This window comes from Salinibacterium sp. SWN167, from assembly GCF_015864665.1.
Lineage (GTDB): Bacteria > Actinomycetota > Actinomycetes > Actinomycetales > Microbacteriaceae > Rhodoglobus.
Window position 1 is genome coordinate 686,159 of the sequence record NZ_JADYWU010000001.1, and the last position, 56,167, is coordinate 742,325.

Consider the following 56,167-nt stretch of genomic DNA (forward strand, 5'->3'; position numbering starts at 1 on the left):
TGGAAGTCGGGCGACGTCGGCGCGAGCGGAATCGTGGATGAAGGTCTGATTGCCGAAGTTCTGGCAGCAGCAACCGGCATCCCCGTCTTCAAGCTCACCGAAGAAGAGTCCAGCCGCCTTATCTTCATGGAGAAGGCACTCCACATGCGCGTTATCGGTCAAGAGGAAGCCGTCTCGGTTCTCTCCAAGACCATCCGTCGCACCCGTGCTGGCCTCAAGGACCCCAACCGCCCCAGTGGTTCGTTCATCTTCGCCGGCCCGACCGGTGTAGGAAAGACCGAGCTTGCCAAGGCGCTCGCAGAGTTCCTCTTTGATGACGAGAACGCCCTCATTTCGCTCGACATGAGTGAATACGGCGAAAAGCACACCGTGTCACGTCTGTTCGGTGCCCCTCCCGGATTCGTAGGATTCGAAGAGGGCGGCCAGCTCACCGAGAAGGTGCGCCGCAAGCCGTTCAGCGTTGTGCTCTTCGACGAAATCGAGAAGGCTCACCCCGACATCTTCAACTCGCTCCTGCAGATCCTCGAAGAGGGTCGCTTGACCGACGGCCAGGGTCGCGTGGTGGACTTCAAGAACACCGTCATCATCATGACCACCAACTTGGGTACCAAGGACATCACCGCTGGTCCCATGGGCTTCCAGGTGGAAGGTGACTCGGCAACGAGCTACGACCGCATGCGCGGCAAGGTTGTTGAAGAACTCAAGAAGCACTTCAAGCCTGAGTTCCTCAACCGTGTTGACGAGACCATCGTCTTCCCGCAGCTCAACAAGCCTGAATTGCTGCAGATCGTTGACCTCTTCATCAAGCGTCTCTCTGAGCGCATGATGGATCGCGACCTCACCGTCGAGATCACTGCCCCCGCCAAGGAGCGCCTCATCGAAGTCGGGTTCGACCCCGCCCTCGGTGCCCGACCGCTTCGCCGCGCAGTGCAGCACGAAGTGGAAGACGCGCTCAGCGAGAAGATCCTCCACGGCGAGCTCAACGCCGGCGACCACGTGCACGTTGACTTCGTTGACAACAAGTTCGTGTTCGTCACGAGCCGCCAGCCCGGTCTCCCCGAAAAGGAGCCGGCTGAGGTCGAGGCCTAAACCTCACCGCAGACGACAAGTGGCTGGGCTGCACCTCACGGTGTCGGCTCAGCTACTTCGTCGTTAACGCGCAGGCATGACGTGGCAGACAGCCTCCAGCAGACGGCCAGCGGATGTTCGGCGAAACCCGCACGCGAGTGCGGGGTGTGCGCGGCCCTGAGCGGTAGCGTTAGCGCGTGACCACATTCACCATCCGCCCGGCTACGACATCCGACGTACGGGTCATCCAGAGGCTCGTGGAGCCGCTCGTTAACCAGCGCATCCTGCTCGGCAAGGATCTCGTGGTGTTCTACGAAGCGGTGCAAGAGTTTCGCGTTGCGGTGTCGCCGCAGGGCGAGGTCATCGGATGCGGTGCTCTGCACGTGATGTGGCACGACTTGGCCGAGGTGCGAACGCTTGCTGTCGCCTCCGAATGGTTGGGCGCCGGTGTCGGTCATGCGTTGCTCGACCAGATCGAGCACGACGCCAAGATGCTCGGCCTTGAACGCCTGTTTTGTCTCACGTTTGAGACCGCGTTCTTTGCCCGGCACGGCTTCGAGCCCGTCGAGGAAGATCTCGTCGATCCCACGGTGTTTGCGCAGTTGGCGCTCTCGCCCGACGAAGGTATTGCCGAATTCCTTGATCTTTCCCGTGTAAAACCCAATACCCTCGGCAACACGCGCATGCTGAAGCGTCTTTAGCGGCCCCAGACGTTTAGCCTTGCGGTATGTCGACGTTCAAGAATCCTGTCGGCCCGCAGTCAAGCAGCGTCTACTGGCGCCGGCGCTTGATCGTCGGGCTAGGGCTCCTTGCCGTGATCGCCATCATCTTGCTGATCATCTTCGGCCCTAAGGCGTCGTCGGATACCGCAACCACCTCGCCGTCGGCATCGGAAACGGATCCCTCGGCCGCGGAATCCAGCACGCCCGCGGCCACTGATGCCTCTGGTTCGGTCATCTGCGATCCGGCCAAGCTCACGCTCGAAGCAATCACTGATGATTCGAGTTACAGCGAGGACCAGAACCCGCAGCTGTCATTCTCAATCAAGAGCACCATGACAGAACCGTGCGTTATTGAAGCCGGGAGTGACATTCAAGAGTTCGTCATAACGAGCGGTAGCGACGAAATTTGGAACTCGCAGCACTGTCAGACCGAAGGGGAGCCGGCCACCATTACGTTGCAGCCTGGCGTCTCCGTGCAATCGAGCTCGATTGAGTGGGACCGCACCCGATCGGCCACAGACACTTGTGAGTCCGACCGCCCCGTTGTCACTGCGGACGGTGCCAGCTATCACCTCGAGGTCTCTGTTGGCGACATCACGTCAGAGAGCACCAAACAGTTCATTTTGAACTAACCCGGATTGGTCATGGATTCTTCATCCTCCTCGGCACAGAGTGCCGAATTCAGTTCCCCTTTGCTCGCTCAAGCTCTTGAGGCTGGCGACCCCGTAGCGGTGGCTCTGGCGCTGCGCAATGACCGAGTCATGGTGCCTTTGCTGACGGATACCGACGGCGACGACGCCGCCCCGAACGAGAACGAAGCGCAAGTGCGCGTCTTCCGCCGCGGCGAAGCAGATAAGTACATGCTCTTGCTGTTCTCGTCGGTTGACGCCTACGTTGCCATGCTGCCCGAGGAGACTGACCATCAGGTTGTCGCGTATCGCGCGGAGGACTTGCGTGCGTTCCTCGAGACCAATCGTGGCGTTCTGGAGTCGGTCTGGTTCGACGTTGCAGGCCCCCACACGATGCAAGCATCGCCCGATGACATCCTGGATGCCCTCACTCTTTCCTAACTGAGCCGCTCGCCGAGGTGTTTTCCACAGATATTTGCGGTTCTGGAGGAATCACGCTTCTGACCCAGTTCAGGGGACAAAAGGTCGAAAATAGACCATTTAAGGCCAATTTCGGCACTCTTTAGGGTTACATCCAGACTCGCACCAGCATCAATGTTATAAACAGGCCTTTCTATCCCCTCTCTGTGACGGTTACTCTGTTCAACGTGGAAGACAACAGTTTCGGTGTGCCAGCGGGATGGTACCCAGACCCTCTGGGGTTGCCCCAGTTGCGCTGGTGGGATGCCCAAGCCTGGACTGAGCACACCTCAGATGCACGTGCCCCTATCGTTGTGCAGCCGGCTACCAAGCTGGCGTTCGCCGACGATGACTATGACGACGATGTAGATGAGCTTCCGTCGCGACGCGAACAGCGCGATCGCGAACGCTACGACTCGAGTGACTACCTCACGACCGAGACTCGTAGCGAGCCGGAGCCGGAGACAGCACCCGTTCACGATGAGCTGAGTGCTCAGCCGCTTCTCGCGATGACGTTGCGTGAACTCGAAGCGCCCGTAGACGACGCGCAGCAGGCCGATGAGCCGATGCTGCTGCCGAAGTCGGCTAATGCCCACGCGAACACGATGCCTGGTGCATCCACCCTCAGCGCTTTTGCCGAAGAAGAAGCAGCGCCTGAGCGCGAGATTCGTCAACACCGCACGTACAACGCGGCTGTCTGGCTCATCGCGATCCTTCCGCTTATTCAACTTCTGACCAGCATGTTCCTGATTGCGGGCGCGGGCCTCGGCGCCAACTTGCCGCTGCTGCTCGTCGTCTGGATCGCTCCTTACTTGGTCGTTTTGGGCCTCGCCGCTTACGACAACCTGCTTCTGCAGGTGTGGGGCCACGAGGAGCCAGCAAACGCTGCATGGGCATTCTTGACCGCACCGGTTTACTTGGTGGTTCGCGGTCTGCGCACCATGAAGGAGACAGGCAAGGGCATCGCGCCGATCGCCACGTGGGCCGGCTCGATCGTGTCTCTGGTTATCGGAATGTTGATCCTTCCTGGTCTCCTAATCTCCTTGATTCCGCAGACGTTCAGCAACCAGATCGAAAATTCGATTCAGGCTCAAGCTGCGACTCTCGGCGCAAACATCGAACTTTCGTGCCCCGCAACGCCGCCGGTTCTCATGGGGGACACCTTCACGTGTCGCGCAGTGAAGCCCGCGACCGGCGAGAGCGACTCGATTCTGGTCAGCTTGCAGCGTGAGAACGGCTGGATCAGCTGGCGCGTAGAGGACTGGGGTCTCTGGACCCTGTTCGGCTAGCCAACAGTTCAGCACCTAGCGTCGCAACGGCGGCTCATCCTCGGATGAGCCGCCGTTGCTGCGTGCTGGGGGAGTGGCGTGAATGGTCTTCTTAGAACTCGGGGATCTGCACGCGCTCGTCGGTCGCGCCGGCAAAGGCCAGACGGAGCGCTTCGCGAACATGGGCTGCGTCGGCATCGATCACGGTGTCGAAACCGAGCCGGGAAGCTTCGGCCAGACGCTGCTTCGCCGATGATGCCGGCCGAATCTCGCCTGCCAGGCTGATCTCGCCGACGACGGCCATCGTGGCGGAGAACGCTTTGTCTTTGTAAGCACTGGCGATAGCAAGGGCAATCGCGAGGTCGGCCCCGGGTTCGGTGACGCGGATGCCGCCCACCGTCGACACATAGACATCGAATGTCGACAGCGGAATCCCCGCTCGCCGCTCAAGCACCGCGAGCAGCATCGCGACACGGGAGGCATCGACACCGTTGACGACGCGGCGCGGTTGCGGGGCCTGGGACTTGACGATGAGGGCCTGCACCTCCACGGGGAGAGCACGTCTGCCCTCGAGAGCGATGGTGACGCACGTGCCGCTGACGGGTTGGCGGGCGTGGGAGAGAAAGAGGCCGCTGGGGTCGGTGACTTCGGCGATGCCTTCACCGGTCATCTCGAAGCAGCCGACTTCTTCGGTGGAGCCAAAACGGTTCTTGTGGGCGCGGACAAAGCGCAGCGCCGTCTGGCGGTCGCCTTCGAACTGGAGCACGACATCCACGAGGTGTTCGAGCAGGCGTGGACCCGCAATGGTGCCGTCTTTAGTGACGTGACCCACAAGGAGGATGGGCAGGTTCTGGTCTTTGCTTACCCTGATGAGCGTGGACGCGACTTCGCGCACTTGCGATGGCCCGCCCGCGATGCCCTCGGTCGCGGCAGAGGCAACAGTTTGCACGGAGTCGACGATCACGAGTTGGGGCTTGACGTGATCGATCTGACCGAGGATCGTGCCGAGATCGGTTTCGGCGGCCAAGAATAGCGATGGGTGCAGGGCGTTGGTGCGTTCGGCGCGCAAGCGGACTTGGCTTACCGACTCTTCGGCCGTGACATACAGAACACGCTGACCGGATGCCGCGGCCCGCGATGCCACTTCAAGTAGCAGCGTTGACTTGCCGACGCCGGGTTCGCCGCTCAACAGAATGGCAGCGCCCGGCACGACGCCGCCGCCGAGCACGCGGTCGAACTCGGCGATGCCGCTCGGCCAGTGTGCAACGGACTCGGCACCGATCTCGGTGATCGAGCGCGCGCCGCGAGTCTCGGAGACAGCGACGGTCGTGACGCGCTTGGTGATGCCGGTAGCTGCGCCAGCATCGGTCACGGTGCCCCACTGCTGGCATTCGCCGCAGCGGCCCACCCATTTGATGCTCGTCCAGCCGCACTCAGTGCAGCGAAAATTACTTACAGCTCGGGCCATGTTTCAACCCTAGGCGGCACGACCGACACTGCTAGGCGAGAGTGAGGAACAGCTTCTCGATGTCAGCGTGGGACATTCCGTCGTGGCTGCCTTCGCCATCCGCATCGTCCGTTGAGCATGATTGCAACGCATTGGCGATGATCATGAATCCGGCGCGATCGAGTGCCTTGCTCACGGCGGCGAGTTGAGTGACAACGTCTTTGCAGTTCGACTCGGCTCCCATCGACTGGATGAGGGCGTGCAGCTGACCTTCGGCGCGCTTGAGGCGGTTCATGACCTTGCGCATCGCTTCGGGGTCGTGCCCGGCATCCGCTACGGCGGCGACTTCAGTGGCAGCCATCGTTAGTTGTCTTTCGAGACGGGCAGGCCAGCGTTGCGCCACACGGAGGTGCCGCCCTCGACGTTGACGGCGTCGAAGCCTTGAGTGTTGAGCCATTCGACAGCCTGCGCGCTGCGTCCACCGCTTTCGCAGATGACATAGACGGTCTCATCACGGTCGAGTTCTTCGACGCGAGCAACGAGTTCTCCGAGCGGAATACTCGCGGCTGCCGGCGCATGCCCCGAAACGTATTCAAAGGGTTCACGTACGTCAATGACGACGGGGTTGGCAAGTTCGGACAGGGCCTGGGTGGTAATGGTGTTCATTGTTGGTTCCTTTGTGAGTGGGAGATGAGTTGATCAGGAATCCGCGACCTAGGCGGTCGCGGCGAGCCACGTGCGGTAGCCGCCATCGAGGTTGACGGCGTCGATTCCGTGCTGGGTGAGGATGCGCACGGCGGTGTGGCCGCGCTGTCCGACCTGGCAGTGCACGATCACGCGGCGGTCATCGAGTTCACCGAAGCGACTGCGCAAATCGTCGAGCGGGATGTTGACGGCGTGCGGGATGGCACCGAGCGCGAACTCGGCGGGGGTGCGAACATCCACTAGCAGGGTGCCAGCCTCAAGTTCGGCGTCAATCTCGTGCCACTGAATGGAGGCGCTCAGGTCGTCCCGCAGGTTTTTGGCGACGTAACCGAGGTGGTTGATCGGGTCTTTGGCTGAGCCATACTGCGGCGCATAGGCGAGTTCGAGGTCGGCGAGAGCACTCGCAGTGAGGCCGACGCTCGTGGCGGTGGCGAGCACATCCATCCGCTTATCGACACCCTCGCGTCCGACAGCTTGGGCGCCGAGGATGAGATCGGTGGCGGCGTCGACGATGAGCTTGAGCGACAGCGACTGGGCGCCGGGGTAGTAGCCCGCGTGAGAAACCGGGTGGGTGTGAATCACGCGAATGTCGCGACCGGCAGCACGCAGCGCGCGCTCGGTCGAACCGAGGCTGGCGGCAGTGATATCAAAAACGCCGACGATGGCGGTGCCGAGTGCGGGCTTCGAGTGCACCTCATCCCCGGCGAGCGTGTCGGCAAGGTAGCGGCCGTCACGGTTGGCTGGCCCGGCGAGCGAAACGAGTTCGTGCTCGCCTGTGATGGCCCCGACCTTCTCGGCGACATCGCCGATCGCATAGATGTGGGGTGCGCTGGTCTGATACCCAGCGCTGACTCGGATGCCGCCGGTTGGCCCCGTAGCGAGGCCAGCGTGCACGGCGAGCCCGTTGTCGGGTCGCACCCCAACAGCCGCGACGACGAGGTCTGCGGCGACGCTGGAGCCATCACTGAGCTGGACGGAGGTGTCATCCATCGCGATCGCTTCCGTGCCGAGATGGAGGGCGACACCGTTCTCGCGAAGGTGGGCTTCGATCGGGGTAACCATTTCGGAATCAAAGGTGCCGAGCACATGGGCGGGACGCTGCACAAGCGTGACGCTGAGGCCACGCTTGGCGAGGTTCTCCGCCATTTCAATGCCGATGTAGCCGGCACCCAAAACGACGACGTTCGCGGTCGCCGGGTCGAGGGCGTCGAGGGAGGACTGGAGCAGGTCGACATCTTCGATGTTGCGCAGCACGAGCATCCGCTCGCTGCCGGCGATAGCAGGGATGACTGCGCTCGCGCCCGTGGCAATGACGAGCTCGTCGAAGCTTTCGGTGCTGATGGTGTCGTCGACGTGGTTGTGCACGGTGATGCTGCGTTGGGTCGGGTCGATCGCGGTGACGTTGTGGTTGACGCGAACGTCGAGACCGAAACGGCTGCCGAGGCCTGCGGGGGTCTGCAGCAGCAGCTCGTCGCGGTCGGTGATGACACCGCCCAGATAGTAGGCAAGGCCACAGTTGGCGAACGACACGTGACCGCTGCGTTCGAAGATGATGATCTCGGCGTGTTCATCGCGACGGCGCATGCGGGTGGCGAAGGACATTCCGGCGGCGACTCCGCCGATAACGAGGATGCGGCGTGTGCGGTGCGTGGGGGAAGTGCTCATCAACCAAGCATACCTAGGGGGGTATGCAGCCCCCAATCTATCGGCGTAACTAGAGATCCGCTGAGCGCGAAACGGGTGTCGGGCGAGTGCGCGTTGCACCCCTCGATCGTTTTTGAGGAATGCGCGACTTATGGATGCTTCCCGCCTACGATGAGGAACGAACAAGGGAGCACCGTGGCGACAGACAAAAACATTGACCCTCGATTTGACCCCGTTTTTCAACGAGGTTATGCAGCAGGGGAGGGCGGCGAGCGCGAAGAAAACACCCGTGCCGCCCGCAACGTCGACAGCTACCGCCAACCGGTAACTAACCGTGTGGCGCCGTCGGCGACACGCGCTTTCGCTGAAGAGACCGCCCCGCTAGCGGGATTCGCCGCGACCGGTTCCCCGTCAGCGCCCAGAACCTCACCGCTGAGCGACAACGAACAGCCGTCCATGGGGCCGCAGTCACAGTATCTGGATGACGCAGCCGCATCCGTTGACCCCGTCGCGACCCGCACGCCAACAAGTCTCGCCCGCAACCCCTGGATCTACGTTCTCTGGGCGGTGGGCGGTGGTCTCATGGCAAGCGGCGTCGGAGGGCTGTGGTGGGCGTTCAAGGGGCTCTATGGTCGCGGCACCATCAACGAAAGCAGCTGGGAGCTGTTCAACCTCGCTCAGGTCGCATCACCGATCTGCATCACCGCTGGCGCGTTCTGCGTAGCAAGCGCCCTACTCGTGCACTGCCTCGACTGGATGCGCCGAAACCCGTGAACGCACGTCACCAATATCTGTACTAAACTCTCTCCCGGTACCGTGTCCGAGCGGCCGAAGGTGCAACTCTCGAAAAGTTGTGTGCGTGAAAGCGCACCGTGGGTTCAAATCCCACCGGTACCGCCAAAGAAAAGCCCCCTACTTCCCAGTAAATCCGGGAAGTCAGGGGGTTTTCTTGTTTCCGGAATCGTTGTTTGCCCACGCTTTGCCCACACTTGAAAGCGTGCGTGCAGTGTTCAAAGCCTCACCAACCGCGTCTAGGTCATCGTCGAACAGGTCAGCGTAGGTATCAAGGGTCATTGCTGCGGAGGCGTGACCCAGCATCTTCTGTACAGCTTTCACGTTCGCGCCGGCACTGACTGCCAGCGACGCTGCTGTGTGCCTGAGGTCGTGGCGGGTTAGCTGGGGGAAGGTGTGGTCAAGCTCACGACACTTCGCCAGCGCTGTGATCCACCAACCGCGCCTGCTGTCCGGTGGCCGCACATGATCTAGCCCATTGCCGAACACGAGGACATCCCGTGATTTGCCCGCACAGGCGACATCGAGGGCGGGGGAGAGGAAATCTGGGTAGGGCACACTCCGCGCCTCATGACTCTTAGGGGTTCCAACAACGATCGCCCCCACTACACCGAGAATCAAGCCTTCCATCTAGAACTTCCCAACTCGCACGACCGCGAAAAGGCCGCCAACGACTGTTCGAAAGGTGTAGACCGGCGGAGGGGCTGCGTTGCCGAAAGAAGCTTAGTTCTAGCCCTTAGGCCTCGGTGCAGGTTTGGGGCGCTCATTAACAATTGAGGTGTCCGCATGCTCGATGACGTTGTAGTAAGCATCGTCCTCCTCCGTTGGAGGCGGTGGCCAAGCGTTAGAGTCTTTGTCGCCTCTTGCCATTTTTCTTCCTCACCTATGCCATAGCCCGTGTGACTATGAGACCGACTATAGCGAGGAATAGCCAAAATATGCCCCACTTCACCAGGCCGAAACGGCTCTCTAAGAGATATTCTCTCTTCTCTACCAGTTCAATCAACCGATCGCTCAGCCACAGTTGGGCTTGCACTTCATCGGAGCTCAATAGCTTGTTGCGGTACACAGCGGGATCGAGTTCGGAAACCACCTTGGGGAAGAGCGCAGCGATGCCGTAGCCGACCGCGGCGAGAGCGGGGACTGCCGCGGCAAGCGACAACAAAGTCCAACTCTCGCTTTCAAGGGAGAATCCAACCAGTATTGCGCCCGTAGCAATCAGAATGCTAGCGATGGTGCCAGCTATCCCCAAGCGACGAGTTTGAGAATCGCGGCGTTGCGCGAGCTCCGCAAACAGCAATTCAAACTGCTTGGCTATCTTTTTAGGTTTTGGCTCTCGCATATGTTCCTGTGTCTCAACTCGTCCTGCTTCAACACTTGCTGCGCAATTGCATCGCGTCTCCGATACACCAGCACGATAGCTGACACTAACCCAAACCCCGCAGTCGGTGGGTGCCTCATACAATCATTGATGCGTGGCCGGACGCTTTCTTCTATGGGCGGTGCGTGTGGGTACGAGTAAGCGTTATGCGGAGCAGGTCAATCGGCGTATGAGTGAGCAGGTCGTGGAAACGATCATGCAAGGGGAACCGTTCACGCTGACCGATGACGAACTCGAGCTAGACAAGTTGCCCCTAACCCGCACCCCTGTAGCGGTGCAGGCTGTTGCGTGGGTGCGTTACGGCGGGGTTCCTCTGCGCCTTCCTGTGGAGGTTGTGGCGTGGACTGAACGTGCAGTCGCTATCCGCTGGAAAACAGCTACAGGGAGCGTACACAAGGCGTGGGTGTGGGCTTCAGCAGTGAGCACGGATCGAGCGCAAACCACCTAGCGTTTACGAGATGGGCGCACTAACCACTCATCGGGCACCTCTACGAATGCCCTACGATCGCGCAGAGATAGTGTCACCTCGTGCTCACCGCCGACGGTCTCGAGATGTGGCGCGATAAGTTCAGCTCTCGCAGATGAGACGTATCCGGCTTTGACGAGCTGCGAGCGACCAAAGCTTTTCTTCGATTCGACATATACAGCGACAGCGTTTTTATCGTGCTTGTTGCCTCGCTCGCGCACCAGGCGTGCACGTGATGACTTGAGCGGCCGCATTGCCGGATCACCTGAGTGCTCCCCACCTACGATGATTACTTCAGCCATGCGACGCAGACTACCGGAGCGGAGTGCCTGCCAACAGGGAAAGGCCTACAACTTCACCAGTCCGCATGAGCTGCATTCCCGCGCTGTCGCGACGCCTTGCCCGCTGGGCTTCATGGGCATCAGGCAACGCGGACAGTTGGGGGTGTCTAGGTCGCTCACGTCCGGTGCATCCGGTGTTAAGCAGTAAACAGGACGATCAGAGAGGGAAGAAGCGTCAGCGCCCCCAGCACCATTCCGAACACTGACATTGAGTGCCCTCTGCGATAGTCCAGGGTCTCTGCGCGTGTTCGCCCCGTTAAGCCCAGCACAACCGCTACAGCCCCTACGATCGCGGTAAGTGCTCCTGCTGCGAAAGCGGATAACGCTAGGCCAACAATCCCAAGTGCAAGGGATCCGACTGCCAGCGGGTTGTTCGACTTCGTGGGGTCTGTCGTCATGGCTGAACATTACTCCGCATCCGACCAGCAACACCTTGATTAGGTCACAGCTTGCCCACATTTTGCCCACACTCTCGCAAAATCCAGCGAAACCCATGTGAACCAACAGCAACCAAAAGCCTCATGTTTCCGGGGTATCTAGGCTCTGCCCGCGCATTCATTGGGAGTGAATTAGAGTTCAAATCCCACCGGTACCGCCAGCAAAAAGCCCCGCATTCCTTGTGAATGCGGGGCTTTTTCGTGCGTGCGTGCTGGTTCTGTGGCGCAGCTCTAGAACTGAGGCTTGTTGCTCGGACGGTTGGGGTCGTCGTCGCGGAAGGGCAGTGCGGCAACCACCAACGCCGGAAGAAGGAACCCCATGGCGAACGATAGCCAGAAAAACGATCCGAAGCTGCGATCTTTGCGCTTAGCTGAGCCGGCGACCAAGAACGAGATGAAGAGGTTCAGCAGAAAAAGGCCGCCAAGAATTAGGGAGTAAACGAGGTCATAAGTTGCCGGAAGTAATGGGTTCACGTGGCCACACTATCGACCTCCGCGAGTTCGTCGTCGGTCGCCATCCGGAATCCGCCGCCCGCGGGGGACTCGATCGCGTGGCGGGGCTGGCCGCGCGTGGCCCACAGGCTCGTACCGATCGACGTGGCCAGGATGACGAAGATCACGCCGAGCGACAGAGTCGTCGAGATGTAGTAAACGTCGAGCAGGAGAGCAAGACCGATCTTCAGATAGTTGAAGCGGTGCATGAGGTCAGCGAGCAGAAAGTGCATTGCCCGCAGACCTAGGATCGCGAAGGCGTTAGCGGTGAACACGAGGAACGCTTCGTCGGTGACGGCGAAGATGGCCGGGATCGAGTCAACGGCAAACACGATGTCAGTGATCTCGACAAGAACCAGCACGGCCAGCAGCGGGGTAGCAAGCACCACGCCCGCCTTGCGCACGACGAACTTCTGACCGTAGAAAACATCCGTCATGGGGACGCGGCGACGGAAGATCTTGAGCACGACCGACTTCTCGGGGTCGTAGAGCTCGTTTCGTTTGCGAAGGTTTCGATGAGCGCCCGAAGCTATAACGGCCCCCTTTAGTCCCCGCAAGTGGGGACTATACGTGCGCTGGGGGCTCGCGTAGCGTTCCTGACGTGGGGAAAACCGGGGGGTTTCGAGCGCGGCGCACAGTCGTCCGCGCGTTTGGCATGCTTGCGATCATTGGGGTGTTGGCTTCTGGCCTAGCGCTTTCGACGCCATCGCCAGCCGAGGCAGCAGGGGAGAGCACGATTCTCAGCCTCGTGAATGAGGCGAGAGCGGCTGAGGGGCTTGGGCCTCTGAAACTCAATTCTTCGCTCAGCTCGGTGTCGTCGAAGTGGGCGTACCAAATGGCTGCCAACGGCGCGATGACTCACAACCCTTCGTACTCAAGCCAAATCCCTAGTGGATGGACTCGAGCGGGCGAGAATGTTGCCCGCGGCTGGCCGTCGGCGACGGCCGTGCACGATGCGTGGATGGACTCTGCGGGACATCGAGCCAACATCATGGGTGACTACACCGACATTGGAATCGCTTTTGTGACCTCCGGCGGAACCACGTGGGCGGTCCAAAACTTCGCCAAGTACGGGGCAAGCGTTCCAGACATCACGCTGCCGAGCGGGGTTGAACGCCTTTCGGGCTCTGACCGCTATTCGACGGCGGTCGCGATCTCACAGGAGTTCGACCCGGGAGTCAGCGTTGTGTACGTTGCAACCGGTGCGGACTATCCTGACGCTCTCAGCGCGGCGCCTGCCGCAGCTAAGCAGGGCGGTCCGCTCCTGCTGACACCTCCCACGGGGTTGCCGACGGTGGTGAAGAATGAGATCAAACGGCTAGATCCGGATCTCATTGTCGTCGTGGGCGGAACCGGCGTGCTGTCGAGTTCCATCTACAAGCAGCTCGCAGCGCTGGCACCCGAAATTCGACGCGATGGTGGCTCAAACCGTTACCAGACGTCGCGCATCGTGATCCAACGAGCGTTTCCTGATGGCGCAGACACGGCGTTCTTCGCCACGGGTGCCAACTACCCAGACGCGCTCAGCGCCAGTGCTGCAGCGGGAAATTCCGGTAGCCCGGTCATCCTGATCAACGGCACGGGTAGTGGTGTCGACTCGGCAACGGCCAAACTCATCGATCGACTTGATGTTTCGAAAATTGTGATTGCGGGAGGCACCGGTGTGATCTCCAGCAAAGTGTTCAGGGCTTTGGATGCGCAGCCTGGCGTCACGAAGGTCACTCGCTACTCCGGCTCCGACCGGTATGGAACTTCGGAGGCAATAAACGACGCAAGCTTCGACACCGCACCACGCGCCTTCTTCGCCGTTGGCACCGGGTTCGCGGATGCACTCGCTGGCGCCGCGCTCGCGGGCGGCACATCGGCTCCCTTGTATGTGGTGCCGGGGAACTGTGTTCCGAAGGGCGTTGTGAGCAATTTGAATGACTTTGACACCTCCAGTCGAGTTCTGCTTGGAGGAACGGCAGCTCTCGGCAGTGGAGTCGCGAAGCTGACGGTCTGCAAGTAGTGAGGACCAACATAAGCCCCGTATTCTCAACGAATGCGGGGCTTTGTTGTGCGTGCGGAGTGTGACGCGCGGAATACTAAACGGTCGGTTTGTTGCTGGGGTTTCGAGCGTCTTCGTTGATCCTTAGCGACACGTCGAGCATGTCTTCGAGGGTTTCCCGCACGAGAGCGTCGCGGGTTTCGCGGCTGCGGAAGTTGACGAGCTGGTAGGAGGCCGTGGCATCCACGAGGGCGAAGAGAACCAGGGCTGCACGCTCGGGCGCGATCGCGGCAAATCGTCCGCCATTCTGACCAGTGCGGATGATCCCGATGGCGAGCGCGTGCCAGGAATCCATTGAGTGGCGGGCTGCTTCGGCGAGAGGCTCGTTTTTGCGGCCGAGGCTCCACGCGTCACACCACACTTCGCCGACGTTGTCGCGGGCGGGGTCGGCGAGAGCGCTGATGAGGGCTCGAAGCTGGTCGAGGGTGTCGTCGGGTGCCAGGGCGTGAAGGCTGACTTCAGCGATTTCTTGCTCCGCGATGGCTGCGAAGGTGGAGGCGACGAGGGCATCCATGTTCGGCTCATAGTGGGCGATGAGCGGGGCGGTAACTCCGCAGTGGGTGGCAAGGTTGCGGAGCGAGATGGCGGCAAGCCCGCGAGTCAGCGCGAGCGTCTTCGCCGCTTCGCGCACTTCGAGGGCGCGCTCGGCGGGGTTCCGCCGTCGAGTAGTGCCTGCTGCCATGGCAAAAGTGTAGCCGCTATTGACTCTTATTGAGTAGGTGATCAATAATGAATATCATGAACACCATTCAGCGAGACGTCGTCATCGTCGGAGCCGGCGCCACCGGCCTCACCGCAGCGAGGGGTCTCGTTCGCGCGGGCAAGAGCGTCATCGTGCTCGAAGCTCGCGACCGCATTGGTGGTCGTCTCTGGACGAACGACATCGATGGGCAGATGTATGAGATCGGCGGCCAGTGGGTTTCGCCTGACCAAACCGCACTCATCGACATGCTCGCCGAACTCGGCCTCGAAACCTACTCCCGCTACCGCGAAGGTGACAGCGTCTATGTTTCTCGCGATGGTGTTGCGCGTCGCTTCACCGGGGACATCTTCCCCGCCGGCGAAGCAACCGAAGCCGAGATCACTCGACTGATCGCGTTGCTTGACGGCCTCGTGGCTGAGCTCGACCTTCAGGCTCCGTGGGAGCATCCGCGGGCCGCAGAATTTGACCGCATCTCGTACCGCAGCTGGCTCGAAAGCCAGAGCGCGGATGCGGAAGCTGTCGACAACATTGCGCTCTACGTTGCCGAGGCAATGCTCACCAAGCCCGCCCACTCGTTCTCGCTGTTGCAGGCTCTGCTCATGGCAGCCAGCGCAGGCAGCTTCAGTAACCTCGTTGACGCCGACTTCATCCTCGATAAGCGCGTGGTCGGTGGGCTTCAGCAGGTTCCGCTGCTCATGGCCGACGCCCTGGGTGGCGACGTCGTTCGCCTGTCGCAGCCCGTTCGCCAGATCGAATGGGATGCCACGGGCGCGACCGTCACGAGCGACGAGCTAGCGGTGCGTGCTGAGCACGTGATTGTTGCCGTGCCGCCGAACCTCTATGACCGTATCGACTACGTTCCTGCCCTGCCGCGCATGCGTCAGCAGATGCAGCAGCACTCGTCGCTTGGGCTCGTGATCAAGGTGCACGCGACCTATGCGACCCCGTTCTGGCGTGCCGCTGGCCTTTCGGGCACGGCGTTTAGCCCCTACCAACTCGTGCACGAGGCTTACGACAACACCAACCACGGCGAAGAGCGCGGCACCCTCGTGGGCTTCGTATCGGGCGAGAGTGCCGACGAACTGTTCGCGCTCGATCCTGCCGACCGTAAGCAGCGCATCCTCGAATCGCTCGCGACCTATTACGGCGACGAAGCACTTACCCCGGCCGTTTACTACGAAAGCGACTGGGCTGCCGAAGAGTGGACCCGCGGCGCCTACGCCGCGAGCTTCGACCTCGGTGGGCTCACCCGCTACGGCGCTTTGCAGCTTGAGCCGGTTGGCCCGATTCAGTTCGGCTCCAGCGACCTCGCGGCGGAAGGCTACCAACACGTTGACGGTGCCATTCGCGTGGGGCAGCGGCTGGCGGCATCCATTATCGAAGCGTCGAAAGGCTAGCAATGAGCTGGAGAATGCCATCTGAAACCGCTAGACATGAGCGCACGTGGATGGCGTTCCCGCGCGTCTGTGAAACGCTTGGCGCGACCGACGCCGAACGCGAACTCGGCTATGCGGCCTGGGCTGACGTCGCCAATGTCGTCGCCCAGTTCGAGCCGGTCTCGATGGTCGTTGACCCGACCGAAATATTCCGTGCCCGACGAATGCTCGCCAGCGATATTGAGCTTCTCGAAGCACCGCTCGATGAGTTCTGGATGCGCGACATCGGGCCCACTTTCGTGCTTGATGATGACGACCCGGGCCTGCTCGGCGCCGTCGATTGGATCTTCAACGGTTGGGGTGCTCCCGCGTGGGCTGAGTGGGAACAGTCAGCGAAGATCGCGCGCGTGGTGGCTGATGCTGCCGGCGCCGAGATCGTCAGTTCTCTCCTCGTGGCTGAGGGCGGCGGACTACACGTGGATGGCGAGGGAACAGTCTTACTGACAGACACGGTGCAGCTCGACCCGCGCCGCAACCCGCTCGCCGATCGCGCCCGCGTCGAAAGCGAAATGCTACGCACTATCGGTGCCACTCACGCGGTCTGGCTGCCGCGCGGCCTGACCCGCGACTATGACGACTTCGGCACAAACGGCCACGTCGATATCGTCGCGACAATCGCATCGCCGGGGCGGGTGCTGCTGCACGCTCAGCCCAACCCCGAGCATCCGGACCACCAGGTGATGGCTGAGATTCGGGCCAGCCTCGAGAGCCAGCGGGATGTCGCCGGCCGCACGTTTGAGATCGTCGAGTTGCCCGCCCCCTCCACCCTTCGGGACGACCACGGTTTCGTCGACTACAGCTATGTGAATCACCTCGTCGTCAACGGGGGAGTGATTGGGTGCGGCTTCGACGATGAGATGGCGGATGCCCGAGCCGCCGAAATTCTGGCCGACGCGTATCCCGGCCGCACGGTGCAGATGGTCGACTCGCGTGAGATCTTTGCCCGCGGCGGTGGCATCCACTGCATCACCCAACAGCAGCCGCAACTGCCCGCTGTCACTGACGCTGCAGCTTCTGTAGCTGTATCGCGAAATTTCAGCGCTGAGCCGCAGGGAGAAAACTGATGAGAACCTTCGATGTCGTTGAAGCCTCGATAGCCGAACTGCACGAAGCACTCGCGGCTGGCACGCTCACGAGCGAGGCGCTCGTCGCCGCGTATCTTGAGAGGATCGATCGCTACGACCGCAGCGGGCCGAAGCTCAACGCCGTCGTCGTGCCCAACTCCGAGGCGCTCGCCGAAGCGCGCGAATCGGATGCGCGTCGGGCCGCTGGTCAGGCGCGGGGGCCACTCGACGGCATCCCGTACACGGCCAAAGACAGCTACCTGCACCGTGGGCTCACGGCAGCGGCGGGCAGCCCCGCCTTCGCCGATCTGATGGCGATGCGGGATGCCGCCACGATCGGTGCCCTACGCGCTGCCGGAGCAATCTGCCTCGGCCTCACCAACATGCCTCCGATGGCCAACGGCGGAATGCAGCCCGGCGTCTACGGTCGTGCCGAGAGCCCGTACAACGCCGAGTACCTCACCGCCGCCTATGGTTCGGGATCGTCGAACGGATCGGGCACCGCAACGGCCGCGAGTTTTGCCGCCTTCGGTCTCGGTGAAGAGACGTGGTCGAGCGGCCGCGCCCCGGCATCCAACAACGCTCTCTGCGCCTACACGCCTTCGCGCGGCGTGATTTCGGTGCGCGGCAACTGGCCGCTCGTGCCCACCATGGATGTCGTCGTACCGCACACGCGCACGATGGCCGACTTACTTGCCGTGCTCGACGTGATCGTGTTCGACGATGCGGATGCTCGGGGCGACTTTTGGCGCTCGCAGCCGTGGGTCGAGATTCCGGCGGCGTCGAGTGGGCGACCCGAGACGTATTTGTCGCTGCTGGCTGACGATGCGGAGCTGCCGTTGGCGGGCAAGCGCTTCGGCGTTCCCCGGATGTACATCAAGCGCGATACCGAGGCGGGCTCGGGCACGCGCGGAGTCGGTGGTCCGACAGGAACCGCGATTGACACCCGCCCGAGCATCCTGACCCTGTTCGACCAAGCGCGTCGCGATCTCGAAGCCGCCGGCGCCACCGTGGTCGAGGTCGACTTTCCAGTCGTCTCAAACTACGAGGCCGACCGCGCCGGGGCCCCCACGATCGCAACTCGCGGCCTCGTAAGCCCCGAATTCTTGAAGCGCGAAATCGTCGATCTGTCGGCGTGGGCGTGGGAAGACTTTCTGCAGGCCAACGGCGACCCGAACTTCGACACCATCGTGGGCATCGACGGCAGCACGATTTTCCCGACGACACCGGGCGCTCCGCACGATCACTACGACGGCTTCGAAGACGACATCGCGGTGTACCCGACGCAAGTGCGCGACCACCCGTATGCGGCATTCACCGATATTCCCGAGCTTGAAGCGGGCGTGCGCGGTCTGGAAGAAACCCGCCGCATCGATCTTGAAGAGTGGATGCGCGCCAACGAGCTCGACGCCGTAGCCTTCCCCGCGGTCGCCGATGTGGGAGCCGCCGATATGGGCACGAACCCCGCCACGGCAGCGGCCGGATGGCGAAACGGCGTCTGGGTCGCGAACGGAAACCTCGCGATTCGGCACCTGGGCATTCCGACCGTCACTGTTCCCATGGGGCTCATGGACGACATCCGGATGCCCGTGGGAATCACCTTCGCCGGTGCCGCGTACTCCGACCTCGCCCTGCTGCGTATCGGCGTCGCGTATGAAGCGGTGTCGCAGCGTCGGGTGGCGCCGCCACGAACACCCCCGCTGGTCGACTAAGCGGGTCGCGCCCTAAAGCTGCTTGATCATTTCGAGTTCGCGTCGGGACCTATCGAGAATGTACGGAACCGTGTGCCTCGTTAGGGTGAAGCCGCGGTTTTCGTAGGCGGCACGCGCTCGAGCGTTGTCTTCGTGCACGCCGAGGGTGAGGGTGCTGCCGTACTGGAAAGCCCACTGCTCGATGGTCGTAAGTAGGGCATCCGTCACGCCAGCTTTCCGGCCACGAAAATCGGGAGTGACGTAGACACCCACAAGGAGCGGGCCCGTTTTTGCGTCAGGGATATAGCACCCCATCGTGCCGATCCACCTGCCGTCTGTGGTGATGGCGGCGACAGCAATGGCCAACGAGTTCTGCCCGCGAACAGCGCGCCGCTGCCATTCTGCTTCCGTGGCGCGCCGCGCATCCTCAAGGTGCTCGGCAAAACCAATCGGGGTATTAGCGAGCATCTCCAAGCGAAGATCGCGAACTTCACGCCAGTCTGCTGGCTCCGTTCGTCGGATCGAAAACTGTGGCTCGCGCATGTTCTGAATCTTAGTTGCGGGCCGGGCACGCAGCCTGCCGTACCGTTGCAGGTATGGTTCACATTCACAGTGGCAAGGGCAGCGATGTTGAGGCAGTCCCCGCCGCCGTCATCACCGTCTCTGACCGCAGCGCTCGCGGCGAGCGAGCTGATACCTCGGGGCCGCGCGCGGTCGAGCTGCTCACGGCGCAGGGCTATGCGGTGTCGTTAACGGTGATTCCGGATGGCGCGGAATCAGTCACTGCCGGCATCCGGGCCGCGCTCGCCGCTGGTGCCCGCATCGTCATCACGAGTGGTGGAACCGGAGTGGCACCCCGGGATCTCACGCCCGAAGGAACCCGGCCCGTGCTCACGCGAGAGATTCCCGGCATCGCCGAAGAGTTGCGGCGCGAAGGTGCACGCCACACGAAGATGGCGGTGCTGAGCCGCGGCCTGGTCGGCATCGCGGGTGATGCTCTCGTGGTGAACCTGCCCGGTTCAACCAAAGCCGTTGAAGAGGGGCTCGCGGTGGTTGCGCCGCTGATCGGCCACATCCTCGAGCAGCTCGATGGCGGAGATCACTAGCTAACGAGTTTCATTCGGCAGCCGGATACAGAACGCCGGGTGCGAGGGCGCTCGGGCGACCTACTCCGGGCGACGCCAATCCCCAGAACGTCCGCCCGACTTCGCGAGCAACCGCACGTTCTCAATCTGCACGGTCTTGTCCATGCCCTTGACCATGTCGACGATCGCCAGCGCGGCCACCGACACCGCGGTCATGGCTTCCATCTCCACGCCCGTGCGGTCTGCCGTGCGCACGGTCGCGGTGACGGCGACTCCGTCATCCGTCACTTCAAGGTCGACGGTCGCGCCGTGCACTCCGATGATGTGAGCGAGCGGCAGCAGTTCGGCGGTGCGCTTGGCGGCTTGGATGCCGGCGATGCGTGCGACCGCGAGAATGTCACCCTTGGGAGCGTTGCCCGCGCGCAGCGCGTCGATGATCACGGGGGAGCAGCGAACGAAACCCTCCGCCGTCGCTTCGCGCACGGTCGGGGTCTTGGCGGTGACATCCACCATCCGGGCTTGGCCAGCGGAATTGAGGTGCGTGAAAGGCTGTTCGCTCATGACACCAGTGTGACAGCCAGCAGGTCGCCTTCGCGTACCTCGGTCACATCTTCGGGCACGAAGGCCAGGGCGTTTGCGCCAGCCAGACTCGCGACGAGATAGGAACCGGCACCGCCCGCGCTCGCGGGACGAACGGATGCTGCACCCGCCTCATCCTGTTCGACAACGGCGGGCATATATTGGGCGCGCCCCGCGGGGCTGCGCCAGCCCGTCGTGACGGTGGCGGTGACGGTAGGGCGGTGAATCGTTGACCGGCCCGACATCGTGAGCAGCGCGGGGCGCACGAAGGTCTCGAATGACACGAAAACGCTCACGGGGTTGCCGGGGAGGGCAAAGATCAGAGGGCCGGCGACGTTGCCGACCGGGAACCGGCCGAACCCTTGGGGCTTGCCCGGCTGCATCCGCACCGGTCCGAACCAGACGCCGAGCGGGGCGAGCACAGCTTTTACAACATCGTAGGCGCCGACGCTCACGCCGCCCGAGGTGACGAACGCATCGACGTCGGGTGCATGGGTCTCGAGCATCTCGCGCAGGGCATCATCGTCGTCGGCAACCGAGCCGAGCTGAACGGGGATACCGCCACACTCGGTAATCATCGCCGCCAGGAGCAGCGAGTTCGAGTCGTGAATCTGGCCACGCGCCAGCGGCTCTCCGGGCTTGCGCAGTTCAGTGCCGGTCGAGAGCACGCCGACGCGCGGTGCGGGGTGAACCGTCAGGGTGCTGACTCCGGATGCCGCTGCGGCCGCCAGATCACGGGCGCCGAGAACGCGCCCAGCCGTCAGCAAGGGATCGCCCGTGCGAACGTCGGTGCCCGTGCGGCGGATGTGGGCGGCGGGATTCGGGGCGCGAAAAATAAGAACGGTGTCGGTTCCCTCATCGGTGTCTTCGATGGGCACGATGCAGTCCGCGTCAGTGGGCACTGCGGCACCAGTCATGATCCGGGCAGCCTCGCCGGGCTGCAATGACGGATTCTCGGCGGATCCTGCAGGAAGGTCAGCGACCACACGGAGCGCTATCGGTGTCTCAGTCGTGGCGGAGATGGCATCCGCTCGTCGGAGCGCATAACCGTCCATCGCGGAGTTATCGAAACTGGGAACATCGACCGTGGCGTGCACGTCGGCGGCGAGGGTGAGGCCCAACGCCTGCGCGATCGGGACGCTGACAATCGGCAATGGCGCGACGTTGGCCAGAACGCGGGCGAGGTGCTCCTCGATGCTGATCGACGAAGGAGAGGCCGCCATCATTCTGCCGAACCTGACGGCGCCGAGCCTGATGGTGCCGCAGACTCCGGTGCCAAGTCCGACGACGACACAGCAGGAGGAGGAGCGGCAGCAGCAGCGGCCTGGCCAGCGTTGCTCGCGGCGGCAAGCGCGGCTCTCGATAACGCATCCGCGCTTCGCATGGCCGAGGACGGGTCGGTTCCGGCAGCGGCAGCGAGCCCCGCCGCGTAGCCGACCAGAAACGTCGTCACGGGAGCCGCTGGCCGGATCACCGTGTGCGCGGCGACGCCGGCGAGATCCAGAATCCCCTCAACATCCATCGCGGCACGAAACTCATCGCTGGCGATGCCCAGCTCGCTGCTGAGGTGCGCAGCCCAGTCGTCGAGACGTTGGCGTTCTTCGGAGTTCATTGTGCGGCTTCTTCCGTTTCTGCGGTCGGATCGGTGGCGCCGAGGCGAGCTGCGTCCTCCCACGTATCAACATCATCGGTGGCTCCGGGCACAGCCACCAGGGACATGAGGTTCAGCGGCTCGATCAGTTTTCGCATCGAGAGTCCGTCGAGGCTGTCGGCGTCGAACCGCGAGAGGGCGCTGATGAGAGCGCGGCGGCGATACAGGCAGGCAAGCGGCTGTCGGTGGCCAGTCGCATCGACGGAAATCACGCCATCCACGTCAGAGGGGGCGGTGGTGAGTGCGTCAACGAGGGCTGGCACCTGAGCAGCAATGCCCGGCATGTCACAGGCGAGCACAAGGATGGCGTCGCTCGCGCTCGTGCCGTTGGTCGAGAGGTGGTGCACGCCGGCGGCGACCGCAGCAGCGGGCCCCGAAAACGGCGGGTCTTCGCGCGTGACAAACACCGCGGAGCTCACGAGGCCAGGCTCGACCGGACCAACAACGACGCAGGTGCGCGCCACACTGGATGCCGCCGAGAGTGCGTGCTCGAGCAGGCTGCGGCCCCGGACGTGGAGCGTTGCTTTCGCCACAGATCCCAATCGGGTCGAGCGACCTCCGGCGAGCACCGCTGCATCGATCAGCATGCAGCCACTCTAAGTGACGGTGGAATCAGCGTCACTATCCGGCGCGAGTTGTGGTCGCTGCTGCCGTGGTCGCCACCACCGAGATAGTCTCGATTGAGGGGCGGCGCAGAATCCGCGGCGCTCCGGAGGAGGCAGACCGCGTGACCAGAATCACGGCACGACGCAAGATCACCCGAGTCACTATCGGTTCCCCTCCGGTATCCCGGGAGGATGTGCTCGCAGTGGAGGAGCCGCTCGAGATGCGCGTCAACGGGCGCTCGCTTGCCGTGACAATGCGCACTCCCGGTGACGACTTTGACCTCGTCGCGGGGTTTCTTGTCTCCGAGGGGATCATCACCTCGGGCGAGCACTTCTTTGCCGCTCGGTACTGCGCCGGTGCCACCGTCGACGGAATGAACACATACAACGTCGTTGACGTCACCTTGGCGCCGGGCGTGCCTGCACCCGATCCGAGCTTGGAGCGGTCGTTCCTTACGACCAGTTCCTGCGGACTGTGCGGCAAGGCGAGCATTGATGCCGTGCGCACCAAGTCGGCGTTCTCGGTCGCGGAGGATGCCGCGCGAATCGACGCCGAGCTGCTGACGACGTTCCCCGAGAAGCTGCGCGAGGCACAAGACGTGTTCGAGAAGACGGGCGGGTTGCATGCCGCGGCGCTCTTCGATGGCGCGACGGGCGAGATGTTGGTGGCGCGCGAGGATGTGGGTCGGCACAACGCTGTCGACAAGGTCATCGGCTGGGCCGTTAAACAGAATCTGCTGCCGCTGTCGGGCACCGTGCTCATGGTGTCGAGCCGGGCAAGCTTCGAACTCGCGCAGAAGGCCATGATGGCGGGGATCCCGGTTCTGGCTGCGGTGTCGGCACCGTCGTCGCTGGCCGCAGAATTTGCCGAGGAGGTTGGCATGACGCTGGTCGGCTTCCTCCGCGGACAATCGATGGTGCTCTATGCCGGGCAAGAACGCATTGTGCAGAATGAGTCGGCCGACGCGAACTAGGCGGCCGGCCCCGCGCTAGCTCAGCGGCGACGTCTCGTCCTCCACCGCCGGGATAAACCGCACCGCCATTGCCTTGTACCCGGGCGTATTCGATTCGCGCGCAACGAGCTCGCGGTGCACGAGGTTGTTCGCTTCCGGAAAGTACGCTGCCGCGCATCCCCGCGGAGTCGGGTAGAAGACGAGGCGGAACTTGTCTGCCCGGCGCTCCTGACCTTGGAACGTGCTGATGACATCCACGAGGTCGCGGTCGGCGAACCCCATGTCGGCGGCATCGTCCTTGTTGATGAGGATGACGCGGCGGCCGCCCGAGATGCCGCGGTAGCGGTCATCCAGCCCGTAGTAGGTGGTGTTGTACTGGTCGTGGCTGCGCATAGTCTGCAGGATCAGGTGCCCGGGAGGCGGCGTCAGGTACTCCAGCGGGCTCACCGTGAAGCGGGCCAGGCCGATGTCGGTGGCGAAGCTGCGGGTGTCGCGCGGCGGGTTGGGCAGCACGAATCCGTTCTTGGTCCTCAGGCGTGTGTTGAAGTCCGAGAAGCCCGGCAGCACGCGGGAGATGTGGTCGCGGACGACGTCGTAGTCCTCGGCCATCGCTTTCCAGTCCACCGGGTGATCCTCGCCCAGGGTGGCGATGGCCATGCGGGCGATGATCACGGGTTCCGCGAGCAGGTGATCTGACACCGGCTTGAGTCGGCCTTGAGTGGTGCGCACTACCGACATGGAGTCTTCGACCGACAGCACCTGACGGCCGCTCGGATGCTTGTCGTCGGTGTCGGTGCGACCTAGCGTGGGCAAAATTAGCGAGGTGAGGCCGTGCACGACATGCGAGCGGTTGGGCTTGGTTGAGACGTGAACGGTCAGGCCCACCCGCTGCAACGCGTTACCGAGCGCTTCGGTGTCCGAGGCGGCGAGCGCAAAGTTTCCGCCCATCGAGACGAACACGTCGACGTTGTCGTTCTCGAATGCCTCAACGGTGTCGACCGAGTCGAAGCCGTGCTCGCGGGGCGAAGCGATTCCGAATTCCTTGTCGAGGGCATCCAACATCCACTCGTGAGGTTTCTCCCACACGCCCATCGTGCGGTCGCCCTGCACATTCGAGTGGCCGCGCACGGGGCACGCACCGGCGCCGGGCTTGCCGAAGTTCCCCTGCAGCAGGAGCAGGTTGATGATCTCCTTGAGCGTGTTCACGGAGTGAGGCTGTTGCGTGAGGCCGAGCGCCCAGCAGATGATCGTGGCCTTCGACTCGACCATCATCTGAGCAACCTTGGCGATCTCGAGGCGAGACAGGCCGGTCGCTGCTTCGGTCTCGTCCCAGTCGATGGTCTTGCGTGCGGCACGGTAGGCATCGATGCCGTCGGTGTTCGCTGCGATGAACTCGTGGTCAACTACGGAGCCGGGAACCCGCTCCTCTTCCTCCAGAAGCAGGTGACCGAGGGCCTGGAAGAGCGCGAGGTCGGCACCGACCTTGATCTGGAGAAACTCGTCGGCCAAGTTGGTGCCGCCACCGACGACTCCCTTGGGTGTCTGCGGATCCTTGAAGTTGAAGAGCCCGGCTTCGGGGAGCGGGTTGACGGCGACGATCTTGCCACCGTTGTCTTTGCATTCGGCCAGGGCCGACAGCATCCGCGGGTGGTTCGTGCCGGGGTTCTGGCCAATCACAAAGATGAGCTCAGCCTCATGGATGTCTTCGAGCGAGACTGTGCCTTTACCGATACCAATCGTGGGGTTCAGGGCGGAACCGGATGATTCGTGGCACATGTTCGAGCAGTCCGGCAGGTTATTGGTGCCGATCGAGCGCGCGAAGAGTTGGTACAGAAACGCCGACTCATTGGCCGTGCGGCCGGAGGTGTAAAAGACGGTGCGCTCGGGAGTCGTGGCGCGGATCTTCTCGCCGATGAGTTCGAAGGCGTCGTTCCAGGAGATCTGCGAGTAGTGGGTATCGCCGGGGCGGATGACAACCGGATGCGTGATGCGGCCCTGGTTGCCGAGCCAGTACTCGGTCTTGTCCGACAGCTCTTCGATCGAGTGTTCTGCCCAAAACTCCGGGGTCACGGTGCGCAGCGTGCTCTCTTCGGCGACGGCCTTGGCGCCATTTTCGCAAAACTCGGCAACCTTGCGGTGACCTTGCGATTCCGGCCACGCGCACCCGGGGCAGTCCGTGCCATCGCGTTGGTTCAGTCGCAGCAAGGAGCGCGCGGTGCGGGTCACGCCGGCCTGCGCGATTCCCCGATCCAGTGCCACGAGCACGGCTTCAACGCCGGCCGCCGACTTCTTCGGTTTCTTGACCAGCAGGTCGTCTTCATTGATGTCGTCAACCGGGGCTCCACGTGTCATGTCCCCATACTGCCTGCAATCAATGAGAATTTGTGCACAATCTTGGTCTGATACCTAAAGATTGATCAGTTAATTGCTAGCCTGTGGTTCGCGGCCGATTTGCCGACAGCAGCGTTGCTGTTTGACACGCTTAGTGCGACGAGGAGACCATCCATGAGCTGGCTTGACCGAGAACACACCATCGCCCCTCCCGGTTTCAATCGCTGGCTTGTTCCGCCTGCCGCGCTGGCAGTGCATCTGAGTATCGGTCAGGCCTACGCCACAAGCGTTTACAAGACTGCACTCGTTGATCACTTCGACGCGAGTCTCACTCAGATCGGCGTCATCTTCTCGATCGCCATCGTCATGCTCGGATTGTCGGCCGCGATCATGGGAACGTGGGTAGACCGCAGTGGCCCGCGCAAGGCGATGTTTGTCGCCGCGCTGTTCTGGTCGGGCGGATTCTTGATCGGATCGCTTGGCGTCTTCTCCAACCAGCTGTGGTTGGTCTACGTCGGCTACGGTTTCATCGGCGGTATTGGACTCGGGATCGGCTATATCTCGCCGGTGTCGACCCTGATTAAGTGGTTCCCTGACCGTCCCGGCCTCGCCACGGGCATGGCGATTATGGGATTCGGCGGTGGCGCGCTCATCGCCAGCCCCGTTTCTACGGCATTGCTTGCGCTCTACGATCCCAACGCGGGAACCGAGGGCTGGGTTGCCAGTGGTGACGCCGTTGGCAAGTTGTTCCTCACGCTCGGGCTCATTTATCTCGCGTACATGATGTTCGGCGCGTTCACGATTCGGGTGCCTGCCGAGGGCTGGACGCCAGCCGGCTTCGACCCGTCGAAGGTCAAGGCGAAGGCGCTCGTCACTAGTAACCACGTCTCAGCGAACAACGCGATCAAGACCCGCCAGTTCTGGCTCGTGTGGATCGTGCTCTTCTGTAACGTCACGGCGGGCATCGGAATCCTTGAACAAGCGGCGCCGATGATTCAGGACTTCTTCCGTCAAGCCGACGGGCAGTCCTTGGTCACGGCCGCGGTAGCCGGTGGCTTCGTCGGTCTGCTGTCGATCGCCAACATGGGCGGCCGGTTCGTGTGGTCGTCCACGTCAGATGTCACCGGGCGCAAGAACATTTACATGATTTACCTCGGAGTGGGCGCGATTCTGTACGTATTGCTGGCACTCGTTGGCTCCAACACGACGGCACTGTACGTGGCACTCGCTTTCGTCATCATTTCGTTCTACGGCGGCGGTTTCGCCACGGCGCCGGCCTACTTGCGTGACCTCTTCGGCACGTTCCAGGTGGGCGCTATCCATGGTCGACTGCTGACTGCCTGGTCAGCGGCTGGCATTGCTGGTCCACTGATCGTGAACTCCTTCTTGGACGCTCAGGGTGCGCCTGGCGAGCTGACCGCCGCGGCGTACCAGCCCGCTCTGCTGACCATGGTCGGACTGCTTGTCGTGGGCTTCATCGCCAACCTCATGGTGCGGCCCGTACATTCCACCTTCCATGAACCATCCACAGCGGGGTCTAAAGGCCTCACCATTTCCGCGGAGGCCTGAGATGAAGAAAGCACAACTCGCGATCGTCTGGGCGCTCGTCGGCATTCCGTTGCTCTACGGCGTATTTCAGACCATGACGAAGGCTTCGGCACTGTTCGGCTGAGCAAGCGGCGGCAAGCAGCAGGCAAACGTCCGGCAACCCGTGGAAAAGCGACGGCAGCGCATCGAAGAAGCGGGGTAAAAGCCCTGAAAGTTCCGCAGTTGCGGTGTTATGCTGTGTTTTATGGCGCAATATCGGATTAGCGAGGCCGCAGGGCTCCTCGGAGTCAGTGACGACACCCTGCGACGCTGGATCGCGAACGATGGCCTGCCGGTGTCGCTTGACGATGCCGGTCGCCAGGTCATCGATGGCGCGGACCTCGCGCAGCGTGCTCAAGAGCGGGCGCAGCAAGCCCAACAGGCGGCAGCGGGATCCGGCTCGGAAAGCAGCGCGCGCAACCGCATGGTCGGGCTCGTCACGGGCATCCTGAGCGACACCGTCATGTCGCAGGTCGAGCTGCAGTGCGGCCCGCACCGCATCGTGTCGCTCATGTCGACCGAAGCGGTGCGCGACTTGAAGCTCGAAATTGGTTCGCTCGCGGTCGCCGTCGTGAAGGCGACGATGGTCGTGGTTGAGGCGCCGAAAGACAACTCCTAGTGATGGGTACGGTGCGGCAGCGGTGGCAGGGCTGGGATGGGCGCCAGCGGGGTCACCTGCTGACAACGGTCGCCGCCGTCGCGATTGCGGGCATCGTGGGGCTTTCTGGATGCTCGGCAACTGAGCCGGCACCGGCATCCACGTCAGCGGACGGTGCCCTTCAGGGTGAGCTCACGATTTATGCTGCGGCATCGTTGACCGCGTCGTTCACCGAGCTGGCCGAGGCATTCAGCGCCGAGAACCCCGGCGTCACCATCGCGCCGATCTCCTTCGACGGCTCCTCTACTCTCGCCACCCAGATCAGCGAGGGTGCGCCGGCCGATGTCTTCGCCTCCGCGGATGACGCCACGATGCAGCAGGTCAGCGCCGAGCTGGCGAGTGCTCCTATTGCGTTCGCCACCAACGAATTGCAGATTGCGGTGCAGCCCGGCAACCCTCTGGACATCACGACCCTGAGCGATTTGGCGGAGCCCGGCGTGCAGGTTGCCGTGTGCGCTCCCGCGGTTCCGTGCGGTGCTGCAGCCCGCATCCTGCTCGATGCCGCCGCGGTCGACCTCACGCCGGTGACCGAAGAGCAGAACGTGAAAGCCGTGCTCACCAAGGTTGAGCTGGGCGAAGTGGATGCTGGGCTCGTCTATGTCACCGACATGCGGGATGCGGCGGGAGCGGTCGAGGGCGTCGCGGTTGATGGTGCCGACGCGGCCCGCAACAACTACCCGATCGCCGTGCTGAACGAGGCTGCGCACCCGGCCATCGCGGCGGCCTTCGTGGAGTTCGTGCTCTCGGCGCCGGGGCAGAGCATTCTCGCTAGCTACGGATTCGTAACGCCATGAGCGGCATCCCGCGCCTGCTCTACCTGCCCGCGGCCCTTGGCTTCGCCCTGCTGATCCTGCCCCTCGTCGGGCTGTTCCTCCGGGCCGACTGGCCGAGCGTTCCGGCCGCGATCGTCTCCGAGGAGGCGCAGTCGGCGCTCTGGCTATCGCTGCAGACGGCGCTCGCCGCAACGGTGCTGTGCCTCATCGTCGGCATTCCGCTCGCGCTCGTGATCGCGCGCTCGGGTAACCGTCTGGCGGGCCTGCTGCGCGCGCTCACCACGCTCCCGCTCGTGATGCCGCCCCTCGTCGGCGGCATCGCGCTGCTGTACCTTCTCGGACGCAACGGGCTCGTCGGCAGCGTGCTCGAACTGTGGTTCGGCATCAGCATTCCGTTCACGACGGGAGCGGTCGTGATCGCGCAATCGTTCGTAGCGCTGCCGTTCCTGGTGATCTCCGTCGAGGGCGCGCTGCGCACCGCGGGCACCCGCTACGAGCTGGTCGCGGCCACTCTCGGCGCCGGGCGCTGGACAGTGTTTCGTCGCGTCACGCTGCCGCTCATCATGCCGGGCGTCATTGCCGGAACCGTGCTCTGCTTCGCTCGCGCCCTCGGCGAATTCGGCGCCACCGCCCTGTTCGCCGGCAACGCCGCAGGCACGACCCGAACCATGCCCCTCGCGATCTACACCGCGTTCAACGGCGCCGGCGTGAGCCAAGATTCCGCCATCGCTCTGTCGCTGCTGCTCGTGGTTGTCGGCATCGTCATCCTCCTTCTGCTGCGCAGCTGGCGCACGACCCCGGAGCTCTGAGCCATGACATTGGATGCCACCATGCAGGTGAGCCGCGGATCGTTCACCCTCGACGCGAGCGTCACAGTCGCGCCCGGCGAAACACTCGCCCTGCTGGGGCCGAACGGCTCCGGAAAGTCGACGCTGCTCGCGGTCATTGCCGGGCTGCTCGCCCCCGAGCGCGGTGCGGTTTCGGTCGACGGGCGAGTGCTGACCGAGGTTCCGCAGTCGGGTGGCAGGCGGCCAGGCGGCGGACGGATGACCGTGGTGCCCGCCCATCGTCGCCGCATTGGTTTGCTCGGGCAAGACCCGCTGCTGTTCCCGCATCTCAGCGCCCTCGAGAATGTGGCTTTCGGGCTGCGCTCTCTCGGAATGAGAGCGGCGGAGGCCCGCGAGCGAGCCTCCGAATGGCTGGATGCCGTGGAGATGACAGAGTTCGCCGCTCGCAAACCTGCCGAGCTTTCTGGCGGCCAGCAACAGCGTGTGGCGATCGCCCGTGTGCTGGCCACCGAACCCGACGTACTGCTCTTCGACGAGCCGATGGCTGCCCTCGATGTGCAGAATGCGTCGCTCGTGCGCACCCTCCTGCGCGAGTGTCTGGCGGCCCGAGTCTCCGCCGTCCACACCGGAATCCATGGCCGACCGCCGACCGCACCCGCCACCATCGTCGTTACCCACGATGTGGTGGATGCCCTAGTGCTGGCCGATCGCGTCGCCATCATGGATGCCGGCCGCATCATCGACAGCGGCGATGTCGCCCGCGTTCTGGGCGAACCGGTGAACCAGTTCGCTGCCGCGCTTGTCGGCCTTAACGTGCTGCACGGAGTTGTCGAAACCAGCCAGCTCGCGAGGCTCGCGGATGGGCGTGGTCTCGCCGTCGACAGCATCGAGCCGGCTGTCGGTACGGAAGTTTCGGTCGCGTTCCCGCCGTCTGCGGTGACGCTGCGTCGGGAGTCGCGGGGTGCCGCTCGGGCCGACGGCGCTGCGACTGCAGCGCCGGGAGCCGCCGATTCCGCACGTGTCGAGCCCGCCGCATCCGCCCCGCCTCTGCCGCACGAATGGCAGGCCACGGTCGATCTGCTCGAGCCCGGCCTCAAGGGCATCCGCGTCACCCTCGTGGGCGATACCGTCGCGGCCGAGGCCTCGGCGGCTGACCTGCTCGCGCACGACATCGCGCCGGGGGACCGCATCGTGGCATCCGTTGATCCAACTCAGATCACGGCCTATCTGCGCCGCTAATCGGCGCTGTCCGCGTCGCTAATCGGCGTTCGCCTCACCGCCGAGATCGTTCTGGGCAATCCCGTCGTTCTCGGGGCGCACGTTGCTAGGATTCGCCCATGCGCGTGACGAAACTCAGAGTGTATCCAGTGAAGTCGTTTGCCGGCGAAGACGTCGAGTCTGCCGCGGTGAACCCGTGGGGCCTCGACCAGGATCGCCGCTGGGCGCTCGTCGATAGTGACGGCAAGAGCCTCACCGCACGCCAACACAATCATCTGCTCGGGCTCTCGGCGCACGCCCTGAGCGAGACGGCAGTGCAACTCTCCGACCGCGAGGGCTCCAGGGTGACCGTCGACATGGCGGATGGCGGCGACACCATCGAGGTAAGCCACAGCGGGCAAGGCACGGCGCTTGCCGCTCGCGGTGACGTCAACCGTTGGTTGAGCGAACGCGTCGGCCTCGACGCACGACTCGTCTGGCAGTCCGACCCGACCGTGCGCGCGATCGACCCCGAAGACGGAGGTCAGCCCGGAGAGGTTGTCTCGCTCGCCGATGGCGGCCCGCTGCTGCTGGCGAGCGAAGCGTCACTGCGGCAGCTTGACGAGTGGACCGCTGAGAACGACGAGCCGCTCGACATGATCCGGTTCCGCCCCAACGTGATAATCGACGATCTCGAACCCTGGGTCGAAGAAAGCTGGACGCACGTCACGATTGGCGACGTGCGCTTTCGCGTCACCATGATTTGCGACCGCTGCGTCATGACCACGATCGAACCCAGCACGCTCGAGCGCGGCAAGGAGCCGATTCGAACCCTGGCGCAGCACCGCCAGCGTGACCACAAAACGTGGTTCGGCATCCGCCTCACTCCGCTGGATGGTGGCCGCCTCCATGTGGGCGATGCTGTTGACGCGACGACCTCGGAGGTTTCGCAGGCTGCAGCGGGATAGTGTGACGGGATGAGTTCTTCCGCGGTAGTGCCTCCTGGGGAGAACAGCGCGGCGGGCGCCCTCGCGAACACGCATGCTGACGCGGTGGCGAACGCATTAGTGGATACCCTCGGCAGACCGCTGCACGACATCCGTTTCTCGGTCACTGACCGCTGCAATTTTCGGTGCGTCTACTGCATGCCCAAGGAAGTCTTCGGCGCCGACTACGCGTTCATGCCGCGCGACGAACTTTTGAGCTTCGAAGAGATCACTCGGCTCGCGAGTATCGCCGCGCTTCACGGTGTGGAGAAGATCCGTCTCACCGGTGGTGAACCGCTCCTGCGCAAAGGCCTCCCTGAACTGGTCGGGATGCTGTCGAAACTCACGACCCCGGCCGGCAAGCCCCTCGACCTCGCGGTCACCACCAATGGCTCCGCACTCGGGCACCTTGCGGTCGCGCTCAAGGAAGCCGGCCTCAAGCGCGTGACGGTATCGCTCGATTCGCTCGATGACGCGACTTTTCAAGCCATGAACGACGTGAAGTTTCCCGTCAAGAAGATATTGGACGGCCTCGACGCCGCCCACGCTGCCGGGCTTGGCCCCATCAAGATCAACATGGTCGTGAAGAAGGGCCACAACGACAAGGACATCGTCGCGATGGCCCGCCACTTCAAAGACACCCCGTTCATCCTGCGCTTCATTGAGTACATGGATGTCGGCACCACCAACGGCTGGCAGCTAGGCGAAGTTGTGCCGTCGGCCGAGGTTGTCGCGCGCATCAACGCGGAGCTTCCCCTCGACGAAATCGCCCCCAACTACAGCGGCGAAACGTCGCAGCGCTGGCGTTACCGCGACGGCAGCAACGAAATTGGTGTGATCTCGAGCGTCACGCAGTCGTTCTGCCACACCTGCTCGCGCGCCCGCATCTCGGTCGACGGCAAGCTCTACACGTGCCTCTTCGCCAGTTCGGGCCACGACCTGCGCGCGCTCATGCGCGACGGCTGCACCGACGACCAGCTGTCGGATGCCATGGCGAGCCTGTGGCGAAAGCGCACCGACCGCTACTCCGAGTTGCGCTCGCTCAACACCCCGCGTCCGGCCGGAGCCGACGGCACCAAGCCCGGCGCCAAGAGAATTGAGATGTCGTACATTGGTGGCTGACATGAGCATTCAAATCCGTTACTTCGCCGCTGCCGCCGAGGCTGCCGGGCGCGATGAGGAGCACCTCGAGATCGCGGCCGGAGCCACCCTGAGCACGCTCAAGGCGGTGCTCATTGAACGCTATGGCACCCTCATGCAGCGCGTCGTCGAGTCGGGGTCGTTCCTGATCGACGGCGTTGTTCGCCGCGACCCCGCGCACGCGGTGGGTGCTCGCGTCGACGTGCTGCCGCCGTTCGCCGGCGGCTAGAGCGCGAAGCTGCTACAGCCCAACCCATTCGGTGGCGCCGCCCGCAAGCTGCTGGCGCTTCCAGATCGGTACGGTCTGCTTGATGCGCTCCACGAGCACTTCGCACGCCTCGAACGCTTCGCGGCGGTGCGCGGCGGAGACGGCTGCCGAGAGGGCAATATCCCCAATCTGCAGCAGGCCAACGCGGTGCGCTGCTGCGATTGGGAGGCCCGTTTCGGCTGCCACTTCAGCGCAGCACTGGGCAAGCAGCGCCTCCGCTTCGGGATGCGCCTGGTACTCCAGCGACCACACTTCGTTGCCGCCGTCGTGATTGCGCACCACGCCCGAGAACACGACGACCGCGCCCGACGCGGGGGACTCCACCGCGCGACGGATCGCGCCTTCATCAATGGCGGCATCCGAGATGATGGCGAAGCTGGCCGGCGTCTGATCGTTCACTTTTAGTACCTCGCGAGCGCAGGATCAATGACCTGCGAGTAGTCGTCGATGCCGCCAACCAGGTGGCGGATGTTGGTGAAGCCGGCGCTCTGCAGCAGGCGCAGGGCGCGTTCGCTGCGGATTCCGTGATGACAATATACGACGACCGGAATATCGGTGCGGATGTCGGCAAGCCTGCCCTCAAGGCCACCCAGCGGAATCAGCTCGGCTGTCTCGATCGCGGCAATCGCAAACTCGAAGGGTTCGCGAATATCGACCAGCTGCGGCGCAGCCTCCGTGGAGAGCAGGGCCGCAAGTTCGCGCGAATCGATCTCGTCGCTCACGCCGCCCGCAGCGTCGCTTCCGCTCGTCTCGCCGAATTCGGCGGAGCCGCCAGTTTTGCTCGTGTCCCCGGCTCCGCTCGAACCAACGGCAGCAGGCGTCAGCCCGCAGAACAGGTCGTAGTCAATGAGCTCGGTAACGGCATCTACTTCGTCGCTCACGGCGTATTCCAGCTCGCGAAAGCGCCCGCTGAGCGCGTCGTAGGTGGTGACTCGGCCGAGGAGTGGTTCGCCGATTCCGGTGAGGAGCTTCACGGTTTCGGAGCACATGATGCCGCCGACGATCGCGCACACGGTCGGCAGCACTCCGCCCTCGGCGCATGATGGAACGGTGCCGGGTGCGGGCGGAACGGGAAAGAGGTCGCGGTAGGTGGGCCCCTGGCCTGACCACGAAATTCCGGCTTGACCGCCGTAGCGCAGGATCGCACCCCAGACGACCGGGATGCCGGTCAGCACCGCTGCGTCATTGACGAGATAGCGAGTGGCGAAGTTGTCGCTGCCGTCGAGCACGAGGTCATACCCCGCAAAGAGTTCGAGGGCGTTGCTGGAATCGAGCCACACGTCGTGGCGAATCAGCGAGATTTCGGGATCGATCTGGGCGACCGTGTCCGCCATCGATTCGAGCTTGCTGCGCCCGATATCGGCAACCCCATGGGCGAGCTGGCGGTGCAGGTTGGAGAGCTCAACGGCATCCGTATCGATCGCGCCGATGGTGCCGACACCCATCGCAGCGAGGGCGGGGATGGTGGCGCTGCCGAGGCCGCCTGCGCCCACGACCAGCACTCGTGCGTGAGCGAGGCGACGTTGCGCGATCTCACCAAAGTCAGGATTAGCGAGCTGGCGCGAGTAACGGATCAGACGTTCGGAACTGAGCGGTGCGCCCGGCCCCACGAGCGGCTGGCGGTCAGACTGAGCAGGCAATGTCACGAGGCGATCCTTACCGCGCCGAAAGTGGCACGGCCACGATTCTATCGTTTCGGATGCTGCGAAACCGGGCTTAATCGCAGCGTCGTTGCCTACCGATAGGGTGTGTGCGGGCCGGAGATCTCGGCTCACCACCCGATAGAAGGAGTACCCCATGGAAGCCGCCGTAATCGCCGCCTGGACGTTCGTTTCTGAAGCCTCGATTCCCGAAGACGTCATGCCCATGCTGCTCCCCGGTGAACAGCCGATCGCGGCGTACAAGACGTTCCGCGACAGCGCTGTGTTCACCAACAAGCGCCTCATTGTTCGTGATGCTCAAGGCATCACCGGCAAGAAGGTGGAGCTCTACTCGCTGCCCTACTCGAACGTGCTCATGTGGTCCTCCGAGAACGCCGGAACGCTCGACATCAACGCCGAACTCGAACTGTGGACCCGCGCCGGTCACATCAAAATCAAGGTCGGCAAGGCCATCGACGTGCGCAAGCTCGATATGCTCATCGCCAACGTGGTCATCGGCGCGAGCTAACGCCACCAACACACACGACGGGGTGGGGCAATGAAAACGGACTTCAAGAAGACGCTCGACGCGTATAAAGCGCGCCATAACGAATTCAGAATTCTGGATGTCCCACCCCAGCAGTACCTGATGGTCGACGGTCATGGTGCGCCCGGCGAAGGCAGCGACTACACGGCCGCGATTGCCGCGCTGTATCCCGTGGCGTACACGCTGAAGTTCGCGAGCAAAGCGCTCGACCGCGACTACGTTGTGCCGCCGCTGGAAGCGCTCTGGTGGGCCGAAGATATGGCCGCCTTTACGAGCACGCGCGACAAGTCACAGTGGGACTGGACCGCGATGATCCTCGCGCCCGAGTGGATCACTCCGACCATGTTTGAGGATGCGGTGGCCTCGGTGGTCGCCAAGAGCAAGACCCCCGAGAGTCTGCCCGCCAGCCTCGACAAGGTGCGCCTCGAAACCCTCGATGAGGGGCTGTGCGTGCAAACCCTCCACCTCGGGCGTTATGACGATGAGGCCGAGATTCTGGCGCGGATGCACAGCGAGTTCATTCCCGAGCAGGGGCTGCGGATGACCGGCAAGCACCACGAGATCTACTTCAATGACTTTCGCAAAGTCGAGGCATCCAAGCTCCGCACACTGCTGCGGCAACCCGTGGAACGCGTCTAGCTAAAGCTTGGCGATCTCGATCTTCTTCAGCTGCATCATGTGCTCGAAGGCATTCGGCCGTGTCATGAGTTCATCGATATTGGCAGGAGTGATCTGCCAACTCACGCCGAATTTGTCTTTGCACCACCCGCAGGCTTCCGCTTCGGGAACCGCCGAGAGCGCCGTCCAGTAGCGATCAATCTCAGTCTGATCCGCACACGGAATCACAAACGACACCGACTCCGTGAATGTCACGTGTTGGCGGGTCGCGGCATCCATTGCCACAAACCACAGGTCTCGGAGCCTGACATCTCCAAACATTACCGAACCGGGATGCGCGGGCCCGGACCGCTCGGCGTAGCGAACATCAGCACCCAACTGCGAATTATCAAACACCGAGGCATAGAACTCGATGGCCTCCCGCGCGCGGTTCTGCACGCCATCGCCGAACAACAACGCGGGCATGATGGTGGGCCGCGGTTCACCAGCGGGATCGGTCAAAATGAGCTGCCAGTTCACGCCAAAACGGTCCCGCAACCATCCATAGCGCGGGCTGAAATCGTAGTTAGCGATCGGCATGAGCGCACTGCCGCCGTCGATAAGTGCATTCCACAACGCATCAAGGTTGTGGCGAGCATCCGGATCAGTAGAGGGATCGAAATTGACCATGAACGACGTGGACTCGTTGAACGCAAATCGCTCGCCCGCGTTGATCGCCAAAAAGTCTTGCTCGGCGAGACGGAAAGTAACCGTCAGCACCGCACCGGCGAGGTCGCGCTGAAAGTCAGCCAACCCCTCCGAGGGGTAGTGAGTGGTGCCGACGATCGAACTATCGGAAAACGCTGCGGTGTAGAACTGAACAGCCTCTTCGGCATTGCCGTTGAACCAGAGGCACGGCGTGATCGTGGTCATGGTGTTCCTCCTCGAACCCATGTCGTCGCAACGCGCGGCGGCTAATGACACGATCATAAGCCGCGGCAGGCTGCGAGAGAAGGTTTCGTTTAAGCTGGCGGGATGAATGTGAACGAGTCGGGGCCAGACGCGAGCCCCGATGAGCGCGGCGACAGTGCTGCTAAGCCCAGGGCCGCTGAGCACCGTGCCACTGATCACAGTGCCGCAGGGCGTCGGCATGAGTGGCGCTACGCCTTCCTACGCGCGTATCACGGCTTCATGCTGCATCGCGGAATCGATTCCGCAGCCACTCTCGCATTCTTTGCTGCGCTCGCGATTTTCCCAGCCGCGCTTACGGTCGTGTCAGCACTAGCGCTAGGTCAGGGTGAAGACCAAGCGGCCGAGACCGTGCTCGATCTGGCGCGAGAAGTGCTGCAAGAAGACACCGTGGAGGCCCTCAAGGAACCGTTGACTCAACTCTTCTCGGTGGGGAGCCCGGGCCTAGCTCTCGCCATCGGCATCGCCCTGAGCGTGTGGTCGATGTCGAGCTATGCCACAGCGTTCGGGCGGGCCGCGAACAGCGTTTTTGAGATCCAAGAGGGGCGTCGCTTTGTGAAGTTCCGCGGCCTCATGCTTGTGCTCTCGGCCTTCCTCCTTGCGGCCTTTGCGGCCGTGGCTGTGCTCCTGCTCACCACCACCAACGTCGCCACCGCCATCGGTGAAGCGTTCGGCTTTGGGGAACCTTGGGTCGCGATCTGGTCGTACGGTCGCTGGCCGGTTCTCGGTGGCATCCTCACTCTCATCATTGCGGTGCTGTACTACTACACCCCCAACATTCGTCACGAACGGATGCGGTGGGTCAGCACCGGCGCCGTGTTCGCGATAGTGACGTGGGGCCTCGCGACCGCGGGGTTCGGTTTTTACGTCTCCACGATCGCGAACTACGACCGCGTCTATGGCTGGCTTGGGGGAGCGCTCGCGCTGCTGATTTGGCTCTATATCAGCAACCTCGCGGTCGTGGCCGGCGTCGAGGTTGATGCCGAGTTCACCCGCCTCCGCCAGCTGAGGGCTGGCGTCTCAGCAGAGAACACCGTGCAACTGCCCGTGCGCGATACCTTTCGCAATCTCGTGTTGGCTCGCCGTCAGGCAGCGGATGAGGCTGCCGGCATCGCCATTCGCGAGAACGCGGCCGAGAGCGAATAGCCATCAAGCGGGTTTGCAACTGCACCCGGAAGTTCGGCTGTACCGGCAGGTTCAACTACGGCTGCGGTACGAGCTCGACCTGCAGAATGCGGTCGTCACCGTCGCGGGGGTCGCCCCGGCCGTCGGTGTTGTTGGTAAGCATCCAGAGGGTGCCATCGGGGCCGGGAATGACATCACGGATGCGGCCGGCAGCATTCTCGAAAGTCGCCGCCGCGGTGGTCGTTTCGCCGGGATGAATTTCCCACAGGCGTTCGCCGCCGAGACCGGCCATGAAGAAGGTGCCGTCGATGAAGGTGAGGCCGCTGGGGCTCGCGTCGTCGGTCGCCCACTGATAGCTGGGTTCTTCGAAACTCGAATCAGTGGATTCCCCTTCTGCGAGCGGCCAGCCATAGTTGGCGCCCGCGCGAATGATGTTGAGCTCATCCCACGTGTTTTGGCCAAACTCTGAAGCCCAGAGCTGGCCTTCGTCGTCCCACGCGAGGCCCTGCGGGTTGCGGTGACCGAGGGAGTAGACCAGCGATCCGTCGAAAGGGTTGTCGTCGGGAACGGAGCCGTCAGGCTGCATCCGAAGAATTTTGCCGTTGAGACTGTCGAGGTCTTGGGCCGATTCGGGATCGCTCGCGTCGCCGACAGTGGCGTAGAGCATCCCATCGGGGCCGAAGGCGATGCGCCCGCCATTGTGAATGCGCGACTTGCCCAGGCCGGTAATGATGTCGACGCTCGCGCCGAGGGCATAGCTGCCAGCCTCACCTTCGAGTTCGAAACGCACGATGCGATTGTCCGCCGCGGTGGTGAGGTAGGCGTACAGCTGGGTCTCGTCGAGCATGGCAAGACCGAGCAGCCCGCCCTCGCCGTCGGGGGTAGCCTCGCCTACGATCCCGACTTCGCGAAGATCTCCGGCTGCGGTCAATTCTTTGATGAGCTGGGTGTCGCGTTCGCTAATCAGCGTCGAACCGGATGCCAGCCGCACCATCGACCACGGAGCGTCCAGCCCCGAAACGATCGTCGTCGCTTCCTCGGCAGCGTTGACTGTCACGGCGGCGGCGTCGACGCTTGGCGCCGACGTTCCTGCTGACGGTTCTGGCTCAGCAACGGGCGACTGAGCGCATCCCGCTAGCAATCCAATAACGAGCACGGCGGTGAAACGGGGAGAACGCATGCGCTAATCCCACCGCAGATTCGTCTGAGAAGAAAGGTCTTGGCGTCTTTGCTCCCCGATTGTGGCTCGGTTTAGTGCTCGTAACTAGGGGTTTCGAGAGCCGACCGAGCCCCGGAAACCGCGCAACCGCAGACTGTTCGTCACCACGAAGACCGACGAGAACGCCATGGCCGCCCCCGCGATGAGCGGGTTGAGCAGGCCGAGCATCGCGATCGGTAGCGCCGCCACGTTGTAGGCGAAAGCCCAGAACAGGTTTCCGCGGATGATCCCGAGGGTGCGCTTGGCGAGGCGAACCGCGTCGGCGACGACCAGCAGGTCGCCGCTGACGACGGTGATGTCGCTGGCAGCGATCGCGGCATCCGTTCCGCCACCCATGGCAATGCCGAGGTCGGCGGCGGCGAGGGCAGCAGAGTCGTTCACTCCGTCACCGACCATCGCCACAACCCGGCCTTCGGCCTGCAGCTGGCGGATGACGTCGAGCTTTCCCTGCGGAGTAATCCCGGCATGCACATCAGTGATTCCCACCACGTCGGCGACGGATGCCGCAGCGCCGGCGTTATCGCCGGTGAGCAACACAGGGCGCAGGCCGAGACGGATGAACTCGGCGATGGCGTCCGCACTGCTTGCCTTGACGGTGTCGCCGACAATCAGCACGCCTCGCGCCTGACCGGCCCACGCGATGACCATCGCGGTTGACCCGGCGGCTTCGGCTTTCTCGACTAAGGCGATCGCGGCATCCGACACCGTCTGCTGGTGGTCGGCGGTGAGCCATGACGGCTTGCCGACGAACACCACGGTGCCGTCGATGGTGGCCTGAACGCCGGTGCCCGCGTGGGCGGCGAAGTCGGTGACGGCCGGAAGCTCGATGTTGCGTTCTTCGGCTGCAGCGACAACGGCACGGCCGACCGGATGCTCGGAGCCAGCCTCCACGGCGGCGGCGCGAGCCAGCACGAGCTGCTCGTTCTCGCCGTCGAGCACCTCGATCGAGCTGAGGCGCATTTCGCCGGTCGTGACGGTGCCGGTTTTGTCGAGCACGATGGTGTCGACCGAGCGGGTCTGTTCAAGAACCTGCGGTCCGCTGATCAGGATGCCGAGCTGCGATCCACGGCCGGTGCCCACGAGTAGGGCGGTGGGCGTTGCGAGTCCGAGGGCGCAGGGGCACGCGATGACGAGCGTGGTGACGGCGGCCGTGAAGGCGAGCTCGATGGGCCCGCCGGCGATCATCCAGCCGACGAAAGCGACGACAGCGAGGCCGAGCACGACCGGAACGAAGATCGCCGAAACACGATCGGCGAGACGCTGGATGTCGGCTTTGCCGGTCTGCGCGTCTTCGACCATGCGACCGAGTCGGGCCAGTTCGGTGTCGCGGCCGACGCGGGTGATTTCGATGACGAGGCGTCCGCCGACGTTGAGGGTGGCACCGGTGACGCGGTCGTCGGGGCCGACTTCGACGGGCACCGATTCGCCGGTGAGCATGCTCGCATCGACGGCAGAGTTGCCTTCGATGATGAGGCCGTCGCTGGCGATTTTCTCGCCGGGGCGAACCACGACGTGGTCGCCGACGACGAGCGAGGAGACGGCAACGCGCTGTTCGACGCCGCCGCGCAGAACGGCGGCATCCTTCGCGCCAAGTTCGAGCAGGGCGCGAAGAGCAGCACCGGACTCGCGGCTAGCGCGGGCCTCGATGTACTTGCCGAGCAGGATGAAGACGGTGACGGCTGCGGCAACTTCAAGATAGATCTCGCTTGAGCCACCGTGGGGTGTTCCGAAGAACGTCATCGTCATGTGCATGCCGGCCTCGCCAGCACCACCGAAGAAGAGGGCGTAGAGCGACCAGCCGAAGGCGGCAATGATGCCCAAGCTGATGAGCGTGTCCATCGTCGCGGCACCGTGGCGCGCGTTGGTGGCGGCGGCGCGGTGGAACGGCCACGCGCCCCACACCACAACCGGGGCCGTGAGAGTGAGCGCGAGCCACTGCCAGTAGGTGAACTGCAGCGCCGGGATCATCGACATCAGCACGACCGGCACGGCCAGCGCGGTGGAGATCTGCAGGCGGCGCAGTACTTGTGAAGCCCAGTCGTCGTCGCTGTTGCTGCTGGTGTCGCTGCCGTCGGCTTCGTCGCGTTCGTACACCGGCGTCGGGATGACGGCGCTATACCCGGCAGCCTTCACCGTTTCGAGAAACTGCTCGGTATCGGTGCCCTCGGGCGCGCGAACGCGAGCCTTCTCGGTGGCGTAATTGACGGTCGCCTCGACGCCGGGGAGCTTGTTGAGCTTGCGCTCGATGCGGCCCGCGCAGGAGGCGCAGGTCATTCCGGTGATGTCGAGTTCGACATCCAGCAGGTTGACGGTGCTGGCGGATGCGGCGCTGCCCGTTGCGGTGCCGGCGGATGCGGCACTGGCAGATGCGGCGCCGTCGTTCGTCACGGGCTGGCTGTCACCAGCGGCGGCGTGGTTCGCGGGCGACTGGTTGTCCGCGGGCATCAGAGGCTCGTGACGAGCGTGTAGCCGGCCTCCTCGATTGCGGCGCTGACGGTGGCGTCGTCGAGGGGTGATTCCGACGTGACAGAAACGGTGGAGGGCAGGCCCGAGGCGAGGTCGACGGTGACGGCGGTCACGCCATCCACTTCGCTGAGTTCTTCGGTGACGCTGCTGACGCAGTGGCTGCAGGTCATTCCTTCGACCAGGTAATCGGCGGTGTGGGTCATGATTCTCCTTCGATTGCCGCGGGCGCTCGGCGCGGGCGGAAGTTGTAGTGGAAAGCGGCTGTTAGGAACGAACGAGGCGTGCGATCGCGGCACTCGCTTCGCGCAGTTTCTCGTCGGCGACCGGCCCGCCCTCGCGCGCGGCTTCGGCAACGCAGTGACTGAGGTGATCGTCGAGCAGGGCGAGTGCGACAGACTCGAGAGCCTTCGTCGCGGCCGATACCTGAGTGAGAACGTCGATGCAGTAGGTGTCTTCTTCGATCATGCGGTGGATGCCGCGAACCTGACCTTCCGCGCGACGCAGACGCTTGAGCAGCTGCTCTTTGTTGTCGTCGTAGCCAGGCATGAAGACCTCCGCGTGTGCGTTCGGATTGATACCCCTTGGGGGTATCACCATTACACGCCTGTGCGCGCGGAAAGTCAACCGGGGTGAGCGGTCTCTCAGCGGCGCTCGCGGGACGGATGCCGCTGGTCGCGTGCGTCGCTTAAGAGAGCGAGCGCCCGAACTGACTGCTCGGGGCCTAGCGGATGCCCGCGCTCTAGACGAGCACTGCCGCTTGTGCGAGTGCGGTTTCGAACGCGCTCACTGATCCGCTGGCGGCCTCAAGCTCGTGATTCCGCAGTGCTGTCGAGATGCGGCCATCGTCGTGATGAGCGAGCACGACCGGCAGTTCGACGGTCGCGACGAAGGCGACTTCTGCTTCGGTGATTTCGTTGCGGTGGCGCACCTCGAGGGGTACTCCGAGGCGGCGGACCATCGCATCCCACTCCGGTTTGCGGCGAACCGGCGAGTGCGTGATGTCGCACAGCGAGCACGCGGCGGTGCCGAGCATGTGGCCGATGACGTAGCGCGTTTCGCCCCACACGCCGCCATCAGCGTTGTAGATACCGGTGTAGCGGATGATCGCCATGATGTCTGCCCTGCCTACGTGCACTCGCCCGGCACGGTGCCGGAACTCCTGTGTGCAGAGTTATTCGGAGACGTCGGGCATCGCGGATGGGTGCGATCGAGCAGGCGGGCATCCTGCAGTCGGATCAGTCGCGGCCTCCGACTACTGTTCGGCGATGGTGTGGGCTCGGGCTGCTCGTGCTTTTCTCCACACGATCACCACAGAGATTACTGCCACGACGGCAATGGTGACGAGGATGAGTGTCACATTGGCGTCGATCCAGGTGGTGAAGAAGCGCGCGAAGCCTGAGCCAAGGATGCCGCCGGTGCCGCCGTCGTAGAGGTAGGTCAGGAACAGGCTGTACGGGTAGCTGATGGCGGCGGCGATGATCATGGTGACGATGCCGATACCGGTTGCGGCAGCGAATCCTCGGCCGGTGACGGGCGATCGCCCTGATCCGCGGGCGAAGAGGTCGAACGCAATGAGGATGGCGAACGGTGAGGTAGCGGCGCCCGCGGTCGGAGAGTTGAGTCCGAAGACGGCCGCGAGGATGGCGGCGATGGGGATGGTGAGAAGGGCGATGAGGACGCCGCGGCGAAACCGGTAGGGCTTGTCAGGCTCGCGGATGATGTTGCCGCGACCGTGCTGAGCGGCGTTGATCTGAGCTTCGGCTTCAAATACGCGGCCCTGAGCGTGGGCATAGTTGCCAGGGCCGGGGTTTTGGTACATCTCTGACATGGTCATCACCTCGCGCGGTGCGGCGGGATTCTCTCGCCAGGCACCAGCTTGCTAACTCTCAGGATAGCTAAGTATTTCTCTAAAAGGGAGCCCGTGGCTCGCGGATGATGGCGACGCAACGGTCGCGGAGGCATTTCACGGTGATACCTATCTTCCGGTTCGAAGGCCCGACCACGCCGTGATTGCTTTTCGGGCGAGATCGCTCAACCGCGACGCGAACCCCGTCGGGGTTTCTTGTTCGCCGAGTGGTTTTCCGTTAAGAATGATGCCGGGCGATGAGGCATTGATGGTCATGACGTGATTGGCGAACTTGTTGGCTGCATTCGCCGAGTTGGTGGCGGATGACGACAACGCTTGCCGCGACGTCTCGAAGCGGTTGGTCGCGGTGGTTGCAGCAGCGTTGGCTTTCGCCATGAGGTTATCGCGGTGCGCCGCAGCTGCTTTGGCGGCGTACATGACCACCACGAGGATGGCGAGAACAGCGGTGACGATGAACGGAACGGTGATTTGTTCGGCCTGCGTGGGGAAAGGAAACTCGGTGCGCCCGGTGAGGATGTCCTCGATGATGCCGGTCGTGCCGCCGTTAGAGATGTAGGTGTTGAAGAGCCCGGAGAGCAGTCCGGCGACGGCTCCGAGAGCGGTGGCGATCGATCCAACAATGAGGGCGAACAGAAAATCTCGGCCGCGGGTAACGGTCTGGCGCGAGCCCACAGCAAAAAGTTGAAAGGCGGTGAGCATCCCGACCGCTCCGAAGATGGCTCCGATTCCGAAGCCCAGCAGGCCAACAAGGATCGCAGCGGCGAGGGCGAGGGGAATCGCGAACAGGGAGAGGAATGCTCCGAGGGCGAAGTTGTAGGGCGTGGTGTCGGTGGGAAGGGTGCCGCCGGGAACAGTGCCGCCGTTGATGTTCGTGGCGGAGATCATGGTGCCGGAGTGGCGTTCGAGCGAGCGCGCGTACTTGGTGGGGCTCTGATTCGTGGAGAGACCTGACATGATCGCGACCTCCGATCGCACCGCAACGGCTACGTTGTTCGAGTTACCAGAGTAGCTTTCTTGCCGGTGAAGCGGCAGGGAGAGTGCGAGATTGCTGGCGCGTGAGGGTTAGTCGTTCCAGATTATCCACGCAGGGCGAGCGCGAACGGCAACACGGCATCCGCCCCGGCGTCGCGGAGCGCTTTCGCCGCTATCGTGAGGGTCCAGCGCGAGTCGACGAGGTCATCCACGAGCAGGATGGGGCCGCGTGGCAGTTCGCCGCCAGCCCACTCGAACTGCTGCCACACGCTGGCCAGCCGGTAGGCGCTGTTGCCGCCGGTCTCACCCTGCGGTCCGTCACCGGTGAGCGAGAGCGACCCGAGGTAGGGGAGCTTGCCGGCGCTGGCGAGGGCTTCGGCGACGGATGCCACGAGTTTTGGTCGGCGGCGTGACGGCATCGAGACCACGGCGACGGGTCGCTCATCCCACCCCCAGTCGGCAAGTACGCGCACGCAGGCGGCAACGAGCGCGGGGCTCGCTGGTGCGTCGGGGGTGCCGGGGGCGAAGAGGGTGCGCAGGGTGCCGCCCCAGCCGAGGTCGGTGAGGCGGGCGAGGGCGCGGCCTTCGAGGGAGCGTTGGTCGGGGTTGATGCGTCCGCGCACGGGCACCCCGAGCTTGTCGGCTCCGGTGGGCCATTGGGCGCGGGGCTCGATGGGTACGCCGACTTTGTCGAGGGTGGCGGTGGCACGGCTGGTGGCATCCGTGGTGATGTCGGTGGGGTACCAGATGCCGGCGCAGTTGTCGCAGCGGCCGCAGGGGGTGGCGGTGTCGTCGTCGAGGGCGCGTTGCAGAAATTCCATGCGGCAGCCTTCGGTGCCGGCGGGGAGTTGTTCGTAGTCGAGCATGTTCTGTTGTTCGGCGCGGCGGGCGGCGGTGACTCCGGCGTAGCGTTCGGCGTCGTAGCTCCAGGGTTGGCCGGTGGCGGTCCAGCCGCCTTGCACGCGGGCGACGGCACCGTCGACATCCAACACTTTGAGCAGCAGTTCGAGGGGGCTGCGGCGCAGGTTTACGCGCGCTTCGAGCGCAGGGGTGGAGACGGGCCCGGCACCAGAGTCGGCGGCGGCGGTGAGCTCGGAGATCACGAGTTCGGCGTTGGCTTGATCGGGCATGGATGAGGTGGCGAAGTATTCCCAGATGTCGCGGTCTTCGGGCCCGGGCATCAGCAGCACGTCGGCGTTGTCGGTGGCACGCCCGGCACGCCCGACCTGTTGGTAGTAGGCCACGGGAGAAGAAGGAGCACCCAAGTGGATGACGAAGCCGAGGTCGGGCTTGTCGAATCCCATACCGAGGGCGCTGGTGGCAACGAGCGCTTTGACGGTGTTGTTCTTGAGCGCCTGCTCGGACTCTTCGCGTTCTTGGGGGTCGGTTTTGCCGGTGTAGGCGCGCACATCCATGCCGCTGTCGCGCAGCAGTCGCGCGGTGTCTTCGGCGGCCGACACGGTGAGCGTGTAGATGATTCCGCTGCCCGGCAGTTCGGCGAGGTGGCTCAGCAGCCAGCCGAGGCGGGCGCGGGCATCCGGCAATTTCAGTACGCCTAGGCGCAGGGATGCTCGCGCGAGGGGTCCGCGGATGGTGACGACTTCGGTGCCTGCCGCGGCTGTGCTCTCGGTGACGCCTGTGGTGCCTGCGGCGTTCTCGACGCCAGCGGTGCCGTCGTTGCCGCCGCTTGCGCCACCTTCGAGCTGCGCGGCGATGTCGGCGACGACGCGGGAGTTGGCGGTGGCGGTGGTGGCGAGCACGGGCACGCCGGCGGGCATGGTGGCGATGAGTTCGCGCAGGCGGCGGTAGTCGGGGCGAAAGTCGTGGCCCCAGTCGCTGATGCAGTGCGCTTCGTCGACGACGAGCATCCCGATGCGGTTGATCAGTGCGGGCAGTTGGTTGTCGCGAAAGCTGGGGTTGTTGAGGCGTTCGGGCGAGACGAGCAGCACGTCGACTTCATCGTTGGCGAGCTGCTGCTGAACCTCAGCCCATTCGTGGGGGTTGGTGGAGTTGATAGCGACGGCCCGAACTCCGGCGCGGGATGCCGCAGCAATCTGATCCCGCATCAGCGCCAGCAGTGGCGACACAAGCACGGTAGGGCCCGCACCTCGCCGGCGCATGAGCAGCGTGGAAACGAAGTAGACGGCGGACTTTCCCCACCCGGTGCGCTGCACCACGAGCGCCCGGCGGCGCCCATCGACGAGCGTCTCGATCGCCTCAAACTGCCCCTCATGAAAATCGGCAGTCTCATTGCCGACAAGCGTGCGAAGAACGGTCAGGGCCTCAGTGCGGGTATCTGTCACGTGGCTAGTGTGTCAGGGGGTGCTGACTTTTCGGTGCGGAATGGCGCGATCACCACTTGGGCTCGCGGCCGCAGTCTCGCGATTAGAGATTGACTGCCGATTGTTCGCTCACATATGGGGAGGATCTCTCGGCACCCGGCCATACTGGGTGAATGGCACTCAATTCCTATGAGCAGGCCCGCCTTCGGCTTGCAATCTTTGCCGACCTCGAAATCATGATGGACCGGAATGGCGGCTACGCATCACGCGACGAGCTGGTGAACTTCGAAATAGAGGGAAAGCGCCTCGGTTTGATCGACTACAGCCGAGGCATCAGAAATCCCATCGAGTTCGATTCGACTCTCTCGGTAGTGACGTCGGCTGAGAGCCCGTACAGCGACAACGTAGGTGACGACGGTCTGCTGCGTTACTCAATGCGTTCAGGAGATCCTGTCGGCGGCGACAACCGCAAACTGCGGGTCGCCATGGAAACTCGAACGCCGATTATTCTTTTCGAAAAACTGAAGCCGAATGTGTATGTGCCCAGCATTCCCGCGTTTGTGATCGATGAGATCCGGTCAGAAAGGTATTTCCTGATTGCAGCTGGAGAGGCTGCGTGGCCAGGATCCCTCGCGACACCCGAAGACGAGATAGCGAAACGCTACGTCGAACAAGTGGTCAAACGTCGCGTGCACCAACCGGTTTTTCGGGCAAGAGTGATGATCGCCTACCAGCGCACGTGCGCGGTTTGTCGGCTTGCACACCCTGAGCTTTTGGATGCCGCCCACATCGTGCCCGATAGTAACGAAAGAGGAGTCGCGCGAGTTAACAACGGGCTCGCGCTCTGCAAGATTCATCATGCTGCCTTCGATCGAAACCTGATGGGCATATCGCCAGATTATGTCGTACATGTGAGCGGCGAGCTACTTCGCGAATCAGGAGGCACCATGTTGAAACACGCAATTCAAGACATGCACAACGTGGGGCTGTCGCTGCCAGCTTCGGCGGAGAACTATCCATCTCGCGAGGCGTTGGACTTTCGTTTCTCCACCTTTATCCACTGATCTAGACAACATCTCAGGGAGCCGGAGAGGGTGCTGCTTGCACCCTGCTTAGGAGCTCGCCGCTTTCTCAATCAGCGCGACCGCAGGGATGTCGGCAGGGGCCCATTCAAGCGAACTCAGTTCGGCGGGCGCAAGCCAGCGAACCTCCGCGTGTTCGGTCAGCACCGGCGTACCGGAGAGCAGCTCGCAGTAGAACGTCGTCAGCACGACGACTCCGAAATCGTACTCGTGAGTCGTGGTGGTGATCAGCTCGCCTACGGACACCTCGCACTCAAGCTCTTCGGTGATCTCGCGCGCGAGTGCATCGCGAGGAGTCTCGCCGGCCTCGATCTTGCCGCCGGGGAACTCCCACATCCCGGGCAAGGCTCCACCGGGTCCGCGCTGGGCGCAGAGGATCAGACCATCGCGCACGATGACCGCGCCGACGACGTTGATCTGTTTCTTCACGACTGATCCTTCTTAGCGGTTGATCGATTCCAGAGGCTCGTCTTCTCTGGCTGAATCGCCAGCGGCTCGCCATTCAGCAGAATACCGGGGCTGCTGCGCGGAGTGGCGGAGGCGGGAGCGTTTGCCGGAGCGGCGGCGCGAGCATCCGGAGCACCCGACCCACCCACAGTGTCAGCGGTGTGAACCTCGGCAGCGTCGTGACGAGCGGCCAAGGCGCTGCGGCCCGCGCTCACCACCAGGATGATTGAGAACACGATCACGAGGAGCGCCGGGATCAACACCTCGAGAATGCTATTGCTGAGCTGGAGTTCGACCCGGCGCGCGAAGACGCTGCCGAACAGGCCGCCCTTGTCGCCGGCCGAGACGAAGGAGCGGTAGACGGCTGCGAGGTATCCGCTGATGAACCCCAGTATCACCGCGATAGTGCCAATCAGAGCGCTCAGGGCGAAGCCGGCGCCGCTGATAGCTTTGCGGCGCGAACCGAACGTGAAGAGCGCGAAGACGGCCAGCATCCCGACCGCGGCGAAGGCTGAAGCGAATCCGAAGCCGAGCGATGCCAGCACCGTCGTCACCACTAGCGCCAGCGGGATCGCGAGCAACGCGAACGCGACACCGCGCCCAAAACTGTAGGGACGCGGGGCGGGGTCAAGAACCTCAGTCACAGCAGGGCCTCCATCGGTGTTCATGCGAGCCAGTGCGCGGCTGCGGCTGTTGGACAATCGCTGCAGCGCGAGTTCGGGCAAGGGGCGTTCCCTGCGATCATCATCGAGACTACTGTTCGCGCGCAGTCGCCAGATACTTTGGGCAGCTCTGGCGCCACCACCGGTAGCGGGTGTCAGTGGGGCCGGTCCCCGATGCCGAGGCTACTTCTTAGGCTTCTTTTCGTCGAGCGGTTTTCCGTTGAGCAGGATGCCGCTCGAGGATTCGTTGAGGGTGGGGGCGAGTGCGGGGCTGCTTGTTGCCGTTGTCGCGTTTTTCTCAGGGGCGGGACTTGGGGCGGGACTCGGTGCGGCCCCTGGCGCGGTGAACTCGGAAAACTGCTCCGCCGTCAGAGCTCGCACCCGGCCTGTTGCGTTCACGATCTGGGATCTGAGCTGAACTATCCCGATAGCGAGCACGATTCCTACGGCGCACACGACCAGAATTTCGGCGCGGCCCTCGCTCACTCGTTGGCTGAGGACGGTGGCGAAGGTGTCGCCGAAAAATCCGCCATCTCCGGAGACGGCCAAAAAGGAGGCGTAGGAGTGGGCTATCACCGCGGCGCCGAAGCCGAGCACGACCGCGACCCCGCCAATGGCGATCGCGGTGACGAGCGTGCGTCCTCTGAGCGGTGACCGGTGCGATCCGAGGTCGAATAGTTTCAGCGCGACCCACATTCCGGAGGCGGCGAAGAATATCCCGATCATTTGCCGCACGCCCGTTGCCAACGCGATCACCGTGGGAATGAGGATCGCCACGGGGATTGCTGTGAGGGCGAGCACGAATCCGCGTCGCGGTGCGTATTGCTTCGCGAGGCGTGCGGGAACCTCTTTCGACAGCCTGACAATGGCTTTATAAGTATTTTTTGTCATGACATCGCTGTTGTCGGTTCGCGACTTGTGGGGGCTAGCGGTGCTCAACAGGGTGTCCATTCAGTAGACCTCCGGATGGTGGAGGGGCGCTTTCAGGCGACGGTTTCTGCGCCACGTCTCGGCCTCGCGCATCAGCCTAACCGACGGCGAATCTAACGCGAGCGATCCTTATTCACCCCCGCGACGGCATCGCTACGAAACCGCGGCGATGCTGCGACGGCACCACTACTTCTGGCAGCTCGGGCACCACCACATGAAGCGGGTGTCGGTGGGGCCGGTGCCGAGCTGATCCGACTCGATGCGGGTGCCGCAGCGCAGGCACGCTTCGCCGCGCCGTCCGTGCACCCAGTAGCGGGGTTTGCCGCGCGGCAGGCCCGTGAGATTGCGGATCGGGCGGTCCTTGTTCACCATGATCGCCTTGTAGCCGAGCGCGACGAGGCGTCTCGGATCGGCGATCTCGCCGATGGGCGTGTGCGGGCGAACACCGCGCAGAAAGCTCAACTCGTTCGCGAATACGTTGCCGAGGCCGGCCAGGTTCCGCTGATCGAGCAGCGCGAGAGCGACCGGCCGCTCGGGGTCTGACAGCAGGTTCGCCAACGCGATTTCGGCATCCCAATCGGGGCCGAGCAGGTCCGGGCCCAGGTGCCCCACAATGCTGTCTTCGGATGCCGTGGGCACCACCTCAAGCAGGCCCAGTTCGAAACCTACCGCGGTCTTCGTTGCCGTGCTCAGCACCCCGCGAGCCAGGTAGGAGGGCTTGCGCCACCGTTCCCCGGCGCCGTAAATCTCCCACACGCCCTCCATCTTGAGGTGGCTGTGAATGGTGAGGCCGCCGCTTGGTCCGACTGCTGCGGCTGCGTCCGCGGCTGTGCCTGCGCCTGAAGCTGCAGAAGCCGCGGCGTCGGCATCCGGCGCAACCCGAATCAGCAGGTGCTTGCCGCGCGGCACGACACTCGTGACGGTCTGGCCGCTGAGGTCGAGGGTCGCAAAAGCAGGCACGCGAAAGTCGGTGCGCGTGAGAATCTGGCCGTCGAGAGCCGCCCGCAGTTTGGCGGCCGCCTTATAGACGGAATCGCCCTCAGGCACGGAGCCTCAACCCCTGCGGTGTGGGCACGAAACCAGCCTCCACGAGGGCTTTGCCCACGGGAGTGCCGACGGCGAAGTCGCCATTCACCTTCTCGATGCGCAGCTTCGGCAGGGTTCCGCGGAGGGTGCTCGTGAGTGAACGCGTCGCGGCATCCACGACGGCGGGCTCGAGATCGAAGGCGAGGAGGGACTTGCCGCCGCGCTCCAAGTACAGGGCCAAATGGCCATCAACCATCACCACGACGGCGCCGGCCTTGCGGCCCGGGCGGTGCTTCTTGGGAGCATCCGCAGCAGACTTTGCAGCTGTCGCCCAGCCTTCGTCTGGGGACGAGGGGGCGTCCGAGTCACCCCCTGCGGGAGTACCTGTCGCCGAGCCAACACCAGCACCAGCACCTGCACCAGAACTGCCAAGACCGCCAGAGTCTTCACCAGCATCCGCCCCACCAATCCCGGGCCACCCCAGCGCCGCCCCGTACGGGTTCGCCGGGTCAGTCGCGGCGAGAGTGATCGCGCGAAGTTCGGGCGCAGCATCCGGATCCCGCGTGAAACCACGCAGGCGGTCAACCGTCGCACCGGTCGCAAACTGGGCAGCACCGAGACCGTCGATGAAGTAACCGCGTCGTGCGCGGCCGGTTTCCTCGAAGCCGCTCAGCACGCGGTACGTCAAGGCGAAGCCACCGCGGATGCCCTCGCTCACAACCGCGCCACGAGTAACGACCGCGTGCCGTTCGAGCATCAACTCGGCGGTCGACTTGGCGCGCACCGTCGTGTCACCTTCGGCGGTTTCGAGGAGCGCCCAGCGCCCGGACGCACTCGGCGGCCCCGCCTGCGCCACCGTCGAGACGCGTCCGCGATAGGCGCGAGCTCGCGCCGGACGCGGTGCCCGAGTGGCCCGCACCGTTCCTCCGAGATGCGCGCGCAGCGGCGCAAAGCTGTCATTCGTGATGAGCGACCGCCACACCAAATCCCACAGCTCCTTCAGCAGCACCTTGTCATCGGTGCTGCCGACCTGGTTCGAGAGCTGCCTAAAGAAGAACGCGCCACCACCGGCCAGCGCCTCGAGAATGTTCTGCTGTAACTCGCTTAGCCCATCGCGATCCGGCTCGGGCAGCGTCAGCGCTGCGGTCGCCGCGGGGTGCAAACTAATCCAGCCATCGCTGCCGGCCAGCGCACCCTGCCCGGCCCAGACCACCTCACCCGAGGTCGTCAGTTCATCGAGCCACGCGGGCGAATAGTCACGCACGCGCGCACTCAAAATGAAGTTCTCCCACGCGGATGCCGGGGCTGAGTACCCAGCAAGTTGGTCGATCACTTGGGCCAGGCCATCAATTCCGCGCAACGAGTCACCGGCAGCGGAGACGTGTTGCCAGGCGGGCAGGAACCGACCGAGCGTCGCGTGCGACACCGGTTCAACTTCTTGGCGGAGCGCCGCGAGGGAGCGGCTGCGCAGACGACGCAGCACATCCACGGAGCACCACTCGGTGCCGCTCGCGCCGGGGCGGAACTCGCCATCGACGACGCGGCGGTCAGCCGCGAGGCGACGCAGGGTGTCGTGCACGACGGCGGTTCCGAGGCCGAAGCGGGCGGCGGCATCCGCGAGTGTGAAGGGACCGTGGGTGCGGGCGTAACGACTCACGAGGTCGCCGACGGGATCGTCAACGGGCTCGATGAACGCGGCCGGAACACCGATCGGCAGCGGCACCCCGAGGGCGTCGCGCAGGCGAGCGGAATCTTCGATCACCGCCCAGCGGCGTTCGCCCGCGATGGTCACTTCGAGCACGCGGTTCGCTTTCGCGAGCCCGGTCAGGTCGGTCGTGAGAGCGGCGCCGGTCACGAGCGAGCGCGCCTCAATCTCGGCGACGGACTGCGGGCCGAGCACGCGCAACAGATCGACGAGCCCTTCCGCATTCCGGGCATGACGGTCGGGCACGAGCCGCTGCAGTTCGTTCTCGGTCTGATCGATGACGCCGGGGTCGAGCAGTTCGCGCAGTTCGGCACGCCCCAACAGCTCGGCGAGCAGCGCCGGGTCGAGCGAGAGCGCAGCAGCCCGACGCTCCGCGAGCGGCGAATCGCCCTCGTAGACAAAAGCGGCCATGTAGCCGAAGAGCAGGCTGCGCGCGAACGGCGACGGCACGTCCGTTTCGGTCTCCATGACGCGGATGCCGCGGCTCGCGATGCGCTTCGTCAGCGCCGTGAGCGCCGGCAGGTCGTACACGTCTTGCAGCACTTCGCGCACCGTCTCGAGCACGATCGGAAAGCTCGGGTACTTGCGCGCGACATCCAGCAACTGCGAAGCGCGTTGGCGTTGTTGCCACAGCGGCGAACGCTTGCCGGGGTCGCGGCGCGGCAGCAGCAGGGCTCGGGCGGCGCATTCCCGAAAGCGCGCGGCAAAGAGGGCTGAACCACCCACTTCTTCCGTGACAATCTGTTCGAGCTCTTCAGCGTCGAACACAAAGAGGTCGGCACCGGGCGGGGCGGCATCGGTGTCGGGGATGCGCACGACGATGCCATCGTCACCGGCCATGGCTGCGCCATCCACCCCCAGCTGTTCGCGGATGCGCGCCGTAATCGCCAACGCCCAGGGCGCGTGCACGGGCATGCCGTACGGGGAATGCAGGATCACGCGCCAGTCGCCCAGCTCATCGCGGAACCGCTCGACGACGAGAGTCGTGTCGCTCGGAACGTGCCCCGTCGCCGCCTTCTGCTCGGTGACGAGGGCGAGCAGGTTGCTCACGGCATGCTCGTCGAGCCCGATCGATTCGGCCCGAGCGCGCGCATCGTCAGCGGATGCCGTAGCAATTTCTTTCGTGAACGCCCCGATCGCTTCGCCCAATTCTGCCGGGCGGCCGAGGCCATCGCCCTTCCAGAACGGCACGCGGCCGGGCTGCCCGAAGGCGGGGGAGACGAGCACTTGATCGTGGGTGATGTCTTCGATGCGCCAGCTGGTGGTGCCGAGCGCGAAGACGTCGCCGACACGCGATTCGTAAACCATCTCTTCGTCGAGTTCGCCCACTCGACGGCCGGGAGCTCCTGCTTCGCCGCCGATCATGAACACGCCGAAGAGGCCGCGGTCGGGGATGGTGCCGCCCGAGGTGACGGCCAAGCGTTGCGAGCCGGGGCGGCCGCTGATGGTGCCGGCAACCCGATCCCACACCACGCGCGGCCGCAGCTCAGAGAATTCGTCGCTCGGGTAGAGACCGCTCAGCAGGTCGAGGGTCGCATCGAAGGCGCTTCGAGGCAGGGTCGAGAACGGCGCGCTGCGGCGCACGGTGTCGAACCAGTCCTCGATGTCGATCTCGTCGAGAGCAACCGCGGCGACGGTCTGCTGCGCGAGCACATCGAGCGGGTTCGTCGGCACCGAGAGAGCTTCGATCTGCCCGCTGCGCATCCGTTCAACAGCAACAGAGGTGTGGATGAGGTCGGTGCGGTGCTTCGGGAAAAGCATGCCTTTGGAGATTTCTCCCACCTGATGCCCGGCTCGCCCAATGCGTTGAAGCCCGCTCGCGACCGACGGCGGCGACTCGACCTGAATGACGAGGTCGACGGCGCCCATGTCGATGCCGAGTTCGAGCGAGCTGGTTGCGACAACACAGCGCAGCACGCCGGTCTTGAGGTCGTCTTCGATGATCGCGCGCTGGTCTTTGCTCACGGAGCCGTGGTGCGCGCGAGCGAGCAACGGGGCGGCGCCCATCGTGGAGCCGCTCTGCGCCATCATCTCGGAGGGTGGCTTCCACGGTTGTTGCGGGGCGGCGTAGGCCGTGGCATCCGCACTGGCTTGGCTGCGGGCGCGGGCTTCGTCGCCGTCGACGCTGCCGTCGTTCATCCGCTCGTCGTAGATCTCGTTGAGACGTGCCGTCAGCCGCTCGGCGAGGCGCCGGGAGTTCGCAAACACGATGGTGGAGCGGTGATCGAGAATCGCATCCACAATGCGTTCTTCGACGTGCGGCCACAGGGATGCGGCCGACTCGGGCGTCGCCTCGTCGTCTTTGCCGTCGCCGCCGCTGGCTTTGCCGCGCGCCGATGCCACGGTGCCGGGAATCGTCATGTCGGGCACGGGAACGACAACGCTCAACTCGAACGTCTTGGTCGACGGTGGATGCACGATCGTCACGGGGGAGCGGCCGCCCAAAAACCGAGCAACTTCTTCGATCGGTCGCACGGTGGCGGAGAGACCGATGCGCTGCACGGGTTTCGCGAGCAGAGCATCCAACCGTTCGAGCGATAACGCCAAGTGCGCGCCACGTTTGGTGGCGGCGACGGCGTGCACCTCGTCGATGATGACGGTGTCGACGTTCTTGAGGGTCTCGCGGGCCGCCGAAGTGAGCATCAGATACAGCGACTCAGGGGTCGTGATCAGGATGTCGGGAGGCAGGCGGGCAAGCAGACGCCGGTCTTGCTGGGTCGTGTCTCCAGATCGCACGCCCACGGTGATGTCGGTCTCACCAAGCCCGAGCCGGCGAGCGGTTTGGGTGACGCCGACGAGGGGAGCGCGAAGGTTGCGCTCGACGTCGACGCCGAGCGCCTTGAGCGGGGAAATGTAGAGCACTCGCGTGCGCTGCTTGGGGTTGGCCGGTGGCGGACTCGAGGCCAACTGGTCGATCGCCCACAAGAACGCGGCAAGCGTCTTGCCCGAACCCGTGGGGGCAACGACAAGTGCATGCGCCCCGGTAGAGATTGCATCCCATGCCCCGAGCTGGGCCGGGGTGGCAGCATCGAACGCGCCCTCGAACCACTCTCGGGTGGCGGGCGAAAATTTGCCGAGCACATCGCTCATGTCTCTATCTTCGCCGCAACCCCTGACAGAGCCCTACGGATTTCGCCGCAGGCGTGCAGCGCGACTGCCAACGGCGGCAACGATGAACCACCGCAACCGCCGTTCACTCGCGGCCGCACCGTGAACCGCTATGAGTGCGTGTGCAGAA

The 56,167-nt window shown here is 63.8% G+C and carries 57 protein-coding genes, 1 tRNA gene and 1 pseudogene (2 of these 59 cut by a window edge); 26 read left to right on the plus strand and 33 right to left on the minus strand.

Features of this window, described 5'->3' with window-relative positions; all coding sequences use genetic code 11:
* The 5 genes from I6E60_RS03180 to I6E60_RS03200 form a co-directional block, all read left to right on the plus strand.
* Positions 1–1,089 carry the end of an ATP-dependent Clp protease ATP-binding subunit gene (locus tag I6E60_RS03180; RefSeq protein ID WP_197122917.1) on the plus strand. Its footprint begins 1,389 nt before the window's first position, so the window shows 1,089 of its 2,478 coding nt (coding positions 1,390–2,478); its start codon lies off the left edge, out of view; its stop codon occupies positions 1,087–1,089.
* A gap of 176 nt (positions 1,090–1,265) precedes the next feature.
* Entirely contained in the window at positions 1,266–1,769 is a 504-nt protein-coding gene (locus I6E60_RS03185; protein ID WP_197122919.1) for an amino-acid N-acetyltransferase, read from the plus strand.
* 26 nt (positions 1,770–1,795) lie between these two features.
* Positions 1,796–2,422, plus strand: a complete 627-nt coding sequence (locus tag I6E60_RS03190) for a hypothetical protein (protein ID WP_231601112.1) — start codon at positions 1,796–1,798, stop codon at positions 2,420–2,422.
* 12 nt (positions 2,423–2,434) lie between these two features.
* The gene (locus I6E60_RS03195; RefSeq protein WP_197178838.1) at positions 2,435–2,860 is read left to right on the plus strand and encodes an SseB family protein; all 426 of its coding nucleotides are present in this window, start codon (positions 2,435–2,437) and stop codon (positions 2,858–2,860) included.
* Between the two features lie 185 nt (positions 2,861–3,045).
* On the plus strand, positions 3,046–4,167 hold the full coding sequence (locus I6E60_RS03200) for a DUF2510 domain-containing protein (RefSeq protein ID WP_307784366.1): 1,122 nt from the start codon (positions 3,046–3,048) through the stop codon (positions 4,165–4,167).
* A 91-nt stretch (positions 4,168–4,258) separates the two neighbouring features.
* Here I6E60_RS03200 and radA read toward each other — a convergent pair whose 3' ends face one another.
* The 4 genes from radA to I6E60_RS03220 are packed head-to-tail and all read right to left on the minus strand — an operon-like array spanning position 4,259 to position 7,963.
* Positions 4,259–5,614: a DNA repair protein RadA gene (gene radA / locus I6E60_RS03205; protein WP_197122923.1), complete on the minus strand. Its 1,356-nt coding sequence runs from the start codon at positions 5,612–5,614 to the stop codon at positions 4,259–4,261.
* 31 nt (positions 5,615–5,645) lie between these two features.
* Positions 5,646–5,954, minus strand: coding sequence for a metal-sensitive transcriptional regulator (locus I6E60_RS03210; RefSeq protein ID WP_197122925.1), 309 nt, complete (start codon positions 5,952–5,954; stop codon positions 5,646–5,648).
* A 2-nt stretch (positions 5,955–5,956) separates the two neighbouring features.
* Positions 5,957–6,259 carry a rhodanese-like domain-containing protein gene (locus I6E60_RS03215; RefSeq protein ID WP_197178839.1) on the minus strand — a complete coding sequence of 101 codons (303 nt, stop codon included), beginning with the start codon at positions 6,257–6,259 and terminating at the stop codon, positions 5,957–5,959.
* A 48-nt stretch (positions 6,260–6,307) separates the two neighbouring features.
* Entirely contained in the window at positions 6,308–7,963 is a 1,656-nt protein-coding gene (locus I6E60_RS03220; RefSeq protein WP_197178841.1) for an FAD-dependent oxidoreductase, read from the minus strand.
* 174 nt (positions 7,964–8,137) lie between these two features.
* Here I6E60_RS03220 and I6E60_RS03225 point away from each other — a divergent pair, with 174 nt between their 5' ends.
* Positions 8,138–8,716: a hypothetical protein gene (locus tag I6E60_RS03225; protein ID WP_197178843.1), complete on the plus strand. Its 579-nt coding sequence runs from the start codon at positions 8,138–8,140 to the stop codon at positions 8,714–8,716.
* Between the two features lie 36 nt (positions 8,717–8,752).
* A tRNA-Ser gene (locus I6E60_RS03230) sits at positions 8,753–8,842 on the plus strand.
* Positions 8,843–8,878: 36 nt separating this feature from the next.
* Here the strand turns inward: I6E60_RS03230 and I6E60_RS03235 are convergent.
* Complete coding sequence (locus I6E60_RS03235) at positions 8,879–9,355, minus strand: tyrosine-type recombinase/integrase (RefSeq protein WP_231601113.1); 477 nt, start codon at positions 9,353–9,355, stop codon at positions 8,879–8,881.
* Positions 9,356–9,617: 262 nt separating this feature from the next.
* Positions 9,618–10,076, minus strand: coding sequence for a hypothetical protein (locus I6E60_RS03240; protein WP_197178847.1), 459 nt, complete (start codon positions 10,074–10,076; stop codon positions 9,618–9,620).
* 208 nt (positions 10,077–10,284) lie between these two features.
* Between I6E60_RS03240 and I6E60_RS03245 the strand changes: the two genes are divergently transcribed.
* Positions 10,285–10,563, plus strand: a complete 279-nt coding sequence (locus I6E60_RS03245) for a hypothetical protein (protein WP_197178849.1) — start codon at positions 10,285–10,287, stop codon at positions 10,561–10,563.
* Here I6E60_RS03245 and I6E60_RS03250 read toward each other — a convergent pair.
* The 3 genes and pseudogenes from I6E60_RS03250 to I6E60_RS03260 form a co-directional block, all read right to left on the minus strand.
* Positions 10,560–10,883, minus strand: a complete 324-nt coding sequence (locus tag I6E60_RS03250; protein WP_197178851.1) for an HIRAN domain-containing protein — start codon at positions 10,881–10,883, stop codon at positions 10,560–10,562. The two genes, I6E60_RS03245 and I6E60_RS03250, sit on opposite strands and share 4 nt — an antisense overlap.
* Positions 10,884–11,590: 707 nt before the next feature.
* A complete protein-coding gene (locus tag I6E60_RS03255; RefSeq protein ID WP_197122949.1) occupies positions 11,591–11,833 on the minus strand; it encodes a hypothetical protein in 243 nt (80 codons plus the stop codon).
* A pseudogene (locus I6E60_RS03260) lies at positions 11,830–12,399 on the minus strand (tellurium resistance protein TerC); the annotation flags it as partial. The gene I6E60_RS03255 and the pseudogene I6E60_RS03260, both read right to left, overlap by 4 nt.
* Positions 12,400–12,506: 107 nt before the next feature.
* Between I6E60_RS03260 and I6E60_RS03265 the strand changes: the two are divergent.
* On the plus strand, positions 12,507–13,859 hold the full coding sequence (locus I6E60_RS03265) for a cell wall-binding repeat-containing protein (RefSeq protein ID WP_197178853.1): 1,353 nt from the start codon (positions 12,507–12,509) through the stop codon (positions 13,857–13,859).
* Positions 13,860–13,935: 76 nt separating this feature from the next.
* On the opposite strand, the gene I6E60_RS03270 is transcribed toward I6E60_RS03265, so the two are convergent.
* Positions 13,936–14,580 carry a TetR/AcrR family transcriptional regulator gene (locus I6E60_RS03270; protein WP_197122953.1) on the minus strand — a complete coding sequence of 215 codons (645 nt, stop codon included), beginning with the start codon at positions 14,578–14,580 and terminating at the stop codon, positions 13,936–13,938.
* A gap of 56 nt (positions 14,581–14,636) precedes the next feature.
* Between I6E60_RS03270 and I6E60_RS03275 the strand changes: the two genes are divergently transcribed.
* The 3 genes from I6E60_RS03275 to I6E60_RS03285 are packed head-to-tail and all read left to right on the plus strand — an operon-like array spanning position 14,637 to position 18,813.
* Positions 14,637–15,998 carry an NAD(P)/FAD-dependent oxidoreductase gene (locus I6E60_RS03275; protein WP_197178855.1) on the plus strand — a complete coding sequence of 454 codons (1,362 nt, stop codon included), beginning with the start codon at positions 14,637–14,639 and terminating at the stop codon, positions 15,996–15,998.
* 2 nt (positions 15,999–16,000) lie between these two features.
* Positions 16,001–17,101, plus strand: coding sequence for an agmatine/peptidylarginine deiminase (locus I6E60_RS03280; protein WP_197178857.1), 1,101 nt, complete (start codon positions 16,001–16,003; stop codon positions 17,099–17,101).
* Entirely contained in the window at positions 17,101–18,813 is a 1,713-nt protein-coding gene (locus I6E60_RS03285) for an amidase (RefSeq protein ID WP_197178858.1), read from the plus strand. Before I6E60_RS03280 ends, I6E60_RS03285 begins: the two co-directional genes overlap by 1 nt.
* Before the next feature lie 12 nt (positions 18,814–18,825).
* Here I6E60_RS03285 and I6E60_RS03290 read toward each other — a convergent pair whose 3' ends face one another.
* The gene (locus I6E60_RS03290) at positions 18,826–19,335 is read right to left on the minus strand and encodes an N-acetyltransferase (RefSeq protein WP_197122961.1); all 510 of its coding nucleotides are present in this window, start codon (positions 19,333–19,335) and stop codon (positions 18,826–18,828) included.
* A 53-nt stretch (positions 19,336–19,388) separates the two neighbouring features.
* Between I6E60_RS03290 and I6E60_RS03295 the strand changes: the two genes are divergently transcribed.
* Positions 19,389–19,898: a molybdenum cofactor biosynthesis protein B gene (locus I6E60_RS03295; protein WP_197122963.1), complete on the plus strand. Its 510-nt coding sequence runs from the start codon at positions 19,389–19,391 to the stop codon at positions 19,896–19,898.
* Between the two features lie 60 nt (positions 19,899–19,958).
* On the opposite strand, the gene moaC is transcribed toward I6E60_RS03295, so the two are convergent.
* The 4 genes from moaC to I6E60_RS03315 are packed head-to-tail and all read right to left on the minus strand — an operon-like array spanning position 19,959 to position 22,694.
* Positions 19,959–20,438, minus strand: coding sequence for a cyclic pyranopterin monophosphate synthase MoaC (gene moaC / locus I6E60_RS03300; RefSeq protein ID WP_197178859.1), 480 nt, complete (start codon positions 20,436–20,438; stop codon positions 19,959–19,961).
* Positions 20,435–21,682: a gephyrin-like molybdotransferase Glp gene (glp, locus tag I6E60_RS03305; RefSeq protein WP_307841775.1), complete on the minus strand. Its 1,248-nt coding sequence runs from the start codon at positions 21,680–21,682 to the stop codon at positions 20,435–20,437. The genes moaC and glp overlap by 4 nt, the downstream gene beginning before the upstream one ends.
* Positions 21,679–22,068 carry a DUF6457 domain-containing protein gene (locus I6E60_RS03310; RefSeq protein WP_197178860.1) on the minus strand — a complete coding sequence of 130 codons (390 nt, stop codon included), beginning with the start codon at positions 22,066–22,068 and terminating at the stop codon, positions 21,679–21,681. Before I6E60_RS03310 ends, glp begins: the two co-directional genes overlap by 4 nt.
* Positions 22,065–22,694, minus strand: coding sequence for a molybdenum cofactor guanylyltransferase (locus tag I6E60_RS03315; RefSeq protein WP_197178861.1), 630 nt, complete (start codon positions 22,692–22,694; stop codon positions 22,065–22,067). The genes I6E60_RS03310 and I6E60_RS03315 overlap by 4 nt, the downstream gene beginning before the upstream one ends.
* A gap of 140 nt (positions 22,695–22,834) precedes the next feature.
* Between I6E60_RS03315 and fdhD the strand changes: the two genes are divergently transcribed.
* Entirely contained in the window at positions 22,835–23,686 is an 852-nt protein-coding gene (fdhD, locus tag I6E60_RS03320) for a formate dehydrogenase accessory sulfurtransferase FdhD (protein WP_197178862.1), read from the plus strand.
* A gap of 15 nt (positions 23,687–23,701) precedes the next feature.
* Here the strand turns inward: fdhD and I6E60_RS03325 are convergent, their stop codons facing one another.
* On the minus strand, positions 23,702–26,017 hold the full coding sequence (locus I6E60_RS03325) for an FdhF/YdeP family oxidoreductase (RefSeq protein ID WP_197178863.1): 2,316 nt from the start codon (positions 26,015–26,017) through the stop codon (positions 23,702–23,704).
* Positions 26,018–26,170: 153 nt separating this feature from the next.
* On the opposite strand from I6E60_RS03325, the gene I6E60_RS03330 reads away from it, so the two are divergent.
* The 8 genes from I6E60_RS03330 to I6E60_RS03365 all read left to right on the plus strand — a co-directional run bounded on the left by I6E60_RS03330 (position 26,171) and on the right by I6E60_RS03365 (position 33,354).
* On the plus strand, positions 26,171–27,565 hold the full coding sequence (locus I6E60_RS03330; protein ID WP_197122977.1) for an OFA family MFS transporter: 1,395 nt from the start codon (positions 26,171–26,173) through the stop codon (positions 27,563–27,565).
* 223 nt (positions 27,566–27,788) lie between these two features.
* Entirely contained in the window at positions 27,789–28,202 is a 414-nt protein-coding gene (locus I6E60_RS03335; RefSeq protein ID WP_197122979.1) for a molybdopterin-binding protein, read from the plus strand.
* Between the two features lie 2 nt (positions 28,203–28,204).
* The gene (gene modA / locus I6E60_RS03340) at positions 28,205–29,035 is read left to right on the plus strand and encodes a molybdate ABC transporter substrate-binding protein (protein ID WP_197178865.1); all 831 of its coding nucleotides are present in this window, start codon (positions 28,205–28,207) and stop codon (positions 29,033–29,035) included.
* Positions 29,032–29,823, plus strand: coding sequence for an ABC transporter permease (locus I6E60_RS03345; RefSeq protein WP_197178867.1), 792 nt, complete (start codon positions 29,032–29,034; stop codon positions 29,821–29,823). Before modA ends, I6E60_RS03345 begins: the two co-directional genes overlap by 4 nt.
* Positions 29,824–29,826: 3 nt before the next feature.
* Positions 29,827–31,041 carry a sulfate/molybdate ABC transporter ATP-binding protein gene (locus I6E60_RS03350; RefSeq protein ID WP_197178870.1) on the plus strand — a complete coding sequence of 405 codons (1,215 nt, stop codon included), beginning with the start codon at positions 29,827–29,829 and terminating at the stop codon, positions 31,039–31,041.
* 98 nt (positions 31,042–31,139) lie between these two features.
* Positions 31,140–31,967 carry an MOSC domain-containing protein gene (locus I6E60_RS03355; protein WP_197178872.1) on the plus strand — a complete coding sequence of 276 codons (828 nt, stop codon included), beginning with the start codon at positions 31,140–31,142 and terminating at the stop codon, positions 31,965–31,967.
* 84 nt (positions 31,968–32,051) lie between these two features.
* Positions 32,052–33,107 carry a GTP 3',8-cyclase MoaA gene (gene moaA, locus I6E60_RS03360; protein WP_374189213.1) on the plus strand — a complete coding sequence of 352 codons (1,056 nt, stop codon included), beginning with the start codon at positions 32,052–32,054 and terminating at the stop codon, positions 33,105–33,107.
* A gap of 1 nt (position 33,108) precedes the next feature.
* Positions 33,109–33,354, plus strand: coding sequence for a MoaD/ThiS family protein (locus I6E60_RS03365; protein WP_197178876.1), 246 nt, complete (start codon positions 33,109–33,111; stop codon positions 33,352–33,354).
* A 12-nt stretch (positions 33,355–33,366) separates the two neighbouring features.
* Here I6E60_RS03365 and I6E60_RS03370 read toward each other — a convergent pair whose 3' ends face one another.
* Entirely contained in the window at positions 33,367–33,792 is a 426-nt protein-coding gene (locus I6E60_RS03370) for a molybdenum cofactor biosynthesis protein MoaE (RefSeq protein ID WP_197178878.1), read from the minus strand.
* A 2-nt stretch (positions 33,793–33,794) separates the two neighbouring features.
* Positions 33,795–35,039, minus strand: a complete 1,245-nt coding sequence (locus I6E60_RS03375; protein WP_307841776.1) for a ThiF family adenylyltransferase — start codon at positions 35,037–35,039, stop codon at positions 33,795–33,797.
* Positions 35,040–35,190: 151 nt separating this feature from the next.
* On the opposite strand from I6E60_RS03375, the gene I6E60_RS03380 reads away from it, so the two are divergent.
* Together I6E60_RS03380 and I6E60_RS03385 are read left to right on the plus strand one after the other, a co-directional pair.
* On the plus strand, positions 35,191–35,562 hold the full coding sequence (locus I6E60_RS03380; protein WP_197178882.1) for a PH domain-containing protein: 372 nt from the start codon (positions 35,191–35,193) through the stop codon (positions 35,560–35,562).
* A gap of 30 nt (positions 35,563–35,592) precedes the next feature.
* Positions 35,593–36,219, plus strand: a complete 627-nt coding sequence (locus I6E60_RS03385) for a GyrI-like domain-containing protein (RefSeq protein WP_197178884.1) — start codon at positions 35,593–35,595, stop codon at positions 36,217–36,219.
* Here the strand turns inward: I6E60_RS03385 and I6E60_RS03390 are convergent, their stop codons facing one another.
* Positions 36,220–37,110 (minus strand): VOC family protein, encoded by an 891-nt coding sequence (locus tag I6E60_RS03390; protein ID WP_197178886.1) that lies wholly within the window; start codon positions 37,108–37,110, stop codon positions 36,220–36,222.
* A gap of 102 nt (positions 37,111–37,212) precedes the next feature.
* Here I6E60_RS03390 and I6E60_RS03395 point away from each other — a divergent pair, with 102 nt between their 5' ends.
* Complete coding sequence (locus tag I6E60_RS03395) at positions 37,213–38,292, plus strand: YihY/virulence factor BrkB family protein (protein WP_197178888.1); 1,080 nt, start codon at positions 37,213–37,215, stop codon at positions 38,290–38,292.
* A 55-nt stretch (positions 38,293–38,347) separates the two neighbouring features.
* On the opposite strand, the gene I6E60_RS03400 is transcribed toward I6E60_RS03395, so the two are convergent.
* The 8 genes from I6E60_RS03400 to I6E60_RS03435 form a co-directional block, all read right to left on the minus strand.
* Positions 38,348–39,451 carry a sorbosone dehydrogenase family protein gene (locus I6E60_RS03400; protein ID WP_197178890.1) on the minus strand — a complete coding sequence of 368 codons (1,104 nt, stop codon included), beginning with the start codon at positions 39,449–39,451 and terminating at the stop codon, positions 38,348–38,350.
* Positions 39,452–39,535: 84 nt separating this feature from the next.
* Entirely contained in the window at positions 39,536–41,764 is a 2,229-nt protein-coding gene (locus tag I6E60_RS03405) for a heavy metal translocating P-type ATPase (RefSeq protein ID WP_197180014.1), read from the minus strand.
* A 170-nt stretch (positions 41,765–41,934) separates the two neighbouring features.
* Complete coding sequence (locus I6E60_RS03410; RefSeq protein WP_129072252.1) at positions 41,935–42,159, minus strand: heavy-metal-associated domain-containing protein; 225 nt, start codon at positions 42,157–42,159, stop codon at positions 41,935–41,937.
* Positions 42,160–42,220: 61 nt separating this feature from the next.
* Positions 42,221–42,502 carry a metal-sensitive transcriptional regulator gene (locus I6E60_RS03415; protein ID WP_129072251.1) on the minus strand — a complete coding sequence of 94 codons (282 nt, stop codon included), beginning with the start codon at positions 42,500–42,502 and terminating at the stop codon, positions 42,221–42,223.
* A 193-nt stretch (positions 42,503–42,695) separates the two neighbouring features.
* Entirely contained in the window at positions 42,696–43,067 is a 372-nt protein-coding gene (locus tag I6E60_RS03420; protein WP_197178892.1) for a hypothetical protein, read from the minus strand.
* 141 nt (positions 43,068–43,208) lie between these two features.
* A complete protein-coding gene (locus I6E60_RS03425) occupies positions 43,209–43,784 on the minus strand; it encodes a hypothetical protein (RefSeq protein WP_231601114.1) in 576 nt (191 codons plus the stop codon).
* A 147-nt stretch (positions 43,785–43,931) separates the two neighbouring features.
* Entirely contained in the window at positions 43,932–44,777 is an 846-nt protein-coding gene (locus I6E60_RS03430; protein WP_197178894.1) for a hypothetical protein, read from the minus strand.
* 122 nt (positions 44,778–44,899) lie between these two features.
* Entirely contained in the window at positions 44,900–47,098 is a 2,199-nt protein-coding gene (locus I6E60_RS03435; protein ID WP_197178896.1) for a RecQ family ATP-dependent DNA helicase, read from the minus strand.
* Between the two features lie 152 nt (positions 47,099–47,250).
* Between I6E60_RS03435 and I6E60_RS03440 the strand changes: the two genes are divergently transcribed.
* A complete protein-coding gene (locus I6E60_RS03440; protein ID WP_197178898.1) occupies positions 47,251–48,141 on the plus strand; it encodes an HNH endonuclease in 891 nt (296 codons plus the stop codon).
* Between the two features lie 48 nt (positions 48,142–48,189).
* Here I6E60_RS03440 and I6E60_RS03445 read toward each other — a convergent pair whose 3' ends face one another.
* From I6E60_RS03445 to I6E60_RS03470, 6 genes are all read right to left on the minus strand, one after another.
* Positions 48,190–48,588 carry a (deoxy)nucleoside triphosphate pyrophosphohydrolase gene (locus I6E60_RS03445; RefSeq protein ID WP_197178900.1) on the minus strand — a complete coding sequence of 133 codons (399 nt, stop codon included), beginning with the start codon at positions 48,586–48,588 and terminating at the stop codon, positions 48,190–48,192.
* Positions 48,585–49,250 (minus strand): hypothetical protein, encoded by a 666-nt coding sequence (locus I6E60_RS03450; RefSeq protein ID WP_197178902.1) that lies wholly within the window; start codon positions 49,248–49,250, stop codon positions 48,585–48,587. The genes I6E60_RS03445 and I6E60_RS03450 overlap by 4 nt, the downstream gene beginning before the upstream one ends.
* Before the next feature lie 201 nt (positions 49,251–49,451).
* Positions 49,452–50,219 (minus strand): hypothetical protein, encoded by a 768-nt coding sequence (locus I6E60_RS03455; RefSeq protein ID WP_197178904.1) that lies wholly within the window; start codon positions 50,217–50,219, stop codon positions 49,452–49,454.
* Between the two features lie 165 nt (positions 50,220–50,384).
* A complete protein-coding gene (locus I6E60_RS03460; RefSeq protein WP_197178906.1) occupies positions 50,385–51,245 on the minus strand; it encodes a DNA-formamidopyrimidine glycosylase family protein in 861 nt (286 codons plus the stop codon).
* The gene (locus I6E60_RS03465; RefSeq protein WP_197178908.1) at positions 51,238–56,019 is read right to left on the minus strand and encodes an ATP-dependent helicase; all 4,782 of its coding nucleotides are present in this window, start codon (positions 56,017–56,019) and stop codon (positions 51,238–51,240) included. Before I6E60_RS03465 ends, I6E60_RS03460 begins: the two co-directional genes overlap by 8 nt.
* A 128-nt stretch (positions 56,020–56,147) precedes the next feature.
* Positions 56,148–56,167: the end of an alpha/beta hydrolase gene (locus tag I6E60_RS03470; RefSeq protein WP_197178910.1), read on the minus strand. Its footprint extends 604 nt past the window's final position; only the last 20 of its 624 coding nucleotides appear in the window; its start codon lies beyond the right edge, outside the window — the gene reads right to left on this strand; it ends in the stop codon at positions 56,148–56,150.

Coding starts and splice junctions, on each gene's coding strand:
- I6E60_RS03190 (WP_231601112.1), top strand. CDS start 1,796: ATGTCGACGTTCAAGAATCCTGTCGGCCCGCAGTCAAGCAGCGTCTAC.
- I6E60_RS03195 (WP_197178838.1), top strand. CDS start 2,435: ATGGATTCTTCATCCTCCTCGGCACAGAGTGCCGAATTCAGTTCCCCT.
- radA (WP_197122923.1), bottom strand. CDS start 5,614: ATGGCCCGAGCTGTAAGTAATTTTCGCTGCACTGAGTGCGGCTGGACG.
- I6E60_RS03210 (WP_197122925.1), bottom strand. CDS start 5,954: ATGGCTGCCACTGAAGTCGCCGCCGTAGCGGATGCCGGGCACGACCCC.
- I6E60_RS03215 (WP_197178839.1), bottom strand. CDS start 6,259: ATGAACACCATTACCACCCAGGCCCTGTCCGAACTTGCCAACCCCGTC.
- I6E60_RS03220 (WP_197178841.1), bottom strand. CDS start 7,963: ATGAGCACTTCCCCCACGCACCGCACACGCCGCATCCTCGTTATCGGC.
- I6E60_RS03240 (WP_197178847.1), bottom strand. CDS start 10,076: ATGCGAGAGCCAAAACCTAAAAAGATAGCCAAGCAGTTTGAATTGCTG.
- I6E60_RS03245 (WP_197178849.1), top strand. CDS start 10,285: ATGAGTGAGCAGGTCGTGGAAACGATCATGCAAGGGGAACCGTTCACG.
- I6E60_RS03250 (WP_197178851.1), bottom strand. CDS start 10,883: ATGGCTGAAGTAATCATCGTAGGTGGGGAGCACTCAGGTGATCCGGCA.
- I6E60_RS03265 (WP_197178853.1), top strand. CDS start 12,507: ATGCTTGCGATCATTGGGGTGTTGGCTTCTGGCCTAGCGCTTTCGACG.
- I6E60_RS03270 (WP_197122953.1), bottom strand. CDS start 14,580: ATGGCAGCAGGCACTACTCGACGGCGGAACCCCGCCGAGCGCGCCCTC.
- I6E60_RS03275 (WP_197178855.1), top strand. CDS start 14,637: ATGAACACCATTCAGCGAGACGTCGTCATCGTCGGAGCCGGCGCCACC.
- I6E60_RS03280 (WP_197178857.1), top strand. CDS start 16,001: ATGAGCTGGAGAATGCCATCTGAAACCGCTAGACATGAGCGCACGTGG.
- I6E60_RS03285 (WP_197178858.1), top strand. CDS start 17,101: ATGAGAACCTTCGATGTCGTTGAAGCCTCGATAGCCGAACTGCACGAA.
- I6E60_RS03290 (WP_197122961.1), bottom strand. CDS start 19,335: ATGCGCGAGCCACAGTTTTCGATCCGACGAACGGAGCCAGCAGACTGG.
- I6E60_RS03295 (WP_197122963.1), top strand. CDS start 19,389: ATGGTTCACATTCACAGTGGCAAGGGCAGCGATGTTGAGGCAGTCCCC.
- moaC (WP_197178859.1), bottom strand. CDS start 20,438: ATGAGCGAACAGCCTTTCACGCACCTCAATTCCGCTGGCCAAGCCCGG.
- glp (WP_307841775.1), bottom strand. CDS start 21,682: ATGATGGCGGCCTCTCCTTCGTCGATCAGCATCGAGGAGCACCTCGCC.
- I6E60_RS03310 (WP_197178860.1), bottom strand. CDS start 22,068: ATGAACTCCGAAGAACGCCAACGTCTCGACGACTGGGCTGCGCACCTC.
- I6E60_RS03315 (WP_197178861.1), bottom strand. CDS start 22,694: ATGCTGATCGATGCAGCGGTGCTCGCCGGAGGTCGCTCGACCCGATTG.
- I6E60_RS03325 (WP_197178863.1), bottom strand. CDS start 26,017: ATGACACGTGGAGCCCCGGTTGACGACATCAATGAAGACGACCTGCTG.
- I6E60_RS03330 (WP_197122977.1), top strand. CDS start 26,171: ATGAGCTGGCTTGACCGAGAACACACCATCGCCCCTCCCGGTTTCAAT.
- I6E60_RS03335 (WP_197122979.1), top strand. CDS start 27,789: ATGGCGCAATATCGGATTAGCGAGGCCGCAGGGCTCCTCGGAGTCAGT.
- modA (WP_197178865.1), top strand. CDS start 28,205: ATGGGTACGGTGCGGCAGCGGTGGCAGGGCTGGGATGGGCGCCAGCGG.
- I6E60_RS03345 (WP_197178867.1), top strand. CDS start 29,032: ATGAGCGGCATCCCGCGCCTGCTCTACCTGCCCGCGGCCCTTGGCTTC.
- I6E60_RS03350 (WP_197178870.1), top strand. CDS start 29,827: ATGACATTGGATGCCACCATGCAGGTGAGCCGCGGATCGTTCACCCTC.
- I6E60_RS03355 (WP_197178872.1), top strand. CDS start 31,140: ATGCGCGTGACGAAACTCAGAGTGTATCCAGTGAAGTCGTTTGCCGGC.
- I6E60_RS03365 (WP_197178876.1), top strand. CDS start 33,109: ATGAGCATTCAAATCCGTTACTTCGCCGCTGCCGCCGAGGCTGCCGGG.
- I6E60_RS03380 (WP_197178882.1), top strand. CDS start 35,191: ATGGAAGCCGCCGTAATCGCCGCCTGGACGTTCGTTTCTGAAGCCTCG.
- I6E60_RS03385 (WP_197178884.1), top strand. CDS start 35,593: ATGAAAACGGACTTCAAGAAGACGCTCGACGCGTATAAAGCGCGCCAT.
- I6E60_RS03390 (WP_197178886.1), bottom strand. CDS start 37,110: ATGACCACGATCACGCCGTGCCTCTGGTTCAACGGCAATGCCGAAGAG.
- I6E60_RS03395 (WP_197178888.1), top strand. CDS start 37,213: ATGAATGTGAACGAGTCGGGGCCAGACGCGAGCCCCGATGAGCGCGGC.
- I6E60_RS03400 (WP_197178890.1), bottom strand. CDS start 39,451: ATGCGTTCTCCCCGTTTCACCGCCGTGCTCGTTATTGGATTGCTAGCG.
- I6E60_RS03405 (WP_197180014.1), bottom strand. CDS start 41,764: ATGACCTGCGCCTCCTGCGCGGGCCGCATCGAGCGCAAGCTCAACAAG.
- I6E60_RS03410 (WP_129072252.1), bottom strand. CDS start 42,159: ATGACCCACACCGCCGATTACCTGGTCGAAGGAATGACCTGCAGCCAC.
- I6E60_RS03415 (WP_129072251.1), bottom strand. CDS start 42,502: ATGCCTGGCTACGACGACAACAAAGAGCAGCTGCTCAAGCGTCTGCGT.
- I6E60_RS03420 (WP_197178892.1), bottom strand. CDS start 43,067: ATGGCGATCATCCGCTACACCGGTATCTACAACGCTGATGGCGGCGTG.
- I6E60_RS03425 (WP_231601114.1), bottom strand. CDS start 43,784: ATGTCAGAGATGTACCAAAACCCCGGCCCTGGCAACTATGCCCACGCT.
- I6E60_RS03430 (WP_197178894.1), bottom strand. CDS start 44,777: ATGTCAGGTCTCTCCACGAATCAGAGCCCCACCAAGTACGCGCGCTCG.
- I6E60_RS03440 (WP_197178898.1), top strand. CDS start 47,251: ATGGCACTCAATTCCTATGAGCAGGCCCGCCTTCGGCTTGCAATCTTT.
- I6E60_RS03455 (WP_197178904.1), bottom strand. CDS start 50,219: ATGGACACCCTGTTGAGCACCGCTAGCCCCCACAAGTCGCGAACCGAC.
- I6E60_RS03465 (WP_197178908.1), bottom strand. CDS start 56,019: ATGAGCGATGTGCTCGGCAAATTTTCGCCCGCCACCCGAGAGTGGTTC.